Annotated in this window: 37 protein-coding genes (1 of these 37 running past the window's edge); 29 read left to right on the top strand and 8 right to left on the bottom strand. The window is 36.7% G+C overall.

Annotated features, from left to right (window positions below):
• Nucleotides 1–369: 369 nt before the first annotated feature.
• Entirely contained in the window at nt 370–1569 is a 1200-nt protein-coding gene (locus LRP83_RS15080; RefSeq protein WP_230497509.1) for a M20 family metallopeptidase, read from the bottom strand.
• A 103-nt stretch (nt 1570–1672) separates the two neighbouring features.
• On the opposite strand from LRP83_RS15080, the gene LRP83_RS15075 reads away from it, so the two are divergent.
• Nucleotides 1673–2314, top strand: a complete 642-nt coding sequence (locus LRP83_RS15075; RefSeq protein ID WP_230497508.1) for a phosphatase PAP2 family protein — start codon at nt 1673–1675, stop codon at nt 2312–2314.
• 51 nt (nt 2315–2365) lie between these two features.
• On the opposite strand, the gene LRP83_RS15070 is transcribed toward LRP83_RS15075, so the two are convergent.
• A complete protein-coding gene (locus tag LRP83_RS15070; protein ID WP_230497507.1) occupies nt 2366–3763 on the bottom strand; it encodes a hypothetical protein in 1398 nt (465 codons plus the stop codon).
• A 247-nt stretch (nt 3764–4010) separates the two neighbouring features.
• Between LRP83_RS15070 and liaF the strand changes: the two genes are divergently transcribed.
• The 4 genes from liaF to LRP83_RS15050 all read left to right on the top strand — a co-directional run bounded on the left by liaF (nt 4011) and on the right by LRP83_RS15050 (nt 7497).
• The gene (gene liaF, locus LRP83_RS15065; RefSeq protein ID WP_230497506.1) at nt 4011–4823 is read left to right on the top strand and encodes a cell wall-active antibiotics response protein LiaF; all 813 of its coding nucleotides are present in this window, start codon (nt 4011–4013) and stop codon (nt 4821–4823) included.
• An 11-nt stretch (nt 4824–4834) separates the two neighbouring features.
• Nucleotides 4835–5872, top strand: coding sequence for a sensor histidine kinase (locus LRP83_RS15060; RefSeq protein WP_230497505.1), 1038 nt, complete (start codon nt 4835–4837; stop codon nt 5870–5872).
• Nucleotides 5872–6516, top strand: a complete 645-nt coding sequence (locus LRP83_RS15055; protein WP_230497504.1) for a response regulator — start codon at nt 5872–5874, stop codon at nt 6514–6516. The genes LRP83_RS15060 and LRP83_RS15055 overlap by 1 nt, the downstream gene beginning before the upstream one ends.
• Before the next feature lie 315 nt (nt 6517–6831).
• Nucleotides 6832–7497, top strand: coding sequence for a transcriptional regulator (locus tag LRP83_RS15050; protein ID WP_230497503.1), 666 nt, complete (start codon nt 6832–6834; stop codon nt 7495–7497).
• A 597-nt stretch (nt 7498–8094) separates the two neighbouring features.
• On the opposite strand, the gene LRP83_RS15045 is transcribed toward LRP83_RS15050, so the two are convergent.
• Nucleotides 8095–8583: an antibiotic biosynthesis monooxygenase family protein gene (locus LRP83_RS15045; protein ID WP_230497502.1), complete on the bottom strand. Its 489-nt coding sequence runs from the start codon at nt 8581–8583 to the stop codon at nt 8095–8097.
• Nucleotides 8584–8800: 217 nt separating this feature from the next.
• Here LRP83_RS15045 and hemE point away from each other — a divergent pair, with 217 nt between their 5' ends.
• The 5 genes from hemE to LRP83_RS15020 all read left to right on the top strand — a co-directional run bounded on the left by hemE (nt 8801) and on the right by LRP83_RS15020 (nt 15360).
• Nucleotides 8801–9847: a uroporphyrinogen decarboxylase gene (hemE, locus tag LRP83_RS15040; protein ID WP_230497501.1), complete on the top strand. Its 1047-nt coding sequence runs from the start codon at nt 8801–8803 to the stop codon at nt 9845–9847.
• A gap of 99 nt (nt 9848–9946) precedes the next feature.
• A complete protein-coding gene (hemH, locus tag LRP83_RS15035) occupies nt 9947–10876 on the top strand; it encodes a ferrochelatase (RefSeq protein ID WP_230497500.1) in 930 nt (309 codons plus the stop codon).
• Between the two features lie 71 nt (nt 10877–10947).
• Nucleotides 10948–12378: a protoporphyrinogen oxidase gene (gene hemY / locus LRP83_RS15030; RefSeq protein ID WP_230497499.1), complete on the top strand. Its 1431-nt coding sequence runs from the start codon at nt 10948–10950 to the stop codon at nt 12376–12378.
• 124 nt (nt 12379–12502) lie between these two features.
• Nucleotides 12503–13075 carry a TetR/AcrR family transcriptional regulator gene (locus LRP83_RS15025; RefSeq protein ID WP_230497498.1) on the top strand — a complete coding sequence of 191 codons (573 nt, stop codon included), beginning with the start codon at nt 12503–12505 and terminating at the stop codon, nt 13073–13075.
• 77 nt (nt 13076–13152) lie between these two features.
• Nucleotides 13153–15360 (top strand): YhgE/Pip domain-containing protein, encoded by a 2208-nt coding sequence (locus LRP83_RS15020; RefSeq protein WP_230497497.1) that lies wholly within the window; start codon nt 13153–13155, stop codon nt 15358–15360.
• Between the two features lie 52 nt (nt 15361–15412).
• On the opposite strand, the gene yhfH is transcribed toward LRP83_RS15020, so the two are convergent.
• A complete protein-coding gene (gene yhfH / locus LRP83_RS15015; protein WP_230497496.1) occupies nt 15413–15553 on the bottom strand; it encodes a protein YhfH in 141 nt (46 codons plus the stop codon).
• A 172-nt stretch (nt 15554–15725) separates the two neighbouring features.
• On the opposite strand from yhfH, the gene LRP83_RS15010 reads away from it, so the two are divergent.
• The 4 genes from LRP83_RS15010 (at nt 15726) to LRP83_RS14995 (ending at nt 18608) form a co-directional block, all read left to right on the top strand.
• Nucleotides 15726–16460, top strand: a complete 735-nt coding sequence (locus tag LRP83_RS15010) for an MBL fold metallo-hydrolase (RefSeq protein ID WP_230497495.1) — start codon at nt 15726–15728, stop codon at nt 16458–16460.
• Between the two features lie 13 nt (nt 16461–16473).
• Nucleotides 16474–17463, top strand: a complete 990-nt coding sequence (gene lplA, locus LRP83_RS15005) for a lipoate--protein ligase (protein WP_230497494.1) — start codon at nt 16474–16476, stop codon at nt 17461–17463.
• A gap of 163 nt (nt 17464–17626) precedes the next feature.
• Complete coding sequence (locus tag LRP83_RS15000; protein ID WP_230497493.1) at nt 17627–18403, top strand: enoyl-CoA hydratase-related protein; 777 nt, start codon at nt 17627–17629, stop codon at nt 18401–18403.
• A 58-nt stretch (nt 18404–18461) separates the two neighbouring features.
• Complete coding sequence (locus LRP83_RS14995) at nt 18462–18608, top strand: hypothetical protein (protein ID WP_230497492.1); 147 nt, start codon at nt 18462–18464, stop codon at nt 18606–18608.
• 169 nt (nt 18609–18777) lie between these two features.
• Here the strand turns inward: LRP83_RS14995 and LRP83_RS14990 are convergent, their stop codons facing one another.
• Entirely contained in the window at nt 18778–18972 is a 195-nt protein-coding gene (locus tag LRP83_RS14990) for an alpha/beta-type small acid-soluble spore protein (RefSeq protein WP_230497491.1), read from the bottom strand.
• Between the two features lie 200 nt (nt 18973–19172).
• Here LRP83_RS14990 and LRP83_RS14985 point away from each other — a divergent pair, with 200 nt between their 5' ends.
• Nucleotides 19173–20162, top strand: a complete 990-nt coding sequence (locus LRP83_RS14985; protein WP_230497490.1) for a phosphotransferase enzyme family protein — start codon at nt 19173–19175, stop codon at nt 20160–20162.
• A gap of 44 nt (nt 20163–20206) precedes the next feature.
• Here the strand turns inward: LRP83_RS14985 and LRP83_RS14980 are convergent, their stop codons facing one another.
• Nucleotides 20207–21055, bottom strand: a complete 849-nt coding sequence (locus LRP83_RS14980; protein WP_230497489.1) for a M55 family metallopeptidase — start codon at nt 21053–21055, stop codon at nt 20207–20209.
• A 234-nt stretch (nt 21056–21289) separates the two neighbouring features.
• Between LRP83_RS14980 and LRP83_RS14975 the strand changes: the two genes are divergently transcribed.
• The 6 genes from LRP83_RS14975 to LRP83_RS14950 all read left to right on the top strand — a co-directional run bounded on the left by LRP83_RS14975 (nt 21290) and on the right by LRP83_RS14950 (nt 26747).
• Entirely contained in the window at nt 21290–22282 is a 993-nt protein-coding gene (locus LRP83_RS14975) for an ABC transporter substrate-binding protein (protein ID WP_230497488.1), read from the top strand.
• A 116-nt stretch (nt 22283–22398) separates the two neighbouring features.
• Nucleotides 22399–23409, top strand: coding sequence for an ABC transporter permease (locus tag LRP83_RS14970; protein WP_230497515.1), 1011 nt, complete (start codon nt 22399–22401; stop codon nt 23407–23409).
• Nucleotides 23402–24193: an ABC transporter ATP-binding protein gene (locus LRP83_RS14965; protein WP_230497487.1), complete on the top strand. Its 792-nt coding sequence runs from the start codon at nt 23402–23404 to the stop codon at nt 24191–24193. Before LRP83_RS14970 ends, LRP83_RS14965 begins: the two co-directional genes overlap by 8 nt.
• Nucleotides 24194–24327: 134 nt before the next feature.
• Nucleotides 24328–25065 (top strand): AzlC family ABC transporter permease, encoded by a 738-nt coding sequence (locus LRP83_RS14960; protein ID WP_230497486.1) that lies wholly within the window; start codon nt 24328–24330, stop codon nt 25063–25065.
• Nucleotides 25055–25360: an AzlD domain-containing protein gene (locus LRP83_RS14955; protein WP_230497485.1), complete on the top strand. Its 306-nt coding sequence runs from the start codon at nt 25055–25057 to the stop codon at nt 25358–25360. The genes LRP83_RS14960 and LRP83_RS14955 overlap by 11 nt, the downstream gene beginning before the upstream one ends.
• Nucleotides 25361–25472: 112 nt before the next feature.
• Nucleotides 25473–26747, top strand: a complete 1275-nt coding sequence (locus LRP83_RS14950; RefSeq protein ID WP_230497484.1) for a M48 family metallopeptidase — start codon at nt 25473–25475, stop codon at nt 26745–26747.
• 109 nt (nt 26748–26856) lie between these two features.
• Here the strand turns inward: LRP83_RS14950 and LRP83_RS14945 are convergent, their stop codons facing one another.
• A complete protein-coding gene (locus LRP83_RS14945) occupies nt 26857–27093 on the bottom strand; it encodes an IDEAL domain-containing protein (RefSeq protein WP_230497483.1) in 237 nt (78 codons plus the stop codon).
• A 176-nt stretch (nt 27094–27269) separates the two neighbouring features.
• Here LRP83_RS14945 and LRP83_RS14940 point away from each other — a divergent pair, with 176 nt between their 5' ends.
• The gene (locus LRP83_RS14940; RefSeq protein WP_230497482.1) at nt 27270–27857 is read left to right on the top strand and encodes a competence protein ComK; all 588 of its coding nucleotides are present in this window, start codon (nt 27270–27272) and stop codon (nt 27855–27857) included.
• On the opposite strand, the gene LRP83_RS14935 is transcribed toward LRP83_RS14940, so the two are convergent.
• Nucleotides 27854–28213, bottom strand: coding sequence for a YhjD family protein (locus tag LRP83_RS14935; RefSeq protein ID WP_230497481.1), 360 nt, complete (start codon nt 28211–28213; stop codon nt 27854–27856). The genes LRP83_RS14940 and LRP83_RS14935 overlap by 4 nt on opposite strands.
• Before the next feature lie 209 nt (nt 28214–28422).
• On the opposite strand from LRP83_RS14935, the gene LRP83_RS14930 reads away from it, so the two are divergent.
• The 7 genes from LRP83_RS14930 to addA all read left to right on the top strand — a co-directional run.
• Nucleotides 28423–30414, top strand: coding sequence for a S9 family peptidase (locus LRP83_RS14930; protein ID WP_230497480.1), 1992 nt, complete (start codon nt 28423–28425; stop codon nt 30412–30414).
• 258 nt (nt 30415–30672) lie between these two features.
• Nucleotides 30673–31737: a ribosome small subunit-dependent GTPase A gene (gene rsgA / locus LRP83_RS14925; protein ID WP_230497479.1), complete on the top strand. Its 1065-nt coding sequence runs from the start codon at nt 30673–30675 to the stop codon at nt 31735–31737.
• Nucleotides 31738–31893: 156 nt separating this feature from the next.
• The gene (locus LRP83_RS14920; RefSeq protein ID WP_230497478.1) at nt 31894–32838 is read left to right on the top strand and encodes an LCP family protein; all 945 of its coding nucleotides are present in this window, start codon (nt 31894–31896) and stop codon (nt 32836–32838) included.
• A 57-nt stretch (nt 32839–32895) separates the two neighbouring features.
• Complete coding sequence (locus tag LRP83_RS14915; RefSeq protein ID WP_230497477.1) at nt 32896–33513, top strand: TVP38/TMEM64 family protein; 618 nt, start codon at nt 32896–32898, stop codon at nt 33511–33513.
• 27 nt (nt 33514–33540) lie between these two features.
• Nucleotides 33541–34095, top strand: coding sequence for a signal peptidase I (lepB, locus tag LRP83_RS14910; RefSeq protein WP_230497476.1), 555 nt, complete (start codon nt 33541–33543; stop codon nt 34093–34095).
• A 129-nt stretch (nt 34096–34224) separates the two neighbouring features.
• Nucleotides 34225–37725, top strand: a complete 3501-nt coding sequence (gene addB, locus LRP83_RS14905; protein ID WP_230497475.1) for a helicase-exonuclease AddAB subunit AddB — start codon at nt 34225–34227, stop codon at nt 37723–37725.
• Nucleotides 37718–40874, top strand: the 5' portion of a protein-coding gene (gene addA / locus LRP83_RS14900) for a helicase-exonuclease AddAB subunit AddA (RefSeq protein ID WP_230497474.1). It continues 608 nt past the right edge of the window; the window shows 3157 of its 3765 coding nt (coding positions 1–3157); its start codon is at nt 37718–37720; its stop codon lies beyond the right edge, outside the window. The genes addB and addA overlap by 8 nt, the downstream gene beginning before the upstream one ends.

Genomic DNA, 40874 nt, shown 5'->3' with positions numbered 1-40874 from the left:
CTCTAACATGGTCCAATAAGCGGATTGACCTTCCTTCACTTCTACTATAAAAAAAATAGTAGCACAAACCATGGCCTTGGTCTGTACTACTAATGTTAGTATGTTTTTAATCACTGGTTACTAAATTAAGGATAAGAAGCGTCATAAGAATTTACATCCCTATTGACACTTAATTTTGTGTTTACAATATAATTTGTCCTTTAAATATCTTGTCATTTCTGGTCTTACATCTCTGTAAAAGGTATAAACAATCCTTATGTGAAAGGGAAATGGCATTCGTCAATTCGTACGCCATTTCTGATGTCAATTTACCATTATGCACCTCAAAACGGATGGTTTAGATTTCTCTGGACTGGGTTTCTTTTGTACTTATACTAATACATTAGAATTCGTATTTACTTTTTGATAATTAAGTGCAGCTAACCCAAGAGTTTTCGCAGCAATGAGCATCGCTTTTTCATTAATATCAAATTTCGGATGGTGATGCGGATATGCCGTTTCTACACCTTGAGGTTTTGCTCCTGTAAAGAAGAAGGTACCTGGAACCTTTTGGAGGTAATAAGCAAAATCTTCTCCCCCCATATGTGGTTCTGTTTCTTCAACTGTAGTGACTTCAGGTACACTTTCAGCAATTTGAGCGAGAAAATCAGTTTCCTCTTTATGGTTTACCACAGCAGGATAGCCACGTTCAAAAGTATATTCATAGGAACTGTCAGAACTATAGCAGGTTCCTTTAGTGACTTTTTCTATTTCAGCTTCAATATCGGAACGAACTTTTTCATTGAAAGTACGAACCGTACCAATCAATTTAGCACTGTCGGCGATTACGTTAAAAGCATTATCAGCTACAAAAGAACCAACCGTTACAACGGCAGAGTCAATCGGATTTACTCTTCGACTGACGATTTGTTGTAGGTTCATAACAAGCTGAGAAGCGATGACGATAGAATCCTTTGTTGTGTGAGGGGCAGCTCCATGACCACCTCTACCTTGGATTTTAATTACAAATCTATCTGAAGCAGCCATAATTGGTCCAACACGGTATTGAATTTTCCCAGTCGGTTCAGTTGCCCATAAATGCGTACCGAAAATCACATCTACGCCATTTAAACACCCATCTTGAATCATGGATACTGCACCACCTGGCGCATATTCCTCGGCATGCTGGTGGATCATAACATAATTTCCTTCTAATTCCTCACGATTTTCGTGAAGCACCTTCGCTAAAACGAGAAGAGTTGCTGTATGACCATCATGACCACAAGCATGCATCACACCTGGTACTAATGATTTATAAGGAACATCTTTTTGGTCATGAATAGGCAGAGCATCAAAGTCTGCACGTAGGGCAACTGTCTTACCAGGCTTTCCACCATAAATTTTAGCTACAACACCATTACCGCCAACATTTCCTCTTACTTCTACACCTAGTTTTTCGTAAAATGATTTTATGTAATTAGCCGTTTGTACCTCTTTAAATGAAAGTTCAGGATGCTGGTGTAGGTATCGACGAATCTCAACCATTTCTTCATAATGGTTTTCTAAGCTTTCCAATATTCTATTATACATCTTATACACTCTCCCTTTTAAAAATTGAATATACTTAAAATTATATCATTTATTGTATATACTAGTGTTATTAAAAATAAATATCGTACTTTTGGAGGGGAAAATGAACAAACGTGTAGAAAAGCAATTATTTATTTTTAGCTTATTGGCAGGGGTCATAGGAGTATATCTACTATATTTAGTAACATCATCGGAGGCTTTATGGATTGATAAAGCAATTGCCTCTGTGTTTGTCACTTCCAATGATAGCATCCTTACACTTTTCGGTTATTTTACAGAGTTAGGGTCTAAAATTGGCATCGGTGCGGTGGCGCTATTATCGCTATTAGTTCTTTGGTTAACAAAAAAGGACTATATAGCAATGGCAACAATTGCCCTTGCTGTAGCGTTAGGAAATGAAGTAAATAAGCTTTTAAAAAATTGGATTGGTAGGGAAAGGCCCGATTTAGAGCATTTAGATGAAGTTGCATCATTAAGTTTTCCGAGTGGACATGCCATGGTTGGAATAATCCTTTATATGCTTATTGCCTATTTTTTAGTTAAATACATTTCCTCAAAAAAAGGGAAGTGGATTGCGGCAATTGCTTGTACGCTTATTATTTTATTACTTGGTTTGAGTAGAATCATCTTACATGTGCACTACCCAACTGATGTCATTGGTGGATATGCCTTTGGATTTATCTGGGGCTTTTTATGGATTTTGATTTATGAAATGGTAAAAGAATGGTTGAAAAAGAAGGCATAATTAAATCACCAAAAAACTAGATGGAGCTAAAAACTCCATCCAGTTTTCTTATCACATTAAAAACATGGCTACAATGGTAGTGACGATTAGTCCAATCGTTACTGGCAATAGATTTCTTCTTGCTAATTCAAATACATCTACGTTACAAATGGCGGCAACTGGGATGATTGCCCATGGTACTAATGTGCCTCCACCGACCCAAATCGCAGATATTTGACCTAAAGCGGTTAATGTTGCTGCACCAGATCCAAGTGCAGTTGCGAATAGAGTTGCTACCGAACCTGCAAGTGAAATTCCTGAAAAGCCTGATCCATCTAGTCCCGTAATAGCTCCTACTGAAGTTAAAGTGATAGCAGCTACTTGTTCACTTAATGGTACAACATGTGCTAACGCAACACCTAAGTCATTAACAATTCCTTGTGAAGCTTGAGGTAAATATTCTCCAATAATTTTTGCAAAACCTGAATCACCTAAATAGAAGAAGGCCGCGATTGGAATAACTGGTCCAAACACTTTAAATCCAAACTGAAATCCGTCAATTAAATAGGTTGTCGTTTTTTCAAGACCTTTATTTTTATGAGTTATAAGAGTAATTAAGATTAGTATAAATATGGACGTACCTCCGATAAGTGCAGTGGCATCTCCGCCTTGGAGCTTTAAGATGGACATAGCTGCTACATCCAGTCCGAATAAAACTGGAATTAATAAAGCAAAGAACCGTTTTTGATTTAATGTTAAAAGAGAAGAATCTTCCCCTGTTACGCCTAACATAGCGTTACCTTCTAAGCTCTCTACTTTTAAAATACCTCTTTTCATATCCCGTTTCAAAAAGTAAAATGCAACGATTGTTGTAACAATACCCATTGTAAATACAAGTGGAATACTAGCTTGAATTACCTCGCTTACTGGTAAACCAGCAGCATCAGCTGTGAGTTTAGGAGCTGCTTGAATAATAAAATCTCCTGATAAAGCAATCCCGTGTCCGAACAAGTTCATAGCAACGGCAACGCCTAAAGCTGGTAAGCCTACTCGTATTGCGACCGGTAATAATACGGCACCTAATAGAGCAACTGCCGGAGAAGGCCAGAAAAACCAAGAAATAACCATCATTAAAATGCCGATTACCCAATAAGCCATTGAAGCATTCCGGATTAGCTTGGAGAAAGGAGAAATCATAACATCGTTGATACCTGTTGAAGTTAAGATTCTACTCATTGCAACAATGATTGATATAACCAATATGGTAGATAACAGCTCTGTAATGGCAAATATAAAACTATTAAAAATGCTGCTGACCGATTGGCTAAGCGATCCAGTGGCAGTTATAGCTAGTAAAAAGATACCAATAATACAAATAAGGGAAGTATCTCTCCTCATCACCATGAAACCAATGATTAAAAAGATAAAGACTACGTATATCCAATGTAGAGCAATTAATTCAACCCCCATTTAAAGCCCTCCTCTTTTCCGAGTTCGATTTGGGCATTCGCCCTTTCGGATGTATTACAGAATATGAAATTCAAAGAGTTTGGTGAGAGGAATTTTGTTCAAAAATCCTCCTTAAGACGGATATAAAAGCATGCTCTGGAATGTCCCTTTTGGATGAAAATAAGATAAAATTAAGGCAAGGATTATTTAACAAAGGGATTTTTATTTTGATAGAGAATTGTAAGGATAGGAAAGAGGGGATTAAGCTTTGCGTCAATCTGTTAATCAATTCATTTTTGCTGCGATACTACTGTTTCTCGGTATTTTTCTATTATTGATGAATATTGGAGTCATTTCCTTGGAAATAAAAGAAGTAATTGTCGAATTTTATCCTTTTTTCTTCCTTTTGGTAAGCTTTCTGCTAATGATAAAAGCTTTTAAAGGACATAAAAAGGGAAGCTTGTTTTGGTGGTTCTTCTACTTTTCTTTTTCAATAATGCTTTGTTTAGATCGATTAAAATTAATCACGTTTCATGCTGGTGATTTTTGGAGACTTTGGCCGGTAGTATTCATTTATTTCGGATTAATCCTTTTAATAAAAAAGGATAAAGTAAAAATATATTTTAAATCGGATGTTCCGCCTGATGTTTTGATAATAAATGACGACGAAGATGAAGAGCATGAGTCGAATGTCACTTCAACTATTTCGGGGAAAAAAATGAAAAGCTTTTCGATAGGTGATGTCGAATTTAAAAAATCAAATTGGTCGCTAGAGCCAATGAATTTACGCAATTCAATTGGTGATTATTTTATTGATTTTAGTAAAGCTTACATTCCCGAAAAAGAAACGCCCATTGTTGTTCAAGGGTGGATTGGTGATGTGAAAATGATTGTTCCAGACGATGTTCCGGTGAAGGTTGAAGCAAAGGTGAAAATAGGTGATATTCGTATTTTTGACCTTAGGTCGAGTGAGTTAAATCGACAGTTGATTTTTGAGACACCTGGATATAATGAGGCAATAAAAAAATTAAACATTACGATTGAGCTAAAGATTGGTTCAGTTCGAATTGACCAAGCATAGGAGACAAGAATATGAAAGAATTATATAAACGTTTTTGGTTTTTTCACAGTTTCATTATGTCTGGATTCTTAAGTGCATTAATTTTCTTTGTTGGCTTACAAGTTTATTTATTAGTATCTAGAAAACCGGTTATTTCAATTGAAATAACCTTTTGGTTGTTTTTCTATATTTTAATTATACAGTTAATAGTAGGTGGCTATTTTGGAGTAAAGAATAGCACCTATTTAAAGGGGCTTTTTGGAGATATTCATTTATTTATTTCAGGGTTAAAAAGTGGAAAGCTTTCCGAGAGGATGAATAAATCTAATCAGCAAGAGATTGGGCCAATTGTTGATGAATTAAATCAACTTGCTTTATTTTTAGAAGAACAAGCTTTTAATTTGCAACGAATGGCAGATGAGAAGGTTACTTTAGCTCAAACCGCTCATACTGCTGCCGTCATGGAAGAGAGGCAAAGACTTGCTCGTGATTTACATGATGTCGTCAGCCAACAATTGTTTGCTCTGAGTATGTTGTCATCTGCAACTTTGAGATTAGTAGATAAGCAGCCAGAAAAGGTAAAGGAACAAATTGAACAAATTGCTGAGATTGCTATTAAAGCCCAGGGGGAAATGAGATCCTTATTACTTCATTTAAGGCCAATTGAACTTTCAGAGGACTCTTTATGTGAAGGTATCATTAAATTAATTGTTGAATTAAAAGATAAAACGAATCTTGAATTTCAGGCAAGTATTGATGAAATTGAACATATTTCAAAGGCAGCAGAAGAACATCTATTCAGAATCGTCCAAGAGGCGCTCTCGAATATTTTACGCCACGCTGAAGCAAGTCGAGTAAAAATAACCTTGACGGAACGAGAAAATGATATCTATTTGTATATTAGTGATAATGGTAAAGGATTCGACCCTTCAAAAGAAAAAATTACATCATATGGACTGAAAACAATGCGTGAGCGGTGTGAAGAAATTGGTGGTAGCTTTAATATTCGTTCAAAAGAAAAGGAAGGTACATATATAGATATAAGGATCTTTAAAAAGGGGAGAAAATAATGGGGAAAATTAAAGTAGTGGTCGTTGACGACCATGACATGGTACGAAAGGGAATCATCTCGTACCTATTAACAGAGTCTAATATAGAAGTAATCGGTGAAGCAAGAAGTGGCAATGAGGGTGTTCAACTTGTCAAAAAGGTGAAGCCTGATATCGTACTGATGGATTTACTCATGGAAAATGGAAATGGCATCATGGCTACAAAAGAAATATTAAGTTTTCAGCCCAATTGTAAAGTGATCATCATAACAAGCTATTATGATGATCAACAAGTTTTTCCTGCATTAGAAGCCGGTGCCTTCAGTTACTTGTTAAAAACAGCCTCTGCCAACGAAATTGTTCAAGCTATTTATAAAGCTATACAAGGAGAAACAATTATTGAACCGAAAGTGGCCAATAAAATGTTAAATCGTTTTCGAACTAGTGAGCGGAAGCCACATGATGATCTTACGGAAAGAGAATTAGATGTTTTAAAGTGCTTAGGCGAAGGGATGACGAATCAAGAAATCAGTGAGGAATTATTTATTGGGGTTAAAACAGTCAAAACACATGTTAGTAATATCCTAAGTAAATTAAGTGTGTCAGATCGAACCCAAGCAGCAGTTTATGCTAATCGCAACGGGATTCTTAAAGGCAAAGGTTAATTAGTCAACATTGAATCGATAAAACTCGATTTGTGTTTCCTTTACTCGGCTAGGAAAGCGCAAAAGCTTTACAGTGCTATAGGGGTGCTTGCGCTTTCTTATTTTGTGTTTAATAACAGTTAAAGGCAATTTTTTATTAAGCATGTTTACATTCAAACTATTATCCTACTCTTGATAGAAAATTGTAAGTTGAACCTATTCGTTGCTATACTTATCTTAGTGAAATAGTAGTAGGTCATCTTGATAATTATTATCTTATTATTTCTCTGTCTAAAAAATATTCTATGAATTTTAGAAGGAAAGGAAAGATATGCTATGTCGCAATTTAAACAAAAATTTGATGAATGGCTCCAGAAAAACATTTCTGAAGAGAAAAATCACAGGAGGCGTGAAATCCTCGAAAAAGGCTTGGGGTATGGGACGGTGGAATTCCTTCGAGTGATCTGGTTTCCAATTGTAGGGAATTTTGAACATTTGTATCCAGAATGGGAGGTAAGAGACTTCAATAATGGCTATCGTTACCTCGATCTTGCATACATGCCAGGGGCTGCAAAAGGTGGAATCGAAATTCAAGGATATGGACCCCATGCTAGAGATCTTGATGTCCGGCGATTCAAGGATTTATGTTGGAGACAATCTTTGTTGGCACTCGATGACTGGACGTTCCTCACGATAGCCTATTTGTCTATTAAGGATGAACCTAAACAATGCCAACAGCTAGTGTTAGCTTTTATTGGTAAATTCCTTTCCACTGATGTACCTTCGCAATTGACTTGGCTTGAAGCTGAAGTTGTACGATTTGCGAGTCGGACACTTCGTCCAATTACTCCTCTTGAGCTGGCTAGTCATCTTAGGATATGTGATCGTCATGCTAGACGGATATTACATAAACTTGTTAGTTTAAACGTTCTATCCATTGCTAGCGGAACAGAGCGAGCACGGACATTTAAACTCCAAAAAGAACTCAATCCTCGACTATGAACGGACCCAGAATCCGTTATTTCCGTAAAAGAACTTCAAATAATGTTGTATTAGGACCCAGAATCCGTTATTTCTCCAAAATCATGTAAAACAATTCCTATTTACCACAATAACGGAACCTTAGTCCGTAAACTCTAAAAACAATGCCTAATTACTTAGATAACGGAACTATAGTCCGCAAACTGAATTTTTTCTACGATTCGGATAATTCTATAATTGAAAATATCAAATTTTCGATTTGAACGAACAGAGAATCCGTTATGTCCCCAAAACACACTTCAATTACTGGTGGTTTAAGGTCCAGAATCCGTTATTTGCCCAAATATATAAAACTAACACACATTTTAACACATTAACGGAACCATATTCCGTACATGTCTAAATCAAGACTTATATACTAACATAACCGAACCATTGTCCTAAACGAATAGTTGTTTTACCTATTGCCACTAATAAAACGACATTAGCGATGCTAATGCCGTTTTTTATAAAGTTTGGAGTATAGGGTGCTTGAATTTTATTTATATCCTAAATCCATAGCATTTATTACTTCTTCGGCAAAGTCAACTGTATCTCGATCCCATAGAAGTGTTGATTTTATTCCTTAATAAAGTAAGTAGAAATATACGGGTTTGAAGAAAATAAATTAGCAGTTGTAGTGACACCGAGGTTACTCTTATCCATTGAAAAAGCTTCGTTATATGTTTTTGTCATTTGCCAAGTCTTGAATGCAAGCTCATTCTCCCATATCGTTAAGATGATATAGACATTAGATTTTAGTGGTCTCAACATACGAATGCTGTTCATACCTAATCCAAGCAGTTTCTTAATATGATGTTCAAATAGTGGTTTTCCTTCCTCCGTAATAGGTACATGGTTTAAGGCTACAAATCCTTTTTCCGGAATAGGCCCATTCGATTCAAAGACTTCATAATTTCTCGAGGTTTTAAAAACAGTTACTCCATTTGTTTCATGGAGTAGAAGTGCATGCTCCATGTTTTCCATAAGTAAAAAGGAGTCATTTGGGTGTTTTTCTTTGATTATTCTTAGAAATTCATACGTCCCTGTAGTGATATAAATATACATTTTATCATCCTCCTAAAAAGTGTCTCTATTGACGAATATCCAAATTTTGCGGATTTAAGAACTTAATTACGACTATTTAGTGACAATTGATAGTGTAATCTATACATATGTAGTGAAAAACAGCTATATTTGATACAAACCATGTGTTTAGTTTCTATTTTATTCAGATATATATTACAATGAAAAACAGACATGTTTTGAAAGGGGATTATTTTTAATGAGTAGACAAATAAATGAAACATTTTTGAAAGCAGCTAGAGGAGAAGCAACAGACTATGTACCTGTATGGTATATGCGTCAAGCGGGACGGTCACAACCAGAATATCGTGCCATTAAAGAAAAGTATTCTTTATTTGAAATTACTCATCAGCCTGAGCTATGTGCTTATGTAACAAAGCTACCTGTTGATCAATATAACGTGGATGCTGCCATTCTTTACAAAGATATTATGACACCACTTCCAGCTCTAGGTGTAGATGTGGAAATTAAATCAGGTATTGGACCTGTTATTGATAACCCTATTCGCTCATTAGCCGATGTGGAAAAATTAGGGGAAATCAATCCCGAACAGGATGTTGCTTACGTACTTGATACCATTAAGATTTTAACACAGGAGCAATTATCAGTACCATTAATCGGTTTTGCAGGAGCACCGTTCACGCTTGCGAGTTATATGATCGAAGGCGGACCGTCTAAAAATTATAATAAAACAAAAGCATTCATGTATGCAGAACCAAAAGCATGGTTTGCTCTTATGGATAAATTAGCTGAAATGACGATTACATATGTAAAGTCACAGGTAAAGGCAGGCGCAAGAGCTGTACAAATTTTTGACTCTTGGGTTGGTGCATTGAATGTGGAAGATTATCGTTATTTTATTAAGCCGACGATGGAACGTATTTTCACGGGCTTAAGAGAAGAAAATGTTCCTTTAATTATGTTTGGTGTAGGTGCGAGTCATTTAGCTTTAGAGTGGAATGATCTTCCGATAGATGTAGTGGGGTTAGATTGGCGTTTACCAATTAGCCAAGCTAGGGAAATGGGAATTACGAAAACGGTTCAAGGTAACTTAGACCCTGCTATTTTACTTGCTCCGTGGGAAGTAATTGAAGAAAGAGCTAAAGCCATTTTAGATCAAGGTATGGCTACACCAGGATATATCTTTAACCTAGGTCATGGTGTATTCCCATCAGTGGATCCAGCCGTGTTAAAAAGGCTTACCACTTTTGTTCATGAGTATTCTGCTTCTAAGCTTAATAAATAAATACACCACTTTTTCTAGTTGAAATAGTATTTACATTGGTAATTTTGAAGTTTTTTTGGCAAAATTAATGTTTGTAGACAAGAAAAATGAGGTGTAACAATGGCAAAAAAGAAAATGGGCTTGCTCGTTATGGCGTACGGAACACCATATAAAGAGGAAGATATAGAAAGATATTATACACATATTCGTCATGGTCGTAAGCCTTCTGAAGAAATGGTAGAAGATCTAAGAGGACGTTATGAAGCAATTGGTGGAATTTCTCCGTTAGCTACAATTACATTAGATCAGGCTAAGAGTTTAGAAGAGTTTTTAAACAGAAACCAAGATGAAATCGAATTTAAAATGTATCTTGGCTTAAAGCATATTGAACCATTTATTGAAGATGCTGTTAAGGAAATGCATCAGGATGGAATAAATGAGGCAGTAAGTATAGTTTTAGCTCCACATTTCTCTACCTTTAGTGTCAAAGCTTATAACGGAAGAGCAAAAGAAGAGGCTGAAAAATTAGGTGGACCGACTATTCATTCAGTAGAGACTTGGTACCTTGAACCTAAATTTATTGAGTATTGGGTTGAAAAGGTAAAGGAAGCCTTTGAGGAAATGACTGCTGAGGAGAAAGTAGACGCCGCGTTAATTGTGTCTGCCCATAGTTTGCCTGAAAAAATCCTTTTATCAGGTGACCCTTATCCAGATCAGCTTCAGGAAACAGCAGATTTAGTTGCTAAAGGTGCTGGGGTTCAAAATTATTATGTTGGCTGGCAAAGTGCTGGGAATACTCCAGAGCCTTGGCTTGGACCTGATGTTCAAGATTTAACAAGAGACCTGTACAATCAATATGGATATAAAGCATTTGTTTATACTCCAGTTGGGTTTGTTTCTGACCATCTTGAAGTTTTATATGACAATGATACAGAGTGTAAGGTTGTGACAGATGAGGTAGGTGCAAGTTATTATCGCCCAGAAATGCCAAATTCACATCCTAAATTTATCGAAGCAATGGCTTCTGCAATAAATAAATTACTTAAATAAAACCTTCAATCAGTGGGAGCTATCGCCCACTGATTGTTTTAAAATGAGAAATTATAAAGAAGGCGATGACAATGGAGGATATAAAAAAAGTAGTGGTGATAGGTGGAGGTATTACAGGGCTTACCACTGCATTTTACTTGCAACAGGAAGCGCGTGAAAACAATTTGCCCATAGAAGTTAATCTAATTGAAGCCTCCCATCGTCTTGGTGGGAAGATGCAAACGGTCGTCCAGGATGGTTTTACGATTGAAAGAGGTCCCGATTCTTTTTTAGCGAGAAAACAAAGCATGTCCAGACTTGTAAAAGCAGTTGGCATGGAGGATAAGCTTGTTAGAAATACAGCAGGGAAATCTTTTGTTTTAGTGAATCAACGACTTTTTCCAATGCCTGGTGGTTCAATCATGGGAATACCGACTCAAATTGCTCCTTTTGTGGCGACAGGGTTGTTTTCAGTGCCAGGAAAGCTTCGTGCTGCCGCTGATTTTGTGTTGCCTCGATCAAGTAAAAAAGAAGACCAAGCTCTAGGTGAATTTTTTCGGAGAAGGTTTGGGGATGAGGTTGTAGAAAATCTGATTGAGCCACTTCTTTCTGGAATTTATGCAGGTGATATCGATCAATTAAGTCTCATGTCTACCTTCCCACAATTTTATCAAGTGGAACAAAAATATCGTAGTTTAATTTTAGGAATGCGTAAATCAACTCCTGCTCCGCCTAAGTCTTCTGAGAAGAAAGAAAGCGGTATTTTCCTTACCTTATCAACAGGACTTCAGTCATTAGCTGATCGAATTGAGGAATTGCTCGAGCCTCAATCTGTCTATAAAGGGTCTAAAGTTGAGCAAGTACACCAGAATGGTAAAGATAAGTATGTGGTTGAATTAAATAGTGGACATATTATTCATGCGGATAGTATTGTCGTGTGCGTGGGACATCAAATAACTCAATCTATGTTTTCGAATTTTGAATTTTTTAACGTTTTTAAAGAAATGCCTTCAACATCGGTTGCGAATGTCGCAATGGCATTTCCGAAAGAAGCGATTGAAAAAGATATTGAGGGAACAGGCTTTGTTGTTTCTAGAAATAGTGATTATACGATTACTGCTTGTACTTGGACACATAAAAAATGGCCACATTCCACTCCGCAGGATAAAGTATTGTTAAGATGTTATGTTGGCCGTTCAGGTGATGAGGCAATCGTTGATCTATCTGATGATCAAATTACGAAGATTGTTTTAGATGATTTAAATAAAACAATGAATATTACAATGGAACCTGACTTCACCATCGTCTCTCGTTGGAAGAACTCCATGCCACAATATACGGTTGGTCATAAAAAACGGATTGAAACGGTTAAACAATCTGTTCAAAAGGAATTACCAGGTGTCTTCTTAGCCGGATCTTCTTTTGAAGGAATAGGGCTTCCAGACTGTGTAGACCAAGGTGAAGCAGCGGTGAAGAGTGTATTAGATTATTTAAATATTAAAGAGTCAGTTCTAAATCGATAATCGGTAGTGGGGGTAACTAAATTGTTGCCCTTTTTTGACTTGATTTTATTAAGTAGAAATGATATATTTTAAAACGTAAACTAAATGACTGAAATGTTCATATGGTCAATAAATGAGGTGAAACATGTCAATCGACCGAAAACAATTGATACTAGAAGCAGCCTCTAAATCCTTTACGATGTTTGGATACAAAGCAACAACGATGGATCAAGTGGCAAAGCTAGCGAATGTAGGGAAGGGAACCATTTACACTTTCTTTAAAAATAAAGAAGAACTGTTTGATGAAATTATTAAAGGTTTAGTGCGAGAGATGAAAGTTGCAGCGGAGGAGTCCTATGATGAATCAAAATCCTTCTACGAGAATGTCCATCGTTCGTTAATGCGTGTATTAGAATTTCGCAAAGAACATCAATTAACAATCAAGCTTTTTCAAGAAGAAAAAGAAATGGGAACACCAGCTGTAACAGAAGTAATCGGGACACTTGAAAAGGTAGTCATAACCTTTATTAAGGATAGGGTTGTTCAAGCTATTGAGCGTGGGGATATAACGGACTGTGACCCAGAATTAACAGCATTTGTGATGCTGAAGCTGTATATCGCACTTATTTTTGATTGGGAAAAGAATCATAAACCATTGGAGAAAGAACAAATATTAAGCTTATTTCAGAAATATATATTTGATGGATTATCCAGGTAGGAAAATCCATTCTTTTTTACTCAAAAGTGACCAAATGGACAAATTAGTCATTCAGAACATAATGGAGGAAATATGTTATGAAAAATTTATTCAAAAAAGAATTAATGGCAATTATTAAAAGCAAAAAGCTTTTAATTTCAATTGTAGCTGTTCTATTTATTCCAGTATTATATAGTGGAATGTTTTTATGGGCATTTTGGGACCCTTATGAACATTTAAGTGATTTACCTGTTGCAATCGTTAATAATGACAATGGCGCTGATTTTGAGAATGAAAAACTGTTACTCGGAAATGAACTTGTCGATAAATTAAGAGAAAGCAATGACTTTCAGTATATTTTTGTAGATAATGACAAAGGAATGCAAGGGTTAAAGAATCAGAAATATTATATGCTAGTTGAAATACCTGATAATTTTTCAGAAAATGCGACAACATTAATGGATGAAAATCCGCAGAAATTAGAACTCATTTACAAACCTAATGAAAGCTATAACTTTTTGTCAGCCCAAATAGGTTCAACGGCTATTGAAAAAATCAAAGCTTCGTTATCAGAAAAAATTACGACAACGTATTCAGAGACCATTTTTGAAAAACTAACAGATCTTTCTTCTGGTTTAACAGATGCAAGTGAAGGAGCAACTAAACTATACGAAGGCTCTCAACGTCTTCAATCAGGTTCAGCTGATTTACAAAAAGGTCTTGCTTTGTTAGCGGGAAAATCGATTGAGTTTAATGAGGGAGTATCAAAAATTGATTCTGGGTCAAAAGAATTGAACTCTGGTATTAGTAAATTAACAGAAGGAATGAGTCTGTTGGATGCTAATTATCAGAAGCTTGAAGCTGCTTCTTCCAAGCTTGTTCAAGGGAGTAGTAGATTGGAAGACGGTCTTAATAGTGCCGTTTTAGGCATCAATCAATTAAAAAGTAAAACCCCTGATTTAGTTGCAGGAACAGAACAATTAGAAGCAGGTGCAAACCAATTAAGCGCAGCTATGAATCAATGGCAAACTGGTGTGGAAGCAACTGCATCAGGTGCTAAGAAGGTAAACGTTGGATTAAACACTTTGAATGAGCAAATTGAGAGTATAGTAGCGAACAATCCAGCAATCCCAGTAGAACAAAAAGCAGCTTTACAAATGACGATTAAACAAATCTTGGCAGGTAGTGAGCAAGTGGCTGGTGGTACTACTGAATTATCTGTAGGTGCAATGAAGCTTGATCAAGGTGCTGAGGTACTGGCAAGCAATTTAACTAAACTAAAGCAAGGTGAATTACAGTTAGTACAAGGAGTAAATAAACTAGCAAATGGTTCTACCCAGTTAAACGAGGGTTTAAGCGAGTTTGTAACCGGTCAACATCAATTCCATGATGGAGTAACCTTTTTTGGAACAAAATTAACAGAAGCAAAAAATGGTTCAAATGAACTAGCCTCAGGTTCAAAGGATCTTTCAAATGGGTTAGACAAGCTAACGGATGGTTCAGAGGCATTAACTGCTGGGGTAGCAAAAATTAAGGATGGGTCAGATCAACTAAATGAGGGTAATGCGGATCTATCATCTGGTGCTAAAACATTAGCTAACGGTCTTTCCGATGGTTCTGAAAAAATTTCAAAATTTAAACCGACAGAAAAAACAAGTGAAATGATAGGCAATCCTGTAGTGATTAATAATAAAAAAATCAATGAAGTACCTAACTATGGTACTGGGTTTGCTCCCTATTTCTTATCTTTAGGTTTATTTGTAGGAGCGTTATTATTGTCTATCGTCTTCCCGTTAAAAGAACCAGTTGATGTTCCAAAAAATAGCTGGAGTTGGTTTATGAGCAAATTTGGTATCCTTGCAATTGTTGGTATCATTCAAGCTCTAGTGGCTACAAGTTTACTTCTTTTTGGACTAGATTTACAGGTGGAAAGTGTACCGTTATTTCTACTTTTTTCAACTATTACAAGCTTGACGTTTATTGCGCTCATTCAATTACTTGTTACAACTTTAGGTGATCCAGGTCGTTTTATCGCTATTATCATTCTAATTTTACAATTAACGACAAGTGCTGGTACCTTCCCACTTGAGTTAATTCCAAATGCCTTACAACCAATAAGTGCAATTCTTCCAATGACTTATTCTGTTAGCGGCCTAAAAGCAGTTATATCAAGTGGTGATTTTAGCTTTATGTGGCATAATATGGCGATTTTAGCAGGCTATTTAAGTACCTTTATGCTTTTAACATTTGGCTATTTCCACTTTAAACATAAGCGTCAATTTGAAATTTTAGTTAGTGAAAGTTAACCACAAAAAAACCAGTCGTCCTTGGGCGGCTGGTTATCCATTTATCAGCATATTAATTTTTGATTTCTGTAACCCCAAGGCATTTGTCGCATTTGTCACCATAGCATTCATGTTGTTCTTCAACAATTTCTCCACATTTACTACATAATTTTGGCGGAAGATTTTTAAAGAATTCTGTTACGTTCTCTAGCATTTGGATGACCTCCGTTATTTGGGATGTAGAATCTCTACACTTATATTTTATTACAGAATGAATCTGTTTAGACACTAGTGATAGGAACATTTTGTGAACGATGGAGCGTGAAAAATGTCGATAAATCGGATATAGTAAAATAGTACATAATTCGGTTATTTGGAGGCGTCTAATGAAGCTAACAATTATTGGTTTTTGGGGTGGCTATCCGAAGAAGAATGAAGCAAGTTCAGGATATCTCCTTGAGCATAATGGCTATCGCTTATTAGTTGATTGTGGAAGTGGAGTTCTATCTAAGATGTCTAATTTTGTGGAACCAGAGGAGCTGGATGCGGTGATTTTATCACATTATCACCCTGACCATATTGCAGATATTGGTGTGCTTCAGCATGCGAGACTTATTCAAGGTTTTTTAGGAAAGAGTTTTGGAACACTCCCCATTTTTGGACACCATTTTAATCAACCTGAGTTTGACAAGCTAACCTATAAAAATATTACAACTGGTGTTGCTTTCAATACAGCTCAATCACAATCGATTGGTCCGTTTGAGGTCAGTTTCTTACGAACGAATCATCCAGTAGAATGTTATGCGATGCGGTTTGAAGTGGATGGGAAGGTAGTTGTGTATACTGCCGATACATCTTTTAAACAAGAGTTGATAGATTTTAGTCGCGGAGCCAATGCATTGCTTTGTGAATGTAATTTTTATGAAGGGCAAAATGGGGAGGGGGCTGGACATATGACAAGTATTGATGCAGGTAGGTTAGCACATCAAGCCAATGTAAAACAGCTTATTCTCACTCATCTGCCTCACTATGGTGAATTGACCAAGTTAGAAGAAGAAGCTCGTACAAAGTATGAAGGTCCCATTTCACTTGCAAGTGAAGGGTTAACTATCGAATTATAAGGGAGAGGTAAAGATGTTATTTATCGACAACAAAGGAATTACAGATCCACGAATTAATTTAGCGATTGAAGAGTACGCCTTAAAAAACTTAGATATAAATGAAACGTATCTTCTTTTTTACATAAATGAACCTTCTATCATTATCGGGAAAAATCAAAATACTGTGGAAGAGATTAATACTGATTATGTAGAAAGCAATGGAATCAAAGTTGTTCGAAGGCTTTCTGGTGGTGGAGCGGTTTATCACGACTTGGGGAACTTGAATTTTAGTTTCATTACGAAGGATGATGGAGAGAGCTTTCATAATTTTAGGAAGTTTACAGAACCTGTGATTGCAGCCCTGCAAAAGCTCGGTGTTAATGCTGAGTTAAGTGGAAGAAACGATATTTTAGCAGAAGGAAGAAAAATTTCAGGAAATGCACAATTTTCAACAAAAGGTAGAATGTTTAGTCATGGCACTTTATTATTTGATTCAGAAATAGAGCATGTTGTGTCTGCATTAAGGGTTAAACAAGATAAAATCGAATCGAAGGGAATTAAATCCATTCGAAGCCGTGTGGCGAACATTTCTGAATTCCTTTCTGATTCAATGGATATACAACAGTTCCGTAGTCATTTGCTGAAAAATATCTTCTCCGAGTCCAATGACATTCCAGAGTATGTGTTAACAGAGGAAGACTGGAGTAAGATTCACGAGCTTTCAAAGGAACGCTATCAAAATTGGGACTGGAACTATGGAAAATCACCAAAATTCAATTCCCAGCATTCACACCGTTTTCCTGTAGGATCAATAGACGTCCGTCTTGAAGTTAATAAGGGTATTATTGAAAGCTGCAAAATCTACGGTGACTTCTTTGGCGTGGGTGATGTTAGCGAAATCGAAACACTATTAACAGGACAAAAATACGAAAAAGCCACCATAGAACAAGCATTACAAGAAGCAAACATCCCACACTACTTCGGCAACATAACAAAAGAAGACTTCATCAATTTAATCTATTAACGCAGTGGGGGACAGTCCCCAACTGGTTTAACGCGTAAAAGCACTGGGGTGACTGACTGTCCCGCAGTGCTTTTCTGCGTTAAAATTGAGAATTTCACTTAAAGGAAAATTTGAAAAAGTAGAGAATTACATACTATAGCTTTATGAAAAGGGGAAGAGTTAGTTGGATAATATATTATTTGAGTACAGAGACCATATAGCTTTTGTCACGATTAATCGGGAGGATGCACTTAATGCCTTTAATTATGATACCTTAAAGGAATTACAAGATACCGTTGAAAAAATACGAGTTAACCCAGCAGTTCGAATCGTAATTTTTACAGGTGCCGGAGATAAAGCATTTAGTGTTGGGGCTGATTTAAAGGAAAGAAAGTCATTAAGCAATGAGGAAGTAAAACGTAATATTTATAAAATTAATGAGGTTTTTAATACAATTGACCAATTGCCGCAACCAACCATTGCCCTGATGAACGGATACGCATTCGGTGGAGGAATGGAGCTTGCATTAGCATGTGATTTCAGAATTGTAGCTGAAAAGACTGTTTTAGGGCTTACCGAAACAAGTTTAGCGATCATACCTGGTGCAGGTGGAACACAAAGACTTCCACGGTTAATCGGACAAGCTAAAGCGTTGGAGTTAATTTTAACGGCAAGACGAATTCCTTCTGAAGATGCATACCAATTCGGATTAGTTACTCAAGTAGTGCCACGCGAAAAATTAATCGATACAGCTGTAGAATGGGCGAATATGATCCTTCAAAATGGTCCAATTGGCGTTCAACAAGCTAAATTTGCAATTAAGCAAGGAATGAATGCAGATTTAGCTACGGGGCTGCAAATTGAGCGGAAAGCTTACGAAGTGACGATTCCAACTGAGGATCGCATTGAAGCGTTGCAAGCTTTCAGTGAGAAGCGGAAGCCTGTGTTTAGAGGAAAATAGAGTTAATTTGAAGTGAAAACAAAGCGGGAGCACACGAAAATTCCGATGGTGGAGTCACGTGTGCTTTTTAGTTGTTTTTTTATGGGAATATGCCATTCAATGGTCGATGAAGGACAAAACGTATTCAAGTAGCAGTCAAAATGTCCTTCATGAGGTCGATGAAGGACAAAACGGTTGCAAACAGCAGGCAAAATGTCCTTCATAAGGTCGATGAAGGACAAAATGTGTTCAAACAGCAGTCAAAATGTCCTTCATAGGTTGATGAAGGACAAAACGTATTCAAGTAGTAGTCAAAATGTCCTTCAATTCATCTAAGGTAAAAAAAAACAAACAAGAGACCCAAATAAAGGGTCTCTTACCTCAAAAACCAACGATTAAAGATTTTGCTGGTTTCTAAGGTGCTGTTCCGCCAATGCAACTAGACGCTTTGTCATTTCGCCTCCGACAGAACCGTTTGCTCGTGCGGTCGTATCTGCACCTAGTTGAACTCCAAACTCATTGGCGATTTCTTCCTTCATCTGATTTAAAACATTTTCAGCTCCAGGTACCAAAAGTTTGTTTCTGGCCATGATACATCACTCCCGACGATCGTTTTTGAGCAATAAAATTGCTCCTTTTTAAGGTATCCAGTTTAATCAATTAGAATTCACTTTTATACCTGAAACAAGTTTTTAAGAAAAGCTGGGTTCAATAAAAGGTATTTAATAGGTAATGCAGAATTTATTAATCAAACATTTTATCTATATAATAGTCTACGAGGTAAGAATATATGGACAAAAACACATATGGTCAACTAAAGAATGCAATAGTATCACATTATAACGGTAAAACCGAAACGTTACTAAAACTATCAGGTGGGTTTCAAAATGACGTATTTGAATTTCATGACGGTCAGGACACACGAATCCTTAGAGTTACATCAAGTACAAGTCGAAGTAAGGAAGCGATTCAAAGTGAACTAGATTTTATTGAAAACCTATCCTCAAATGGGATAGGAGTTTTGATTCCAATCCAATCCAGTCAAGGTAACTTTATTGAGGAAATCTACATTCAAGGAGGTACTTTTTACTTAACTTCTTTTTCAAAAGCAGTGGGTCAGTTAGTCGATGTTAGTGATCCAAAGGATTGGAATCAAGGGTTTTTCCAGTATTGGGGAAGGACAATGGGGAAAATGCATTTCTTAACCAAATTGGGGAATGAAAGGTTTAAAGCCTATAATAGACCTAGTTGGAGCGGTCAGGACGCTGAAACATCGCTGTTCTTATCTACGATTAGTGAGCAAGCAAGTGGAGCGTTTGAAAAGATAATAAAAAGTATCGACGCACTACCACGTAGTCAGCACTCCTACGGTTTGATTCATAATGATTTTCACCAAGGAAATTTCTTTGTCCATGAAGGTGATATGACGATTTTTGATTTTGATGATTGCTCGTTTAGTTGGTTTGCGCAGGATATCGCCGCATCATATTACCATGCTGTTTGGCAAAATAGTTCATTTAATCCTAACTTTAAAAACTTTCCAATGGAATTCATTCAAAGCTTTTTGGAAGGCTATTGTCAAGAAAATGAGTTAAAAAAGGAAATACTAGAACAAGTCCCTTTGTTTTTAAAGTTGCGTGAGTTTTTTTTACTAAACCTCTTTTATAAAAAATGGGACACTCAAAATCTTCTAGAATGGCAATCCTATACCTTGAAGGACCTCCAATTTCGTATTGAAAATGAAATACCATACACAGATGTACCTTTCAATTCCTTATAAAAAATAGTCCTTGCCACTTATGCTGGCAAGGACCACTTCGAAATTTACGCATTCACATTCCCAAGCACACCATTTGTTGCGGTCATGGCTATAATGACACAGCCCCACATATGCTTGTAAGCAGTTATCATATCATCACACGTAAAGCTAATTTTCCGTGGAGCTATTAATGTTACCGAAGGAATAGTCGTCGTCATTAATGCTTGATTTGTAGCTTTAAATTCTAATTCAAAGGTAACGGGACCATCAACTTTTAAAGGTGAAAATTGTGGAATTCTTTTAACAGCTAGTTCAGCTTTTTCTTGAATCAACCCACGCGCCTTTTCAGGATGGATTAATTCGGCAGCAAATCGATCAATTCCTCTTTTTACGATAGCAGCTTCTACCTCTGGTAAAGTTTCACGGACTTCTGCTACATAAGCATCATCCCCAGATATAAAGATGGCTGGAACGTCGAAATCACCAGCAACCATCGCATTCATTTCTGTTTCTCCAACGACTTTTCCATTAATTTTCATTTCATTGACACAAATTCCAGCGAGTGTATGACTAATGACTGTTCTTTCAGATCCATTCTCTCGTCCATGATGACCGACAAACATGATAGCATCAAAACTATCATCTAAACCTTCAAGTTGGCACATTACTCGATTGCTTCCTTGAATTAGAAGTGCCCGTGGATCTAAGTCTTCTATCAATATATTAGACATATTTCCATGACCATCAGCCACAACTACCTCTGTAGCACCCCCATTAAATGCACCTACGATTGCCGCGTTTACGTCCTGTGTCATTAATTTACGAAAGCGTTGATACTCACTTGGCGTTTTTAATTGTTGGTTGGTGGCTACTCCTGAAATACCTTCTATATCTGCGGAAATAAAAATTTTCATCCTGTATACCTCTTTCAAAATAGTAATTTAAATATATTAATTAAATAATAGGTTGATTATTCAAAAGTTTCAAGTAATAGAGTTAATCTTTTGGGTGATTGTAGTTTTATAAAAATAATTATTGAAAATTTTCTAAAAATATATTGCCTAAAATAATGTTTTGTTGATATACTTTAGTGCATAAAAGCTTAAAAGCGTTTAAGCGCAAAAGAGAATTACTAGGGGGATATTATAGTGAAAAAGAGTCTTAAGAGTTTAGCTGTATTAGGTTTAGTTGGTACCGTTCTTTTGAGTGGCTGTGGAACAGAAAAAAGTGGAGCAACAGGTGATTCGAAAGAAGCCAAAGATTTTACAATCGGCGTAACTCAAATTGTTGAGCACCCTTCCTTAGATGCTGCCTTTGACGGTTTTAAAAAGGCGTTAGAGGATCAAGGGGTAGCAGCAGAATATGATATTCAAATCGCTCAAGGCGATCAAAATAATAATCAAACCATCGCAAATAATTTTGTTGGAGATGCAGTGGATCTAATATTTGCGAATTCGACACCGAGTGCCTTAAGTGCTTTAAACGCTACGAAGGATATACCTATTGTTTTCACTTCCGTTACGGATGCTGTTGGGACTGGATTAGTAGAATCAATGGATAATCCAACTGGAAACGTTACTGGTACAACGGATACACATCCTGATGCGATTCCAAATGTTGTTCAATTTCTGAAAGATTACTATCCAAATAGTACAGTTGGAATGATTTATAATTCGGGAGAACAAAACTCAATTGCTCAAATAGACTTAGTTAAAAATGCCTTGAACAATACTGGATTAAAGTTAAAGGAAGCAACGGTTTCAACATCATCTGAAGTAAAGCAAGCAGCTGAATCGCTCATTGGCAAAGCCGATGTCTTGTATATCATTACGGATAATACTGTAGTTTCTGCTTTAGAGTCGGTTGTTCAAGTAAGTAATGATAACGATATTCCATTGTTCGTAGGGGAACTGGATTCAGTTAAACGTGGTGGCTTTGCCGCATATGGATTTGATTACTTTGATATCGGATATGAAGCAGGCGAAATGGCAGCTAAAATTTTGAAAGATGGTAAACAACCATCCGAGCTACCTGTCCAATATCCAAAAAAACTAAAACTCCAACTGAACAAAACAGCAGCGCAAGAAATGAACATCAAATGGAAAGAAGAATGGAATAACATAGCAGAAATCATAGAATAAACCCACATTAACGCAGTGAAGGACTGGGGGACAGTCCCCACACGCTTCACCGCGTTGCTTCACTGGGGGACTGTCCCCCAGTGCTTTGCAGTGGTAAAGGAAGGGTTGTTGACATCATGCAGATTGCGATTTTTGGGGCTTTTGAGGCTGGGGTTATTTATGCGATTATGGCTTTGGGAGTTTATTTGTCTTTTAGAATATTAGATTTTCCTGATTTAACGGTGGATGGTAGTTTTGTTACGGGTGCAGCGGTAGCTGCGATTTTGATTGTTGAAGGGGTTAATCCAATCTTGGCGACTTTGGCCGCCCTTCTAGCCGGTTTTATCGCAGGGTGTTTGACAGGATTGCTTCACACGAAAGGAAAAATCAATCCATTATTATCGGGTATCCTCATGATGATTGCACTATATTCCATTAATCTGAGAATTATGGGTAAATCCAATGTGCCTCTCCTACAAGAGGAAACGTTAATGACATCCATTTCAAACGGATGGAAAAGTCTTGGTCTAGATGAATCTATTCAAGCTATTCTTGCTACTATTGGACTATCAAGCTTCATTCCGAAAACCTGGGCAATCGCCATCATTATGAGTGTCTTGGTACTATTATTAAAGTTAGCCTTAGATTGGTTTTTAAAGACTGAAATTGGTCTTAGCATAAGAGCAACAGGTGATAATGAAACAATGATTAGAAGCTTTGCCGCTAATACGGACTCCTTGAAAATTATAGGGCTAGGAATGTCAAACGCGCTTGTGGCATGTTCAGGTGCTCTAATTGCCCAGTATAACGGATTTAGTGATGTTGGAATGGGAATCGGAATGATTGTCATTGGTCTTGCGTCGGTTATTATCGGGGAAGCGGTATTTGGTGCAAAGACGATTGTAAGAGCAACATTAGCAGTGATCGGAGGGGCCATTCTCTACCGTATTATTGTTACTCTTGCCTTAAGAGTCGACTTTTTAGAAACAGGCGATATGAAAATGATTACCGCTTTTATCGTCATTTGTGCCCTTGTTATCCCAAAAATGTGGGGACAGTTTAAAGAAAAACGTAGTAAGAAAAAGCGATTACTAGCATCTCAACAAAAAAAAACTTCTATAAAGGATCGAGGTGAGACGCTTGCTTAAGTTAAATCAAATTTATAAGGTTTTTAATGAAGGAACAATGGATGAAAAAATTGCCTTAAATCATCTGAACTTATCGATGAATCAAGGTGATTTTGTAACCATCATTGGTAGTAACGGTGCGGGTAAGTCAACATTATTAAATTTAATTGCGGGTAAGCTTATCCCGGATTTAGGTGAAGTAATTGTTGCCGATAAAAATTTAACTCAAGCTAGTGAACATAAACGCTCACGATTAATTGGTAGAGTTTTTCAAGACCCAATGGCTGGAACAGCGCCAACTTTAACGATTGAAGAAAACTTAGCCATTGCATACGGAAGGACGCATCGCAGAGGTTTCTCTCTAGGTGTTACGAAAAAAAGAAAATCCTTTTTTAAAGAGAAGCTTGAATCACTACAGCTTAATTTAGAAAATCGCTTATCAGCAAAGGTTGGGCTATTATCTGGTGGTGAAAGGCAGGCTTTATCGCTTTTAATGGCCACATTTACAGAGCCAAGCATTCTTTTATTAGATGAACATACAGCCGCACTTGATCCATCAAGAGCGGAGCTTATTACAGCTTTAACAAAGAAAATAGTTGAAGAAAATAACCTAACGGCGCTTATGGTTACCCACAATATGCAGCAAGCGATTGATTTAGGAAATCGTTTAATCATGATGGACCGCGGTGAAATTATTTTTGAAGCGGACCAGGACCGGAAAAAAGGGCTTACAGTTGAAGAATTACTAAAAGAGTTCCAACAAATTCGTGGTGGCACGATGACTGATCGAGCGGTATTGGCATAATAATGCAAAGGGAGTGGTCATTTAAATGATTAACTCCTTTTTGTATGGAATTTCCATTCAATTTGGTTGTGAATACAGAAAATGGTTTGTATAATAAATTATTAATCTACTAAGCTTGATTATGGGGTGAAAGAATGACAGAGATGATAATGGAGAGGCAATCTTCTGATTTTAAAAGAGGCGTTCAAGCAGGGATAAGTATCGCAATCGGTTATTTTCCTATTGCACTGACCTTTGGTTTGCTTGCCAAAACAACAGGTCTTTCAATAATCGAAACAGTTATGATGAGTATGATCGTGTTTGCAGGGGCTTCACAGTACATCTCGTTAACTTTATTAACATTAGGTACCGGAACATTTGAAATTATTCTTACTACATTTATCGTAAATATTCGTCATTTCTTAATGTCAGCATCCTTAAATGAAAAAGTAGAGGAGGATCGTCCACTTTTTAAAGCCCTATACGCATTTGGAATTACAGACGAGACATTCTCAGTCGCTGCGACGAAGGAAGGGACTGTTTCAACAGGATACATATTTGGTGTTTGTTCCGTTTCCTACGCAAGCTGGGTAGTGAATTCTGGTATCGGTCATCTAGTGGGGGCAAGCTTACCTGAAACACTTCAAGAAAGCATGACAGTTGCGCTTTATGCTATGTTCGTTGGGCTTCTCGTTCCTTCTATGAAAAAAAGTACAAAAGCTATTTATCTTGCAGGGGTAGCGGCTGTTTTTAATACGATATTTACGTTTGCAGAGCTATTATCTACCGGTTGGGCAATTGTTTTGGCTACGATTTTATCTGCTCTGATCATCGAAGCTGTCGAGTCGTTTAAAACTAGAAAAGCGAAGGGGGGAAAGCCTCTTGAAGACTGAGATTATTTGGATGATTATCGGTATGGGGGCTGTAACCTATATTCCACGAATGCTACCGTTTGTACTATTTAGAGGGAAGGAACTTCCAATCTTTCTGCAAGGGGTTTTGAAAAATGTTCCATTTGCGACATTAGGTGCGCTCATTTTCCCAGGAATTCTGCTTATTCAAGAGGATATCTGGTATGGAATATTAGGGGCGGGAGCAGCTTTTTTGACTGCTTATTTAGGGGCTAATGTAATTGTGGTAGTGTTAAGCTCGATAGCTGTTTTAACTTTATATTCATATTTTGTATAATAGAACTGTCTGTCGGTCTAAACTAGACCGACTTTTTTATTAGGGCTTGTTCTAAAAACAAATACTCTTAACTAAACTTAAAGTAGAAGTTGGACAAAGAGGGGGATAAAAGATGGTAAGGAAAATGGGTGTATACGCCGTTATTGCCTACACCTTATACGGCTTATTTTATTACTGGTATCTTTTTTATTTTGCAAATACGAGTTTGCCATTTGAATTTCAAGGGTCGCAAGCGGATCCAACAACATTTTTAAATGGTCGAGAGCTCATGTTAAGTGAAGAATATTCCAAAACTAGAAATTTATTGTTTTTTCTATCCACTCCACTCGAATGGCTTTTTTATTTTTTAATCTTAATATTTGGCCTATCTAAAGCTTTTAAAAAATGGGCGGACGAGGCCTCGAAAAATCAATTTTTACAACGGGCTATCTATTTAATTTGGTTATCCCTGTTTGCTTTTGCAGCAACCTTTCCTTTAAGTTATATTAGTTTTTCTTTATCAAAAACCTATAATATTTCAACGCAGACCTTTGCATCTTGGATGAAGGATGAGTTGATTGATTTCTGGATTAACTATGGAATGATGCTGGTTATTGTTAGCGTGCTATATTGGTTAATTAAGAAAAGTCAAAAGCGATGGTGGTTCTATGCATGGTTACTAACAATACCTTTCACTTTATTTCTAATGTTTCTACAACCAGTCATTATCGACCCATTGTATAATGATTTTTATCCATTAAAAAATAAAGAGCTTGAAACCGAAATCCTTTCTTTAGCTAAAAAGGCAAATATTCCTGCTGACCATGTTTATGAAGTAAACATGGCCGAAAAAACGAATGCCTTAAACGCCTATGTAACAGGAATTGGGTCAAACTCGCGAATTGTTCTGTGGGACACCACTTTAAATCGCTTAAATAATGATCAAATTCTTTTTATCATGGCACATGAAATGGCCCATTACGTGGAAAAGCATTTATACATCGGTATTGCTGGATACATTCTGCTTTCCCTATTAGGTCTCTATTTAACTCACCGTATAATGGAATGGGCGATGGCAAGGTGGGGAAGAGAATTAAAGGTTCAGGGAATTGCGGACATACGATCATTCCCATTACTTTTAATGATTCTTTCGATGTTTATGTTCGCTGCAAGTCCGTTTTCAAATATGGTTTCGCGCTATCAAGAAAATCGAGCGGATCAATATGCAATTGAAATGATGAAAAACCCTGAAGCGGCGATTACTGCATTTCAAGAGCTCACTCGCTCTGGATTAAGCCAAGTGAATCCGCCCCTGCTGGTAAAAATATTCCGATATGGTCATCCTACCATGCTTGAACGAATAGCAAGAATCGAACAATATCAATTTGAGCATAGACCGAAAGAATAAAACAAAAAGAGGGCTTACTTCTTCAGTTTATCTGAAAAAAGTAAGCCCTCTTTTTATAAAAGCTAATGAAATCAATGGTACTCATGATACGTATTATTCCTCCTTTTACCTATGACCCAAAACGCTTATTTAGCTCGTTTAGCTGTTTAGATAACTGCATAAAGCTTTCTTTGTTCCGTTGGTCGATAGCTGTATCAATTCTTTTTTGGAGCTTTTCTTTTTCTGCCCGGAGTTGAATTTCACCTAGAATCATTTCAATGTACAAATTTTGTACAAAAGCTTCTTTCTCGTTCATTCGGTTCATCGCACCGGACTTCATTAAATTTGAGTAAGATTTGTCTTTCATGCTCATCACCCCTGATGCTTTTTTATATTATATGGAATCTCTGGCATAATATCAACAAGAATTTACAATTTTCTGAAAATAATTTATGTGACATATTTCGCAACTTTTATTAGAATTTGTAATTTAATGTATTGTGAATGTTATGATTATTTTAATATGAAGGGAGCTGGTTTGTTTTGAACGATAGAATGATTGAGGAATACATCATTAATCAATGTACGTTGTTAATTATGCCAGAGTATTATGGTAGTAAGATTTATTCAAGGATATATGAATTAGAGGATGATTTTATAGTACCATTTAAACCATTGGATATTGTGAAAGCAAGCTGCCAATTTTATTGTTCAAGTTACAAAGGGCGAATAGAAGGGAGTCACAATGTAATCGGAAAAATCCATAAAGCCCCAATTTCAATTTACCCCACACTTTTTTTCTTCCCAACAACATCACCGAATCGACAAGATTGTACCTGGGTGAATGACCAGCATGTATTAAATTATCGAAAAGCTACATCTGAGAGTACATTTGCAACATTTAGCAATAAGGAAACGTATGAAATCCCTGTATCTGCTAGATCTTTCGCTAATCAATTGTTGAGGACTGCTCATTTAAGAAATAAATTCATGCAACGAATTAACGATATGGAAAGAAGAAAGAGCCAGCTATATTATTACAGTCCTACTAAAATGTCAGCGTCAGAAAATAAGGACGAGTATGGAAAGTTAGGCAATAGAAAAACAACCCATCTACAAAACGAGAGCTAGACAAACCTTTTAAATAAATAATGCTCCATTAATTCTTGAACTTTGTTTCGTATTCGTGGATTAAAGTAGCTATGCTGTTCTTCATAGCCTTTGTACAGAAATGAGAACATCGTAAAAGAGTCATCACGATCAATTTCTTTCACCTGGATTTGGTTTTTTCGTAAAAATCGCTTCACTTCGTAAAGTTCTTTTTGAATAATCTTCATCGCATCTTCCACTAGTTCCAAATAAGGTTTGCGTAGTTTAAAGGGGCTTTGTTTAAAAACGGTTAAGTCCCGATTAAGAACAATTAACACCATAGGTAAATAAATCGCTTTTTCGATAATATCTCTTTCCACTTCTGGGATACGAGTCATGATATTATAAGCTCCTTCCATTTTGATAAAGAACGTTTGTTCGTAACTAAATAATACAAAAAATAATTCAATAAAGCAAGGCTATGAGGACCCCAATATTTGGGGTTTTTTTCTCTTGATGGAAAATTCTTTTATGGATTTGAAGGAAAATTATTTCTACTGTCGAAGTCCTTTTGGATAAGCATTTTGTGTGGAGGGATGGTTAAAGCATGACCAAAAGAGGAATGGAAGCTAAAGATCTATTTGAATTAAAATCAGTTGCTAATCCGCAACTATCTCCAGATGGTAAAAAAATTTTATTTGTAGAGACTTCTATTGATCAAGAAAAAAACAGCTATATTTCTAATCTCTTTATGAAAGCTCTGGCAGAAAATACATCAGCAACACAATGGACCTTTGGAAAGCATCGGAATCATTCACCTAAATGGTCACCAGCAGGAGACCGTATTGCCTTTATCTCTAATCGTACAGGCAGTAATCAAATTTTTGTCATGTCAGAAAAAGGTGGGGAGGCTATGCAGCTAACCTTCTTTGAAAATGGGGTTGGAAATTTTATATGGTCACCAAATGGAGAGGAAATTGCCTTTTCTATCTCATTAAAGCCAGACCAAACGATTCAGACTGCCCCAAAACAAGAAAAGAAAAAAGAAGAAAAAGACAAGGAATTAACCGCTTTAGTTGTTGAAGAAATGAAATATAAATCAGACGGAGAAGGTTTTTGGAACGGTACCTATAAACAAATAGCTACTGTAGACATTAAAACTGGTGAATTGGGACAATTGACCTCAGGTAAAAGCGATTACTATTTACAAAGCTGGTCTCCAGATGGAAAATACATTGCCGTAACGGGGGATTTAAATGAGGAACGTGATAATTCCTTCTTAACGGATGTTTTCCTACTCGATGTTGAAACAGAGGAATTAAATAAAATAACTAATAGTGATGGTTATTTTGGAAATGTCACTTGGTCCCCCAATGGTCGCTATTTAGCGATGGCAGGAAGTAATCGAGAGTTTGAAAATGCTACGCTATCTAGAATATGGATTTATGATTTAGAAACGGAAACGCATAGCTGTTTAACAGCTGAATGGGATGTGATGATTGGCGATAATACAATAGGAGATTTCCAACAAGGCACTGTAGATCCTGGAGTGTTATGGGCAAAAGACAATCATCATTTCTACTTCCTGGCAACTGACCATGGAAATACTAGTTTATATTATGGAAACCTTGATGGTGAAATTTATCCAGCCTTACTTGAGGATCAACATGTATATGGAGTAGCATTTGATGGGAAAGACCAAGCAGTTGTAGCTATCAGTAAACCGACAGAGCCAAGTGACATGTATTCCTTAAAAATCACAACAGGTGAAACGGTAAAGCTTACAAGTGTAAATGATAAAGCTTTAGAAGACATTTCGCTATCACCTGTAGAAAGCTTTTATTTTGAAAGTGAAGGTGGGTTAAGCGTCCAAGGCTGGCTAATGTACCCAGCTAATTTCAATCCAGAGGAAAAATATCCTTTAATTTTAGAAGTTCATGGTGGTCCCCATGCGATGTACGGAAATTCATATATGCATGAATTCCAAATGTTAGCTGGTCAAGGGAATGTGGTATTGTTCACTAACCCGCGTGGAAGTCATGGCTATGGTCAAGAATTCGTCAATGCGGTAAGGGGCGATTATGGCGGTAATGACTATAACGATTTAATGAATGCGGTTGATTTTGCACTAGAAAAGTTCTCATTCATTGATCCAGAGCGTTTAGGGGTAACGGGTGGTAGCTATGGTGGATTTATGACAAACTGGATTGTCGGTCATACGGATTGCTTTAAAGCGGCTGTCACACAACGCTCTATTTCCAACTGGATTAGCTTTTATGGAGTAAGTGATATTGGGTACTATTTTACGGAATGGCAGATTCAATCAGACTTAAGCGATATCGAAAAACTTTGGAAGCATTCACCACTTGCTTATGTCAATCAAATTAAAACACCTTTATTAATTTTACATGGTGAAAAAGACTATCGTTGCCCAATTGAACAAGCCGAGCAATTATTTATTGCATTAAAGAGGCAAAAGAAGGTAACGAAATTTTTACGTTTCCCAGAAGCGAATCACGAATTATCTAGAAGTGGTAATCCGAAGCTTCGTTTAGAGCGTTTAACTGCCATAAAGGATTGGTTTAACCAATATATTTAATTTTTGGGTAAACATGGGTTTACATTTTTAAAAATTTCGCATATACTAATTTTAATTAAGAGAAAGGTGGGTGAAGTGTAATGAAAAAATCAAATGTAAATCTCATTGTTGAATATCGTTGCATGGCCCATCTGGTCGGTTAATAAAGTCATTACGTGTACAATTATGTCCTCTAATGCTTGTAAAAAACCATGGGCTATGCTTGCCTATGGTTTTTTATTATGCCTAAAAACAAACAAACATTTGGAGGAAACAAACTTGAATTTAAACTTAATCGGTAAAAATGAACGTATAGAAATGGATTTTGCACCTTATAAGGAACAAGGATATACACTTGGACGGGTAGCGCTTGAGCATAAACGAATGTATCGAATTTGGACAGAGAACGGCGAACCACTTTGTGAGGTTTCAGGGAAGTTTTCGTTTATCGCTTCAGAAAGAGAAGATTACCCAGCGGTAGGAGATTGGGTGGTTTTGCAAGAAAGAACAAGTGAAAATCGTGGGACGATTCACGCGGTTTTGCCGCGAAGCAGTAAGTTTTCAAGAAAGTCTGCTGGCCAAGTAACAGAAGAACAAATTGTGGCAGCGAACGTCGATACGATTTTTCTAGTAAATAGCTTAAATGAAGATTTAAATTTACGAAGAATCGAGCGATATTTGCTCCTTACATGGGAAAGTGGCGCTAATCCTGTCATTATCCTAAGTAAAGCAGACCTATGTGAAAATATTGCGTCTAAAATTGCAGAGGTGGAGACCGTAGCATTAGGTGTACCAATCATTGTGATTAGTGCAATAGAGAATAACGGTATCGAAAGCCTTGAAGAATACCTACAGCCTGGGAAAACGGTGGCCTTATTAGGATCTTCGGGAGTAGGGAAGTCAACCATCACAAATATTCTTCTAGGTATGGAAAAACAGACGGTTCAAGAAATTCGAACGGGTGATGATAAAGGAAAACATACGACCACCCATCGTGAAATGATTCTTTTACCTAATGGGGCGATTCTAATCGATACCCCAGGAATGAGAGAACTACAACTATGGGAAAGCTCTGACGCGTTAGCTGAGAGTTTCTCTGATATTGAAAGCTTGACTGATATTTGTCGATTCAGGGACTGTAGGCATGAAAAAGAACCAGGCTGTGCGGTCCATATAGCGATAGAAAACGGAGAATTATCCGAGGAACGACTATATAGTTATAAGAAACTATTACGTGAATTGGCGTATTTAGATCGTAAAGTAGATAAAAAAGCTCAGTCCGATGAAAAAAAGCATTGGAAAAATATCAATAAACAAATAAAGCAAAAGAGTAAAATGAAATAAAATTTAAAAACCTCTTCCAAAGAAGGGGTTTTTATTTGTATTTATATAGGTTTTTCCTGTACTTTTATTAATAAGAGTTTCTTTAAAAGGTAGAAAATTAAAAATAATAGGATAGAATTAAAAATACAGTACGAGAAAGATTGGACGGATACTTAGATGAGATCAAATAAACACCTGAAGAAGAAGCGGAGAAAGTTTAACTTTAAAAGAGTTTTATCCATTTGTCTATTACTGCTTGTTGTAATCGTTGGATTTGCTTATTTTCAGTACAAGCAAGGAATATCGCAGTCCCTTGAAAATGCTCCGGAACAAATTGGTTTTGAATTTGATGGGGCAAAGGATCAGTTTGGTGGGACAAATGTGTTAGTCCTTGGAAGCGATGCCAGGGAAAATGAAACATCGTCAAGAGCAGATACGATAATGATTGCTCATTATCATGAAGATAACGGAACGTTTAAAGTGACTTCCATTATGCGTGATACTTATGTGGACATCCCAGGGCATGGATATAATAAAATTAATACTGCATTCGCTTTTGGTGGGCCAGATTTACTTAGACAAACGATTAAAAAGAATTTTGACATTGATTTGCAGTACTATGCGATTGTTGATTTTCAAGGCTTTGTTCGGGTAATTGATGAAGCCTTTCCAAAGGGAGTTAAGGTGGACGTTGAAAAGCAAATGACGGAAGCCGATCATATTGGAGTATCAATTGACCCAGGAGAGCAATATTTAGATGGCAAGCACTTATTAGGCTATGTTCGTTTTCGAAATGATGCAGTAGGAGATTTTGGTCGTGTTGACAGACAACAAAAAATTGTAAAAGAAGTAGCTCATCAATTAACTAGTATCCAAAAAATTCATAAGCTCCCTAAGCTCGCTGGGGTAGTAAAGCCATATATAAATACCAATATTAAAACATCTAATCTACTCGTAATGGGGAAGGATTTTATTTCAGGAAATCGTGCTGATGTAAAAACATTCCGAATACCAGTACAAGGGACATATGAAGATCGACGGATAGACGGAAAGGGACTTGTTCTATGGATTGATGAGGAAGCAAACAAAAAAGCATTCCATGAGTTTATTCAACAGCCATAGGGAAATAATAGCAAAGGATGCACAATAAGCTTTTCTAATTAAGGGTGAAGAAATTCAATGGATCTTGCTACGTTAAAAGAATGGTTTACAATTGAAAATATTATGGGGTTAATTCAAGAATACCGAGCTTTAGGACCATTACCAGGAATATTTTTACCTATGCTTGAGGCATTTCTCCCTTTTTTACCTTTATTTTTGTTTGTGATGGCGAATGCTAGTGCCTTTGGGCTATGGCTCGGTTTTTTATTCTCGTGGATTGGAGCTTGTACCGGAGCGTTACTAGTTTTTCTTCTATTCCGCAAGTTTGGGCAAAAGCGAATATTGGCCTTTATACAGCGTCATGCCAAGATAAGGAAATTAATGATATGGGTAGAAACTCATGGATTCGGACCCATTTTCTTACTTTTATGCTTTCCATTTACTCCTTCAGCAGTGGTAAACATTGTAGCAGGATTATCTAAAATCAATATTTATCAATATATGTTAGCTGTACTGACTGGCAAAATCGTCATGATCTTTATGATCAGCTTTATTGGATATGATATTCGATCATTAATTACTCAACCTCTTCGAACCGCAATCGTTTTAGTTGTTATTTTTATTCTTTGGTATGTTGGGAAAAGAATTGAAGTAAGATTAAATATAAGTAGTAAAAAAGACCGTCAAACAAGCTGAACATAATACCCTTGGGGAGGTGAGATTTTGGACGAAGCATGGAGAAGAGAAGGGAAGGAATGGCTTAAGGCTTTCGGCATAGGACTCATTGTTTTTGCATTTATACGGATATTTTTCTTTTCAAATTATGTGGTAGAAGGCGAGTCGATGATGCCAACTTTAGAGGACGGGAACAAGCTTGTCGTCAACAAAATCGGTTATCAAATTGGGGATTTTAATCGTTTTGATGTAATCGTTTTTCATGCGAATGAAACGGAAGATTATGTAAAACGAATTATTGGACTACCAGGCGACAGAATCGAATATCGAGATGAGCAATTAATTATCAACGGGAAAAAGTATAATGAGCCATTTTTAGATCAATATCGAAATGAGGTTTTGGGCGGAAGATTAACTGGTGATTTTACATTAGACGAAATTACTGGAGAAAAAATCGTCCCGAAGAACCATTTATTTGTCCTTGGAGATAACCGACTAGGAAGCTGGGATAGTCGACACTTTGGTTTTATCTCTGTCAATCAGGTAGTAGGAAAAGTTAATCTGCGATACTGGCCGCTTGAAGATTTAGGTGTGAAATTTTAATAGGTTAAATCGAAAGCGCAAAATATGCGCTTTTTTATTTTGATAAAAATTGCTAGTGGTTCCGAACGTGTATTCGCCTAATTTTTATGTTAAAATATCTAATAGAGAAAACAGTAAGGGGGAGAAAGGATGTCAGTTCGTTTATTAATTGGTCGTTCAGGCAGTGGGAAAACTACTTATTGCTTAAATGAAATTAAAAGTAATTTACAAGATTCACCTGCTGGGGATCCAATCATCTATTTAGTACCAGACCAAATGACTTTTTTATCTGAGTATCGCCTCATTTCAGGTGAAGAAATAAACGGAATGATTAGAGCCCAGGTTTTTAGCTTCACACGTCTTGCATGGCGTGTTTTACAAGAAACGGGTGGCATAAGCAGACACCATCTAACAAGCGTTGGATTAAATATGTTAATACGCAAAATTGTCGATGATAAAAAAGATTCTCTTAAAATTTTTGATAAAGCAGCCGATAAAAATGGCTTTGTTGAACAAATGGAGCGGATGCTAACAGAATTCAAGCGTTACTGCATTCAGCCGCAAGAGTTAAGAATGAAAAGAGAAGATCTATTACAAAATGACCAAAATAGTACAAAGGTGCTAGAAGATAAATTACATGATTTAGAGTTAATTTATGAGAGCTTTGAAAACACCTTGCAGGATAAATATATAGATTCAGAGGATTATTTTCGTTTACTAACAGAAAAAGCAGTAGAATCCTCGTATTTAAAAAATGCAGAAATCTATATTGACGGATTTGACAGCTTTACACCGCAGGAATATATGATCATTTCTGCCTTAATGAAAACCTGTAAACGTGTAACGATTACATTAACACTAGATGAACCATTTCATCAAACACCACCAGATGAGCTTCATCTGTTCCGTATGTCTGGAAGTACATGCCAAACCATTTATGAAATGGCATATGCAGAAGGAATTGAGCTTGAACCAGTCTATCACCGAGTAGAGCAAAAAAGGTGGTCAAACGATTCCTTAAGGCATCTTGAAACCCATTTTGATACAAGACCTGCCCTAAAATATGAATCAAAAGCAAACATCCATATAGGACAAGCTGTCAACAGAAGAGCTGAAGTCGAGGGTGTAGCGCAAAAAATTAAAGAAATTGTAAGAGCAAATGACCAGTACCGATATCGAGACATTGCCTTGCTAATCCGAAATGGACATGAATATGGTGAAGTGCTACAAACTGTTTTTGAAGATTTTGATATTCCATTTTTTATTGATCAAAAAAGAACGATGCTGCATCACCCACTTATTGAGTTGATTCGATCTACATTGGAAATCCTTCATTCGAATTGGCGTTATGAGCCTGTTTTTAGAGCCGTTAAAACGGAGCTTTTGTATCCGTTGAAGGAAAACGAATCCTACTTAAGACAGCAAGCTGACAAGTTAGAGAACTATGTATTGGCATACGGAATTCAAGGTAGACATTGGACAAAAAAAGAGCGCTGGATTTATCGGAAATATAAGGGGATAGAGTTTGAATCTACGTTTAAATCAGATGAAGAAAAACGTATCGAACAAGGCCTTAATGAAATCAGATTGAAAATTACGGCACCGATTTTAAGATTATCAAGAAGATTAAATAAATCTGAAAAAACAAGGGACTATTGCGAAGCATTATTTCTATTCCTTGAGGAATTAGATATTCCTGTCAAGCTTGAAGAATGGAAGAACTTTGAGGAGTCTAAGGGGAATCTGATTCAGGCTAGAGAACATGATCAGGCCTGGAATGCGATTATTGATCTACTTGATGAATATGTGGAAATGCTAGCTGAAGAACAAATGACTGTTAAACAATTTGCTACCATCTTAGATGCAGGGTTAGAGAGCTTGCGCTTTTCGATTGTCCCACCGTCTTTAGATCAAGTGTTAGTAGCAGACCTGGAAAAGTCAAGGCTCTCTGAAATGAAAGCTGTTTTTGTGATTGGCTTAAACGATGGGGTGTTTCCGGCGAAGTTCTCAGACGATGGTATTTTAGCAGATGATGATCGTGAAAACTTACTAACGAATGGATTAAGAATAGGTCCAAGCAGTCGTATAAAGCTACTGGATGAACAGTTTCTTGCTTATAAGGCTTTTACACTCCCATCTGATGTTCTTTACTTAACCTATCCTTTAGCAAATGAGGAAGGGAAAGGGTTAATGCCTTCTCCTTTTATAAATCGTATGAAAGAAATGTTTCCAAAACATGAGGAGCATTTTTTCGTTTCAGATGCAAATGAGCTCCCAGAGAAGCAACAGCTAGAATATGCGGCTAATAAGAAGACAACGTTAAGCTATTTAACTTCCCAACTTCAGCTGAAGAAGAGAAATTATCCGATTTATGATTTTTGGTGGGATGTATATCATTATTATATTGAAAATGATGAATGGAAAAATGCAGCACAGAAGGTGTTATCAAGCCTTTTTTATACGAATTCAACCGTTCAAATTTCGGATGAATTAACAAGTGAGCTTTACGGTGAACAAATTCAAGCAAGTGTATCAAGAATGGAGCTTTTTCACAGCTGTCCATTTTCTCACTTTACCCAATATGGGCTAGGGTTAAAGGAAAGACAAATTTTTCGCTTAGAAGCTCCAGATATTGGAGAGTTATTTCATGCGGCCTTAAAATATATATCTGATATAATCATGAAAGAAAATAAATCGTGGGCCGAAATCAAGCGGAAAGACTGTGATCTTTTAGCACGAGAAGCGATTGAGGCATTAGCACCACGACTACAAAATGAAATCCTATTAAGTTCCAACCGACATCACTATATTAAAAGAAAGCTTGAACAAATTATCAGTCGTGCTTCCTATGTGCTAAGTGAGCATGCAAAGGCGAGTGGCTTTGCACCGCTAGGATTAGAGCTTGGTTTTGGACCAAAAGGAGACTTGCCACCATTGCAATTCGACTTGAAAAAGGGTCGAACAATGTCCTTAGTAGGAAGAATAGACCGTATTGATCAAGCAAAAAAACAAGATGAAATCTATTTAAGAGTAGTGGACTATAAATCAAGTGCTAAGGATGTTAACTTGCAGGAGGTTTATTATGGGATTTCTCTGCAAATGCTGACCTATCTAGATATTGTCATCACTCACTCCGAAAAGTTAGTAGAGGCACAAGCTTCTCCGGCAGGAGTGCTATACTTCCATATTCATAATCCGATGGTCCAATCAAAGAAACTGTTAACACTAGAACAAATTGAAGCAGACCTATATAAAAAGTTCAAAATGAATGGCCTCCTTTTAGCAGATGCGGATGTAATACGTCTAATGGATCATGACATTGATACGAATGCCTCACCGATCATTGCAGCTGGCATTAATAAGGATGGCTCGTTATCGAAAAAATCAAAAGTCGCATCAAAAGAAGAATTTGAATTATTAAGAGGATATGTCAGAGATAAGTACATGACAACGGGGAATGAACTTATCGAAGGGAATGTGAAAATTGCCCCTTATAAATTAAAAGATAAAACACCTTGTACCTTCTGCTCTTATAAACCAGTATGTCATTTTGACCAATCGATTGAATCGAATGATTATCGTGTTTTAGCACCACAATCGAGAGACCAAGTGATGGAAGGAATCAAAAAGGAGAGAGTAATTCATGTCTAATCGATTCATTCCTTTAAAACCTGAAAATGCTACTTGGACCGATGACCAATGGAAAGCGATTTTTGCAAAAAATCAAGACATTTTAGTAGCAGCAGCTGCTGGGTCTGGAAAAACGGCGGTTTTGGTAGAGAGAATCATCCAAAAAATTATTTCCGTAGATGACCCTATTAACGTGGATGAATTATTAGTGGTTACTTTTACAAACGCTTCAGCGGCTGAAATGCGACATCGAATTGGCGAAGCCTTAGAAAAAGCGATAAACGATAATCCGAAATCAACACATCTTAGGAAGCAATTAAGCCTATTAAACCGTGCATCGATTTCGACCCTCCATTCTTTCTGTTTAGAAGTGATCAAGAAATATTATTATTTAATTGATATCGACCCAAGCTTCCGAATTGCAAATGAAACGGAGATACAACTTCTGCGAGATGAAGTGTTGGATGACCTATTTGAAGAGGAATATGGTCAAGATAATAATGAAGATTTTTATCAATTGGTAGATATTTTTAGCAGTGATCGCAGTGATATAGCGCTCCAAGAAATTATCGGCGAATTATATGATTTTGCGAATGCGAATGCTGCACCAGAAGAGTACTTACAAAAGGTTATCTCTATGTATGACGTTAACCTTGAGATGCCCATTGATGAATTGCCATTTCTTCAATCCTTAAAATTTGAAATGGGTTTACAACTTGAAGGGGCGAAGAGTTTGGCTCTTCAAGGACTAGATTTAACGAAATTACCAGCAGGTCCAGCACCAAGGGCGGAAACGTTTTTGGCTGATATTCAAATATACGAAACACTAATTAATGCCAACCAATCTTCTTGGAAAACGTTGTACGAAGAAATGCAGACTGTAGCATTTCCAACATTAAAATCATGTAAAAAAGACGCGTATGATAATGACTTAATTGAGAAGTCTAAAAAAATTCGTGATAAAGCTAAAAAAATAATTACCGATTTGAAGGATGAATTATTTTCAAGAAAGCCTGATAGCTTTCTAAAAGATATGCAAGAAATGAAAATTCATATTGAAACCTTAGTTGAATTGGTTAGGAAGTTTTCAACTAGTTTTACAGCTATAAAACGAGAAAAGGGTCTTGTGGATTTTGCTGATTTGGAACATTTAAGTTTGCAAATTTTAACCGAAAAATCTTCAGATGGTCAATTTCAACCTTCTTCAGTTGCAAAAGCTTATCGGAATCATTTTAAAGAAGTATTAGTGGATGAATATCAAGATACCAACATGGTACAAGAGACTATCATCAAACAGGTTTCAAAAGAACGAGAAGAAGAAGGAAATCTATTCATGGTTGGAGATGTTAAGCAGTCAATCTATCGTTTCCGCTTAGCTGAACCTAATTTATTTTTAGGGAAATATACGCGATTTCAAGCCAATCAAGAGCAAACTGGTTTGAAAATTGACTTAGCAAAAAATTTCCGTAGTCGTAAAGAAGTACTGAATGGAACAAACTTCTTATTCAAACAACTTATGGGTGTTAAGGTTGGAGAGATTGAATACGATGAGGCTGCAGAGCTAAAACAAGGTGCTCCCTATCCGGAATCGGATGAATACGCCATCGAATTAATGCTAGTAGATCTTGAAAAACAAGAGGATTCAAAGGAAGAAGCAGAAAGTGAAGAGGAAGTAGAATTTGATCAAACAGACCTAGAGCAATCTCAATTAGAAGCCAGATTAATGGCACAAAAAATCAAACAATTAATTGAAAATAGACAACAAGTATTTAATCCAAAAACAAAATCGTATCGTCCTGTCACGTACCGGGATTTTGTCATCCTCTTACGTTCAATGACTTGGGCTCCTCAAATTATGGAGGAATTTAAACATCAAGGCATTCCAATATACGCAAATCTATCAACAGGATATTTTGAAGCAACTGAGGTTGCCATAATGATGTCGCTATTAAAAATCATTGATAATCCGTACCAGGATATCCCGTTAGTTTCCGTATTACGGTCTCCAATTGTTGGTTTAAATGAAGAAGAGCTAGGAAGAATTCGAACATATAACAGAAAAGGATCGTTTTTTGAGTCCCTTACAGCCTTTTGTAAAAAAAGCTCTACTAAGGAATATGGGGAGTTATATGAACAGATTTCAGATTTCTTAGATCTTTTAACAGAATGGCGACTTAAAGCAAGAAAAGGATCCTTAACCGAACTAATTTGGCAGCTCTATCGAGACACCCATTTTTATGATTTTGTTGGAGGTTTACCTGGAGGAAAACAACGTCAAGCCAATTTAAGAGCACTATATGACCGTGCTCATCAGTATGAACAAACCTCTTTCCGTGGCTTATTCCGTTTCTTAAGATTTGTAGAACGAATGACGGAGCGCGGAGATGACCTTGGTGCAGCCAGAGCTTTAGGTGAGCAAGAGGACGTTGTCAGAATCATGACCATCCACAGTAGTAAAGGGCTAGAATTTCCTTTTGTATTTATGGCAGGACTGGCAAGAAACTTTAACACAATGGATTTGAAAAAGGCATTTATGCTTGATAAGGAATATGGATTTGCCGCAAAATACATTAATCCAGAAAAACGAATTTCATATCCTTCTTTACCACAATTAGCATTTAAACGTAAGAAGAAGCTTGAAATGCTAGCAGAAGAAATGCGGGTATTATATGTTGGGTTAACAAGAGCCAAAGAGAAATTGTTTTTAGTAGCTTCCGTAAAGGACTTCGAAAAAAGACGTGATAAATGGCTGAGCACCACTTCCCATCCGGATTGGTTATTGAAGGAATATGATCGTGTTTCTGCAGGAAGCTACCTTGATTGGATAGGTCCTGCCCTCATCCGTCATCAACATTGTAATGAATTGCTTAATGAAGGACAGGTAATAAATCCATTAGTACCTATTGATATCGTGGAACATCCATCATGTTGGAAATTGAACCTTCTTAAAGCGAAGGATATCATGAATATTGGGGATGTAGAGAGCAAAGAAGAGGAAAACTACATGGATTTAGTTGAGAATACAGAGCCTGTACCCGTCCAATCGGAATGGAAAGGGCTAATAAACGATCAACTAAACTGGAATTATCCATATATTGAAGCCTCTAAATTTCGTTCAAAGCAATCAGTATCTGAAATGAAGCGTCAACGCGAGACAGGAAATGAAGACA

It is taken from the genome of Pseudoneobacillus rhizosphaerae (assembly GCF_917563885.1).
Lineage (GTDB): Bacteria > Bacillota > Bacilli > Bacillales > Cytobacillaceae > Pseudoneobacillus > Pseudoneobacillus rhizosphaerae.
Note: the sequence above shows the minus strand (reverse complement) of the source record. Positions and strands in the feature narration are given on the sequence as shown.

Bases quoted from the DNA above. Each gene is read 5' to 3' on its own strand.
- LRP83_RS15080 (WP_230497509.1), bottom strand. From the start codon at position 1,569: ATGTATAATAGAATATTGGAAAGCTTAGAAAACCATTATGAAGAAATG.
- LRP83_RS15075 (WP_230497508.1), top strand. From the start codon at position 1,673: ATGAACAAACGTGTAGAAAAGCAATTATTTATTTTTAGCTTATTGGCA.
- LRP83_RS15070 (WP_230497507.1), bottom strand. From the start codon at position 3,763: ATGGGGGTTGAATTAATTGCTCTACATTGGATATACGTAGTCTTTATC.
- LRP83_RS15060 (WP_230497505.1), top strand. From the start codon at position 4,835: ATGAAAGAATTATATAAACGTTTTTGGTTTTTTCACAGTTTCATTATG.
- LRP83_RS15055 (WP_230497504.1), top strand. From the start codon at position 5,872: ATGGGGAAAATTAAAGTAGTGGTCGTTGACGACCATGACATGGTACGA.
- LRP83_RS15050 (WP_230497503.1), top strand. From the start codon at position 6,832: ATGTCGCAATTTAAACAAAAATTTGATGAATGGCTCCAGAAAAACATT.
- LRP83_RS15045 (WP_230497502.1), bottom strand. From the start codon at position 8,583: ATGTATATTTATATCACTACAGGGACGTATGAATTTCTAAGAATAATC.
- hemE (WP_230497501.1), top strand. From the start codon at position 8,801: ATGAGTAGACAAATAAATGAAACATTTTTGAAAGCAGCTAGAGGAGAA.
- hemH (WP_230497500.1), top strand. From the start codon at position 9,947: ATGGCAAAAAAGAAAATGGGCTTGCTCGTTATGGCGTACGGAACACCA.
- hemY (WP_230497499.1), top strand. From the start codon at position 10,948: ATGGAGGATATAAAAAAAGTAGTGGTGATAGGTGGAGGTATTACAGGG.
- LRP83_RS15025 (WP_230497498.1), top strand. From the start codon at position 12,503: ATGTCAATCGACCGAAAACAATTGATACTAGAAGCAGCCTCTAAATCC.
- LRP83_RS15020 (WP_230497497.1), top strand. From the start codon at position 13,153: ATGAAAAATTTATTCAAAAAAGAATTAATGGCAATTATTAAAAGCAAA.
- yhfH (WP_230497496.1), bottom strand. From the start codon at position 15,553: ATGCTAGAGAACGTAACAGAATTCTTTAAAAATCTTCCGCCAAAATTA.
- LRP83_RS15010 (WP_230497495.1), top strand. From the start codon at position 15,726: ATGAAGCTAACAATTATTGGTTTTTGGGGTGGCTATCCGAAGAAGAAT.
- lplA (WP_230497494.1), top strand. From the start codon at position 16,474: ATGTTATTTATCGACAACAAAGGAATTACAGATCCACGAATTAATTTA.
- LRP83_RS14990 (WP_230497491.1), bottom strand. From the start codon at position 18,972: ATGGCCAGAAACAAACTTTTGGTACCTGGAGCTGAAAATGTTTTAAAT.
- LRP83_RS14985 (WP_230497490.1), top strand. From the start codon at position 19,173: ATGGACAAAAACACATATGGTCAACTAAAGAATGCAATAGTATCACAT.
- LRP83_RS14980 (WP_230497489.1), bottom strand. From the start codon at position 21,055: ATGAAAATTTTTATTTCCGCAGATATAGAAGGTATTTCAGGAGTAGCC.
- LRP83_RS14970 (WP_230497515.1), top strand. From the start codon at position 22,399: ATGCAGATTGCGATTTTTGGGGCTTTTGAGGCTGGGGTTATTTATGCG.
- LRP83_RS14960 (WP_230497486.1), top strand. From the start codon at position 24,328: ATGACAGAGATGATAATGGAGAGGCAATCTTCTGATTTTAAAAGAGGC.
- LRP83_RS14950 (WP_230497484.1), top strand. From the start codon at position 25,473: ATGGTAAGGAAAATGGGTGTATACGCCGTTATTGCCTACACCTTATAC.
- LRP83_RS14945 (WP_230497483.1), bottom strand. From the start codon at position 27,093: ATGAAAGACAAATCTTACTCAAATTTAATGAAGTCCGGTGCGATGAAC.
- LRP83_RS14935 (WP_230497481.1), bottom strand. From the start codon at position 28,213: ATGACTCGTATCCCAGAAGTGGAAAGAGATATTATCGAAAAAGCGATT.
- LRP83_RS14930 (WP_230497480.1), top strand. From the start codon at position 28,423: ATGACCAAAAGAGGAATGGAAGCTAAAGATCTATTTGAATTAAAATCA.
- LRP83_RS14920 (WP_230497478.1), top strand. From the start codon at position 31,894: ATGAGATCAAATAAACACCTGAAGAAGAAGCGGAGAAAGTTTAACTTT.
- LRP83_RS14915 (WP_230497477.1), top strand. From the start codon at position 32,896: ATGGATCTTGCTACGTTAAAAGAATGGTTTACAATTGAAAATATTATG.
- addB (WP_230497475.1), top strand. From the start codon at position 34,225: ATGTCAGTTCGTTTATTAATTGGTCGTTCAGGCAGTGGGAAAACTACT.